The organism is Streptomyces sp. NPDC014894, from assembly GCF_043080985.1.
GTDB lineage: Bacteria > Actinomycetota > Actinomycetes > Streptomycetales > Streptomycetaceae > Streptomyces.
The window spans coordinates 532,629-590,299 of sequence record NZ_JBIBWD010000001.1 but is presented as its reverse complement, the minus strand read 5'-3'; the positions used below and the strand labels follow the sequence as shown (position 1 = coordinate 590,299).

Annotated in this window: 45 protein-coding genes, 2 rRNA genes and 3 pseudogenes (2 of these 50 cut by a window edge); 12 read left to right on the top strand and 38 right to left on the bottom strand. The window is 72.5% G+C overall.

The genetic code is table 11. The features are described 5' to 3' along the window. A protein-coding gene (locus tag ACF089_RS02505; RefSeq protein WP_392020709.1) for an acyl-CoA dehydrogenase family protein crosses the window boundary here: on the bottom strand, positions 1-340 show its start. 851 nt of this gene lie to the left of the window's left edge; only the first 340 of its 1,191 coding nucleotides appear in the window; it begins with the start codon at positions 338-340; its stop codon lies off the left edge, out of view. Positions 341-528: 188 nt separating this feature from the next. Then, positions 529-2,220, bottom strand: coding sequence for an MFS transporter (locus ACF089_RS02500; RefSeq protein ID WP_392020707.1), 1,692 nt, complete (start codon positions 2,218-2,220; stop codon positions 529-531). 411 nt (positions 2,221-2,631) lie between these two features. Here ACF089_RS02500 and ACF089_RS02495 point away from each other — a divergent pair, with 411 nt between their 5' ends. Further along, complete coding sequence (locus ACF089_RS02495) at positions 2,632-3,615, top strand: phosphatase PAP2 family protein (RefSeq protein WP_392020704.1); 984 nt, start codon at positions 2,632-2,634, stop codon at positions 3,613-3,615. A 69-nt stretch (positions 3,616-3,684) separates the two neighbouring features. On the opposite strand, the gene ACF089_RS02490 is transcribed toward ACF089_RS02495, so the two are convergent. Then, on the bottom strand, positions 3,685-3,909 hold the full coding sequence (locus tag ACF089_RS02490) for an I78 family peptidase inhibitor (protein ID WP_392020701.1): 225 nt from the start codon (positions 3,907-3,909) through the stop codon (positions 3,685-3,687). A gap of 320 nt (positions 3,910-4,229) precedes the next feature. Here ACF089_RS02490 and ACF089_RS02485 point away from each other — a divergent pair. Next, positions 4,230-5,834: pseudogene (locus ACF089_RS02485) on the top strand (cbb3-type cytochrome c oxidase subunit I); the annotation flags it as partial. 46 nt (positions 5,835-5,880) lie between these two features. On the opposite strand, the gene ACF089_RS02480 reads toward ACF089_RS02485, so the two are convergent. The 3 genes from ACF089_RS02480 to ACF089_RS02470 all read right to left on the bottom strand — a co-directional run bounded on the left by ACF089_RS02480 (position 5,881) and on the right by ACF089_RS02470 (position 9,103). Continuing rightward, the gene (locus tag ACF089_RS02480; protein ID WP_392020698.1) at positions 5,881-6,936 is read right to left on the bottom strand and encodes a helix-turn-helix transcriptional regulator; all 1,056 of its coding nucleotides are present in this window, start codon (positions 6,934-6,936) and stop codon (positions 5,881-5,883) included. Positions 6,937-7,031: 95 nt separating this feature from the next. After that, on the bottom strand, positions 7,032-8,309 hold the full coding sequence (locus ACF089_RS02475; protein ID WP_392020696.1) for a glycosyltransferase: 1,278 nt from the start codon (positions 8,307-8,309) through the stop codon (positions 7,032-7,034). A gap of 122 nt (positions 8,310-8,431) precedes the next feature. Then, the gene (locus ACF089_RS02470) at positions 8,432-9,103 is read right to left on the bottom strand and encodes a transglycosylase family protein (RefSeq protein WP_392020693.1); all 672 of its coding nucleotides are present in this window, start codon (positions 9,101-9,103) and stop codon (positions 8,432-8,434) included. A gap of 419 nt (positions 9,104-9,522) precedes the next feature. On the opposite strand from ACF089_RS02470, the gene ACF089_RS02465 reads away from it, so the two are divergent. After that, complete coding sequence (locus ACF089_RS02465; RefSeq protein WP_392020691.1) at positions 9,523-10,326, top strand: hypothetical protein; 804 nt, start codon at positions 9,523-9,525, stop codon at positions 10,324-10,326. A 148-nt stretch (positions 10,327-10,474) separates the two neighbouring features. After that, positions 10,475-10,828, top strand: a complete 354-nt coding sequence (locus ACF089_RS02460; protein WP_392020688.1) for a hypothetical protein — start codon at positions 10,475-10,477, stop codon at positions 10,826-10,828. 107 nt (positions 10,829-10,935) lie between these two features. Here ACF089_RS02460 and der read toward each other — a convergent pair whose 3' ends face one another. The 5 genes from der to aroH form a co-directional block, all read right to left on the bottom strand. After that, the gene (der, locus tag ACF089_RS02455; protein WP_392020686.1) at positions 10,936-12,384 is read right to left on the bottom strand and encodes a ribosome biogenesis GTPase Der; all 1,449 of its coding nucleotides are present in this window, start codon (positions 12,382-12,384) and stop codon (positions 10,936-10,938) included. 57 nt (positions 12,385-12,441) lie between these two features. Next, positions 12,442-13,035 (bottom strand): lysophospholipid acyltransferase family protein, encoded by a 594-nt coding sequence (locus tag ACF089_RS02450; RefSeq protein ID WP_392021589.1) that lies wholly within the window; start codon positions 13,033-13,035, stop codon positions 12,442-12,444. Between the two features lie 83 nt (positions 13,036-13,118). Then, positions 13,119-13,799: a (d)CMP kinase gene (gene cmk, locus ACF089_RS02445; RefSeq protein WP_392021586.1), complete on the bottom strand. Its 681-nt coding sequence runs from the start codon at positions 13,797-13,799 to the stop codon at positions 13,119-13,121. Positions 13,800-13,992: 193 nt separating this feature from the next. After that, a complete protein-coding gene (locus tag ACF089_RS02440; protein WP_392020684.1) occupies positions 13,993-15,078 on the bottom strand; it encodes a prephenate dehydrogenase in 1,086 nt (361 codons plus the stop codon). Continuing rightward, positions 15,075-15,437, bottom strand: a complete 363-nt coding sequence (aroH, locus tag ACF089_RS02435) for a chorismate mutase (RefSeq protein WP_392020682.1) — start codon at positions 15,435-15,437, stop codon at positions 15,075-15,077. The genes ACF089_RS02440 and aroH overlap by 4 nt, the downstream gene beginning before the upstream one ends. A 118-nt stretch (positions 15,438-15,555) precedes the next feature. Between aroH and ACF089_RS02430 the strand changes: the two genes are divergently transcribed. After that, on the top strand, positions 15,556-16,341 hold the full coding sequence (locus ACF089_RS02430) for a DNA polymerase beta superfamily protein (protein ID WP_392020679.1): 786 nt from the start codon (positions 15,556-15,558) through the stop codon (positions 16,339-16,341). A gap of 25 nt (positions 16,342-16,366) precedes the next feature. On the opposite strand, the gene ACF089_RS02425 is transcribed toward ACF089_RS02430, so the two are convergent. The 14 genes and pseudogenes from ACF089_RS02425 to ACF089_RS02360 all read right to left on the bottom strand — a co-directional run bounded on the left by ACF089_RS02425 (position 16,367) and on the right by ACF089_RS02360 (position 32,041). Beyond that, complete coding sequence (locus ACF089_RS02425) at positions 16,367-17,122, bottom strand: DNA polymerase beta superfamily protein (protein WP_392020678.1); 756 nt, start codon at positions 17,120-17,122, stop codon at positions 16,367-16,369. A gap of 50 nt (positions 17,123-17,172) precedes the next feature. Beyond that, positions 17,173-18,207 (bottom strand): ADP-ribosylglycohydrolase family protein, encoded by a 1,035-nt coding sequence (locus ACF089_RS02420; protein ID WP_392020676.1) that lies wholly within the window; start codon positions 18,205-18,207, stop codon positions 17,173-17,175. Further along, a complete protein-coding gene (locus tag ACF089_RS02415) occupies positions 18,204-18,965 on the bottom strand; it encodes an NUDIX domain-containing protein (protein WP_392021584.1) in 762 nt (253 codons plus the stop codon). Before ACF089_RS02415 ends, ACF089_RS02420 begins: the two co-directional genes overlap by 4 nt. A 277-nt stretch (positions 18,966-19,242) precedes the next feature. Then, positions 19,243-20,316 (bottom strand): annotated as a pseudogene (locus ACF089_RS02410) (AAA family ATPase); the annotation flags it as partial. Next, entirely contained in the window at positions 20,313-20,972 is a 660-nt protein-coding gene (gene pnuC, locus ACF089_RS02405; protein WP_392020673.1) for a nicotinamide riboside transporter PnuC, read from the bottom strand. The gene pnuC and the pseudogene ACF089_RS02410, both read right to left, overlap by 4 nt. Positions 20,973-21,197: 225 nt before the next feature. Further along, entirely contained in the window at positions 21,198-22,304 is a 1,107-nt protein-coding gene (locus ACF089_RS02400) for a pseudouridine synthase (protein WP_392020670.1), read from the bottom strand. Then, positions 22,304-22,885, bottom strand: a complete 582-nt coding sequence (locus tag ACF089_RS02395) for an SMC-Scp complex subunit ScpB (RefSeq protein WP_392021581.1) — start codon at positions 22,883-22,885, stop codon at positions 22,304-22,306. The genes ACF089_RS02400 and ACF089_RS02395 overlap by 1 nt, the downstream gene beginning before the upstream one ends. A 32-nt stretch (positions 22,886-22,917) precedes the next feature. Beyond that, positions 22,918-24,009: a segregation and condensation protein A gene (locus ACF089_RS02390; protein WP_392020667.1), complete on the bottom strand. Its 1,092-nt coding sequence runs from the start codon at positions 24,007-24,009 to the stop codon at positions 22,918-22,920. 79 nt (positions 24,010-24,088) lie between these two features. Next, entirely contained in the window at positions 24,089-24,631 is a 543-nt protein-coding gene (locus tag ACF089_RS02385) for a hypothetical protein (protein WP_392021578.1), read from the bottom strand. After that, on the bottom strand, positions 24,628-25,653 hold the full coding sequence (locus ACF089_RS02380) for a ParA family protein (protein WP_392021576.1): 1,026 nt from the start codon (positions 25,651-25,653) through the stop codon (positions 24,628-24,630). The genes ACF089_RS02385 and ACF089_RS02380 overlap by 4 nt, the downstream gene beginning before the upstream one ends. Positions 25,654-26,152: 499 nt before the next feature. Next, positions 26,153-27,268 (bottom strand): alanine dehydrogenase, encoded by a 1,116-nt coding sequence (gene ald, locus ACF089_RS02375; RefSeq protein WP_392021574.1) that lies wholly within the window; start codon positions 27,266-27,268, stop codon positions 26,153-26,155. Between the two features lie 151 nt (positions 27,269-27,419). Continuing rightward, positions 27,420-29,456 carry a tetratricopeptide repeat protein gene (locus ACF089_RS02370; RefSeq protein WP_392020665.1) on the bottom strand — a complete coding sequence of 679 codons (2,037 nt, stop codon included), beginning with the start codon at positions 29,454-29,456 and terminating at the stop codon, positions 27,420-27,422. Positions 29,457-29,685: 229 nt separating this feature from the next. After that, a complete protein-coding gene (locus ACF089_RS02365) occupies positions 29,686-30,312 on the bottom strand; it encodes an NUDIX domain-containing protein (protein WP_392020662.1) in 627 nt (208 codons plus the stop codon). A 79-nt stretch (positions 30,313-30,391) separates the two neighbouring features. Further along, positions 30,392-32,041, bottom strand: coding sequence for a CTP synthase (locus ACF089_RS02360; RefSeq protein ID WP_392020660.1), 1,650 nt, complete (start codon positions 32,039-32,041; stop codon positions 30,392-30,394). Between the two features lie 466 nt (positions 32,042-32,507). Here ACF089_RS02360 and ACF089_RS02355 point away from each other — a divergent pair, with 466 nt between their 5' ends. The 3 genes from ACF089_RS02355 (at position 32,508) to ACF089_RS02345 (ending at position 37,789) form a co-directional block, all read left to right on the top strand. Next, positions 32,508-34,310 carry a glycoside hydrolase family 15 protein gene (locus tag ACF089_RS02355; protein WP_392021573.1) on the top strand — a complete coding sequence of 601 codons (1,803 nt, stop codon included), beginning with the start codon at positions 32,508-32,510 and terminating at the stop codon, positions 34,308-34,310. 271 nt (positions 34,311-34,581) lie between these two features. Then, positions 34,582-35,988 carry an FAD-binding oxidoreductase gene (locus ACF089_RS02350; protein ID WP_392020657.1) on the top strand — a complete coding sequence of 469 codons (1,407 nt, stop codon included), beginning with the start codon at positions 34,582-34,584 and terminating at the stop codon, positions 35,986-35,988. A 160-nt stretch (positions 35,989-36,148) separates the two neighbouring features. After that, entirely contained in the window at positions 36,149-37,789 is a 1,641-nt protein-coding gene (locus ACF089_RS02345) for a PucR family transcriptional regulator (protein WP_392020655.1), read from the top strand. 31 nt (positions 37,790-37,820) lie between these two features. On the opposite strand, the gene ACF089_RS02340 is transcribed toward ACF089_RS02345, so the two are convergent. The 5 genes from ACF089_RS02340 to ACF089_RS02320 form a co-directional block, all read right to left on the bottom strand. Then, positions 37,821-38,897, bottom strand: coding sequence for a glycosyltransferase family 4 protein (locus ACF089_RS02340; protein WP_392020652.1), 1,077 nt, complete (start codon positions 38,895-38,897; stop codon positions 37,821-37,823). Between the two features lie 850 nt (positions 38,898-39,747). Next, positions 39,748-41,496, bottom strand: a complete 1,749-nt coding sequence (gene recN / locus ACF089_RS02335) for a DNA repair protein RecN (protein WP_392020650.1) — start codon at positions 41,494-41,496, stop codon at positions 39,748-39,750. A gap of 143 nt (positions 41,497-41,639) precedes the next feature. Next, a complete protein-coding gene (locus tag ACF089_RS02330) occupies positions 41,640-42,521 on the bottom strand; it encodes an NAD kinase (protein ID WP_392020647.1) in 882 nt (293 codons plus the stop codon). Between the two features lie 134 nt (positions 42,522-42,655). Beyond that, positions 42,656-43,471 carry a TlyA family RNA methyltransferase gene (locus ACF089_RS02325; protein ID WP_392020644.1) on the bottom strand — a complete coding sequence of 272 codons (816 nt, stop codon included), beginning with the start codon at positions 43,469-43,471 and terminating at the stop codon, positions 42,656-42,658. 7 nt (positions 43,472-43,478) lie between these two features. After that, positions 43,479-43,943 (bottom strand): hypothetical protein, encoded by a 465-nt coding sequence (locus ACF089_RS02320; protein ID WP_392020641.1) that lies wholly within the window; start codon positions 43,941-43,943, stop codon positions 43,479-43,481. 42 nt (positions 43,944-43,985) lie between these two features. Between ACF089_RS02320 and ACF089_RS02315 the strand changes: the two genes are divergently transcribed. Further along, on the top strand, positions 43,986-44,333 hold the full coding sequence (locus tag ACF089_RS02315) for a sterol-binding protein (RefSeq protein ID WP_392020639.1): 348 nt from the start codon (positions 43,986-43,988) through the stop codon (positions 44,331-44,333). 130 nt (positions 44,334-44,463) lie between these two features. On the opposite strand, the gene ACF089_RS02310 is transcribed toward ACF089_RS02315, so the two are convergent. From ACF089_RS02310 to ACF089_RS02300, 3 genes are read right to left on the bottom strand one after another with little or no spacing between them, the layout of a single operon-like run. Then, positions 44,464-45,273, bottom strand: a complete 810-nt coding sequence (locus ACF089_RS02310) for an ABC transporter ATP-binding protein (RefSeq protein WP_392020637.1) — start codon at positions 45,271-45,273, stop codon at positions 44,464-44,466. A 56-nt stretch (positions 45,274-45,329) separates the two neighbouring features. Then, positions 45,330-46,421 carry a FecCD family ABC transporter permease gene (locus ACF089_RS02305; RefSeq protein ID WP_392021570.1) on the bottom strand — a complete coding sequence of 364 codons (1,092 nt, stop codon included), beginning with the start codon at positions 46,419-46,421 and terminating at the stop codon, positions 45,330-45,332. 56 nt (positions 46,422-46,477) lie between these two features. Next, on the bottom strand, positions 46,478-47,485 hold the full coding sequence (locus tag ACF089_RS02300; RefSeq protein WP_392020635.1) for a FecCD family ABC transporter permease: 1,008 nt from the start codon (positions 47,483-47,485) through the stop codon (positions 46,478-46,480). 124 nt (positions 47,486-47,609) lie between these two features. Here ACF089_RS02300 and ACF089_RS02295 point away from each other — a divergent pair, with 124 nt between their 5' ends. Both ACF089_RS02295 and ACF089_RS02290 read left to right on the top strand, forming a co-directional pair. Then, the gene (locus ACF089_RS02295) at positions 47,610-48,620 is read left to right on the top strand and encodes an ABC transporter substrate-binding protein (RefSeq protein WP_392020632.1); all 1,011 of its coding nucleotides are present in this window, start codon (positions 47,610-47,612) and stop codon (positions 48,618-48,620) included. Continuing rightward, complete coding sequence (locus tag ACF089_RS02290; RefSeq protein ID WP_392020630.1) at positions 48,617-49,426, top strand: siderophore-interacting protein; 810 nt, start codon at positions 48,617-48,619, stop codon at positions 49,424-49,426. The genes ACF089_RS02295 and ACF089_RS02290 overlap by 4 nt, the downstream gene beginning before the upstream one ends. A 150-nt stretch (positions 49,427-49,576) precedes the next feature. On the opposite strand, the gene ACF089_RS02285 is transcribed toward ACF089_RS02290, so the two are convergent. After that, positions 49,577-50,605 (bottom strand): HAD hydrolase-like protein, encoded by a 1,029-nt coding sequence (locus ACF089_RS02285; RefSeq protein ID WP_392020628.1) that lies wholly within the window; start codon positions 50,603-50,605, stop codon positions 49,577-49,579. Between the two features lie 73 nt (positions 50,606-50,678). Between ACF089_RS02285 and ACF089_RS02280 the strand changes: the two genes are divergently transcribed. Continuing rightward, the gene (locus ACF089_RS02280; protein ID WP_392020625.1) at positions 50,679-51,959 is read left to right on the top strand and encodes a DUF1015 domain-containing protein; all 1,281 of its coding nucleotides are present in this window, start codon (positions 50,679-50,681) and stop codon (positions 51,957-51,959) included. Between the two features lie 45 nt (positions 51,960-52,004). Here the strand turns inward: ACF089_RS02280 and ACF089_RS02275 are convergent, their stop codons facing one another. The 4 genes and pseudogenes from ACF089_RS02275 to ACF089_RS02260 all read right to left on the bottom strand — a co-directional run. Then, positions 52,005-52,823: a hypothetical protein gene (locus ACF089_RS02275; protein ID WP_392021568.1), complete on the bottom strand. Its 819-nt coding sequence runs from the start codon at positions 52,821-52,823 to the stop codon at positions 52,005-52,007. Positions 52,824-53,078: 255 nt separating this feature from the next. Continuing rightward, positions 53,079-53,993, bottom strand: a pseudogene (locus ACF089_RS02270) (hypothetical protein); the annotation flags it as partial. 501 nt (positions 53,994-54,494) lie between these two features. Beyond that, positions 54,495-54,611, bottom strand: a 5S ribosomal RNA gene (gene rrf, locus ACF089_RS02265). 86 nt (positions 54,612-54,697) lie between these two features. Continuing rightward, positions 54,698-57,671 (bottom strand): 23S ribosomal RNA (locus ACF089_RS02260) (it continues 166 nt past the right edge of the window).

Here is a 57,671-nt window from a genome sequence, read left to right as displayed (position 1 = left end):
ACATCGCGAGCGAGCCCTGTACGGAGACGAGGGAGCGGATGCCGGAGTCGGCCGCCTCCAGCTCCAGACAGGCCAATCCGTACTGGATCGCGGTCGCGCCGGCGCAGCCGTACCCCCGCAGCGACATGCCCAGCGCGCCCATCGCGCCCAGCTCCCGGGCCAGCTCCCGGAGGCCGGGCAGCTCACCGCGCTCGTACCAGTCGGCGATGTGCGGAAGGACCCGGTCGGCGGCCCAGGCGCGCACGGTGTCGCGGACCGCCAGATCCTCGGGCGTGAGCAGTTCGTCGAGGCCGAGCGGGTCGGCGGCGTCGAAACGGGCGGGCTCGGGGCGTTCGGACATGGGCGGCCTCCGCGGGCGACCGGGAACGGGAACCAGCGGCGCCGGTTGATCGTCGCCCCGACGGTACGGTCCGCCGCGCCGTCCGTCCAGACCGTCCCGGCCGTGCGCCGCACCGTCCGTGCGAACCGTCCCGGCCGTGCGCCGCACCGCCCGTGCGGACCGTCCCGGGCGAGCCTGGCGGAGGGCCGCTAGGAGCCGGACGCCTCGACCGCGCAGGGAGCGGGCTCGCGGCCGGCGGACCGGGGGCCGCTGTCGTCGTCGGCGGCCGTGGCACCGGCGCCGGGCCCCTCGCCGCGGCGGGGCGGCGGGCACGCCCCGGCCGGCACGGCCCGCTTCCCGTCACTCGCGCAGTCCATGATCGAGGGCAGCTTCAGCGCGGCGAGCGCGCCCAGGAGCAGCAGACCGGCGCTGACGAGGAGGGTGACATGGAGACCGTGGACGAAGGAGTCGCGCGCGGTGGCGCGCAGCGTCTCGCCCGCCGCTCCGCCCAGCCGCTCCGAGATCTGATACGCCTCGCCGAGCGAGTGGGAGGCGGCGGAGGCGGCCGGTCCGGGCACTCCGGCGAGCGAGTGGAAGGCCGGTGCGTAGGCCGCGTTCATGACACTGCCGAGCAGGGCGATCCCCATGCCCGCGCCCAGCTGGTAGCTGGTCTCGCCGATGGCGGCCGCGCCGCCCGCGTACTCGGCGGGGGCCTCGCTGAGCATGGACTCGTACGCCGCGAAGAGGGTGGTCTGGAGGCCGAATCCGAGCAGCACGAATCCGGCGGTGAGCAGCAGCGGACGGTCCTCCTGCCCCATCAGGGTCAGCAGCAGCACCGCCCCGGCGGTCAGCACGAAGCCCCAGCCGACCATCCCGCGCGGTCCGATCCGGCGCAGGGTGTACGAGCCGGTCGCGCCGGCGGCCATCGCGGCGAAGGTGAGCGGGAGCAGCCGCAGCCCGGTCTCCATCGGTCCGAGATCGAGGATGAGCTGGAGGTACTGGACGGCGATCAGCTCCAGGCCGACCAGCGCCAGCATGGCGAGCACGATGCAGCCGACGGAGGTGGAGAAGGCGGGCGCGGCGAACATCCGGATGTCGATCAGCGGATGGGCGCGGCGCTTCTGGCGCCGGACGAAGAGGACCAGCAGCAGCGCTCCGGCCAGCAGCGGGCCGCTGGTGAGCGGCTCCAGCGGGGAGTGGCCGACGCCGAGCCGCTTCACCCCGAGGACGACTCCGAGGACGCCGCCCGCCGCCATCAGCGCGCCGAGCACGTCCCAGGGGCCGTCGAAGCCGCCGCGGGACTCGGGCAGCAGCCAGCGGCCGGCCGGGAGGATCACCGCCATCAGCGGAATGTTGATGAGGAAGACCGATCCCCACCAGAAGTGCTCGATGAGAAAGCCGCCGAGCACCGGGCCGGTGGCCGCGCCGACGGCGGCGACCGCGGTCCAGATGCCGATGGCCATCGCCCGCTCCCGGCGGTCGGGGAAGACCGTGCGCAGGATCGAGAGGGTCGCGGGCATGATCATCGCGCCGCCGACGCCGAGCAGGGCGCGGGCCGCGATCAGCACCTCGGGGGTGGTGGCGAGCGCGGCGAGGGCCGAGGCCGCGCCGAAGATCCCGTAGCCGAGCAGCAGCACCCGGCGGCGTCCGACGCGGTCGCCCAGGGTTCCGAAGAGGATCAGCAGAGCGGCGCAGATCAGCGGATAGGCGTCCACGATCCACAGCAGCTCGACGCCGCTGGGGCGCAGATCCTCCGTGACGGCGGGGACCGCGATGTGGAGCACGGTCGCGTCCAGCGCGACGAGCAGCAGGCTCACACAGAGGACGAGGAGGACGACCCAGCGGTTGCCACCGCCGCCGGCCGCACGCAATCGTGCCGCGGCCGTGGTCGTCCCTGACATGCGCACACCTCCAGTGATCCCCTCGCGCTCGGCGGGCCAGCCGGGGACGGGGACGGTCCCTCAGGGCGGTCCGGCATCGACGGGCGAGTGAGCCGTCAGCGTACGCGAGTCCCGGTCGCCCAAGGCATGTGGGGTACGCCACGCCGGGGCCGCGACGGGCGGGCCGCGGCGGCGCCCCGGGACGGCGTCAAAGATGAGAAAGAATTCATACGGCAGAGTGGTGAACGTCAATTTGAGCCACCGAAAGGAACCTTCGACAGGAGAACTGTTGCAATAGGGCGGGTGACCTCCGGGATTTCCGAGTTGGCCCCAAATAAACCAAGGCGCCTGAGACATACTCCACATCACATCGTCATCACAAAGACGCCGGATCGGCCTAGCCGCACACTCACTCGCTGTAACGTCGATAGGGTGCGTACCGACATCTTCGCCCGCTTGGACCGAGAGCCGGAACCGCCGAAGATAGAGATCCCGCGGATGAGCCGCACTCGCCTCGCCCTCTTCGGCGGGACGTCTGCGTTCTATCTCGCCATCGTCGTCGCCGTGCTGGCCTCGACCTGGCTGGTGCTCATCGACTGGAAGGTCATGCTGTTCCGGCCCTATCAGCAGTGGCCGGAGTTGCACCCGTATCTCGATTACTTCGTGGTCCTCGGCCAGCGCGGTCCCACGGCCGTGATGGTCGCCGCGTGGCTGGGCTGGCGCTCCTGGCGCCAGCACACCCTGCGGCCCCTGCTGGTGCTCGGCGTGTCGCTGTTGCTGCTCAACGCGACCGTCGGCGCGGTCAAGATCGGCCTCGGCCGGCTCGGCCCTCACTACGCCACCCGGATCGGCTCTCCGGAGCTGTTCGCCGGCGGCGATATATTTCCCTCCGGGCATACCGCCAACGCGGTGGTGACCTGGGGAATCCTGGCGTATCTGGCGACCACTCCGAAGACCCGGCGCTATCTGTCCGCGCTCTCCGCGACGGTCTCGCTCGGGGTCGGACTCACCACCGTCTACCTCGGTACGCACTGGCTGAGCGATGTGCTGCTCGGCTGGGCGGCCGGGCTGCTGATCCTGCTGGGCCTGCCGTGGTGCGAGCCGCTGATCGGCCGGGCGGAGGCCTGGATCCTCGGCCGGCGCGAGCAGTGGCGGGCGCGCCGCCGGCTCGCTCCCTCGCTGCCGGTGGCGACGGGCGGCCCGAGACCCGCGCTGGTCATACGCCAGCGGACGGCCGCGCCCGGGAAGCCGGAGCGCGAGACGGTGACCGCCGGAGGCCCCAGGCCGGGCCCGACGGGCCGGTCCACCGCCCAGCTCGCCCAGCCCAGGGCGCGCACCTCGCGCCCGGAGCGCCCGCCGGGCGGCGGATCCGGGAACCGGCACGCGTCGGCCTCCCGGCCCACCTCGGGCGGCTGAGCCGGCCCCGGCACGAAGCGAAGGCCCCGACCTGTACAGGTCGGGGCCTTCGCACTGCGCTCCCGGCGGTCAGCCGGACCAGCAGCGGATCACCGTGCCGCCCTTCACCTCGAAGTTCAGCCGCCCCGACAGAAACTCCAGGGTGATGATCGCGCCCGGCGGCAGCGACCGCACGGTGCTCCAGCCGCGCTCGCGGGCCCGCCGCTCGGCGCTCTCGGCGGAGAGGCCGACATAGGCGTCCGTGGAGTCCGCGGAGTCGTCCGGATGATCTGACGAACGGGGTGTGGGTGCCATGCTCCCCACCGTAGGCGGCAGCGGACGGTGACGGAAGCCGGCGGCCCTGCACCCTTCATACGTCTCAGGTACCTCAGCGGTCACGCTTCTGTCACAGGTCCTCGACACACGTCCGGCCCAATGCGCGTCACCCCGGCGACCACTCCGGCACCCGTCGCACGGTAATTCCACTCGCGGCTCCGTGCGTACGGAATTACCGGCTCAATTGACGGGCGCGAGGCCCTGCGGGTGAATTGACGAACCGTTCGGTGAGCCGTTCGACCGCCCTTGAAGAATTCACCGCTTCCTTACAGAATCCCCCCGCGCGTTCCGGCGGGGACATGCCCGCCCGGCGGGCACCATGGCGAACCGGGCGCGCACACCGAGGGGCAGTGATGGGTACGGAGACCAAGTCCCCCGAGACCCGGCCGGGGCCGGAAGGGGAACCGGGGCGGCGCCGGGAACGGCGGCTCGTCAAGGTGCTCGTGGAGTGGGCGACCACCACCGATCACAAGAAGATCGGACATCTCTATCTGATCACCTCGTTCGGCTTCTTTCTGGCGGCCGGTCTGATGGCCCTGCTGATGCGCGCGGAACTGGCCAGGCCCGGGCTTCAGCTGATCAGCAATGAGCAGTTCAACCAGGCGTTCACCCTGCATGGAACGATCATGCTGCTGCTCTTCGCCACCCCCGCGTTCGCGGGCTTCGCCAATGCGGTGATGCCCCTGCAGATCGGCTCGCCGGATGTGGCGTTCCCCCGGCTGAACGCGCTGTCGTACTGGCTCTATCTCTTCGGCGGACTGATCGTGCTCGGTTCGCTGGCGATCCCCGGCGGCCCGGCGTCCTTCGGCTGGTTCGCGTACGCCCCGCTCAACTCGCTGGAGCGCTCGCCGGGCGTCGGCGCGGACATGTGGATCATGGGGCTGGCGCTGGCGGGCTTCGGCACGATCCTCGGCGCGGTCAACTTCATCACCACCATCGTGGGGCTGCGCGCCCCGGGGATGACGATGTTCCGGCTGCCCGTCTTCACCTGGAACGTGCTCTTCACCTCGATCCTGGTGCTCTTCGCCTTCCCGGTGCTGGCCGCCGCGCTGCTGGTCCTGGAGGCGGACCGGAGATTCGGGGCGGTGGTGTTCCAGCCCGAGAGCGGCGGGGCGCTGCTCTGGCAGCATCTGTTCTGGTTCTTCGGGCATCCGGAGGTCTACATCATCGCGCTGCCGTTCTTCGGCATCGTGACGGAGATCCTGCCGGTCTTCTCCCGCAAGCCGGTGTTCGGCTATCTGACGCTGGTGGGCGCGACGATGGCCATCACCGGGCTCTCGGTGGTGGTCTGGGCCCACCACATGTTCGCCACCGGGGCGGTGCTGCTGCCGTTCTTCTCCTTCATGTCGTTTCTGATCGCGGTGCCGACCGGGGTGAAGTTCTTCAACTGGTCGGGCACGATGCTCCGGGGTTCGCTCTCCTTCGAGACGCCGATGCTGTGGTCCGTCGGATTTCTGGTTTCGTTCCTCTTCGGCGGTCTGACCGGGGTGATCCTGGCCTCCCCGCCGCTGGACTTCCATGTCACCGACTCGTACTTCGTCGTGGCCCACTTCCACTACGTCGTCTTCGGCACGGTGGTCTTCGCGACCTTCGCCGGATTCTCCTTCTGGTGGCCCAAGTTCACCGGGAAAATGCTGGACGAACGGCTCGGCAAGATCCACTTCTGGACGCTGTTCATCGGCTTCCACACCACATTTCTGGTGCAGCACTGGCTCGGCGCGGAGGGCATGCCGCGGCGGTACGCGGACTATCTGGCGGCCGACGGCTTCACGGCGCTCAACACCGTCTCCACCATCGGCTCCTTTCTGCTGGGCATCTCGACGCTGCCGTTTCTCTACAACGTGTGGAAGACCGCCAAGTACGGCGAGAAGGTGGAGCTGGACGATCCCTGGGGCTACGGGCGTTCGCTGGAATGGGCGACCGGTTCTCCGCCGCCCCGGCACAACTTCCTCACTCTGCCGCGGATCCGCTCGGAGTCCCCGGCCTTCGATCTGCACCATCCCGAGTTCGCGGCGCTGTCGGAACCGCCGCGGAATCCGGTGCTCCCCGCTCCCCCAGCGCCCGCGAAAGGCGATCCCGGAGGACCCTGACCCGGTCCGCCAGCTCCGGCGGCTCGACGACCTCGAAGTCCACGCCCAGGAGCATCACATGGATCACCATCACCTCCAGGCTGGTCGCCCCGGTGCGCAGCAGACAGCTGTGCTCGTCCACCGGTTCGAGGACGCCGTCCATGGGGCCGACGTACGCGGCGGCCTCCTCGGCGGAGACCCGCAGCCGGACGACCGCGTGGGTCGCGTAGACACGGGTGGAGACGCCCTGGGAGACATAGCGGGCCAGATCCTCGGCGGGCGGGGTGCGCGGGGTGAAGCGCGGGCCGTGCGGCGGGGTGGGGGTGATCCGGTCCGCCCGGAACGTACGCCAGGCGGAGCGGTCGACGTCCCAGGCGACCAGGTACCAGCGGCCCTCGGTGCAGACCAGCCGGTGGGGTTCGGCCGTACGGCGGGTGGTGGCGCCGCCGTGGTCGCGGTAGTCGAAGCGGAGCCGCTCGCTGTCCCGGCAGGCGTTGGCCAGCTCGGTGAGGAGGGAGGCGTCGACCTGGGCCCGGGGGGTGCGCAGCAGCGGCACGGTGAAGGCGGTGAGGGCGCTCACCCGGCGCCGGAGCCGGTGCGGCAGCACCTGTTCCAGTTTGGCCAGCGCGCCGACGGAGGTCTCGCCGATGCCCTCGATGCCCTGGCCGGCGGCGGTGCGCAGACCGACCGCGACGGCCACCGCCTCGTCGTCGTCGAGGAGCAGCGGCGGCAGCTCCGCGCCCGCGCCCAGCTGATAGCCGCCGCCGGTGCCGGGGGTGGCGTTGACGGGATAGCCCAGCTCGCGCAGCCGGTCGACGTCGCGGCGCACCGTGCGCGGGGTGACGCCGAGCCGGCGGGCCAGCTCGGCGCCCGGCCACTCCCGGTGGGCCTGGAGCAGGGAGAGAAGCCGCAGCAGCCGTGCGGAGGTGTCCAGCATGGTGGTCAGTGTGCCAGCGATCGCGGACAGGTCGTGTCCGCGACCGGGGGAAGCACGGCTGTCGCCGGGCGGCCGTTCCCGGCGGGCGGGGCGGGTCAGGCGCTGCGGCGGATCACCCGGCCGGCCAGATGGCGGGCGGCGAACACGCTGTCGAGCACCGCGCCCCGGACCCGGAAGACCCTGTCCCGCAGCGCGCTGCGGGAGCCCGCGCCGCCGGTGCGGGCGGCGGCCAGCTCGGTGAAGAGGGCCTCGTGGCGGGTGGCGATCCTGGCCGGGTCGAAGCGCTCGGCGGCGGCGAGGGCGGCCGACGCGGTGCGCCGGCGCAGCTCGTCGTCGTTGATCAGCTCCAGGAGCGCGGCGGCGACCGCGCCCGCGTCGCCGACCGGCACCAGCCGCCCGTCCACCCCGTCCTCGATGATCTCGCGCGGACCGTGCGGGCAGTCGGTGGAGACCACGGGCAGTCCGCAGCGCATCGCCTCGACGATGGTCATCCCGAAGGACTCCCGGGCCGAGGTGACGGCCGCGATCGAGCCCTTGACCCACTCCTTCTCCAGCGGGTCGGCGTTGCCCATCAGCGCGACGCTGTCCGTCAGACCGCGTTCGGCGATCAGCGCCTTGAGGCTGTCGCGCTCGTTCCCGGTCTGGTCGCCGCTGCCGTAGATCCGCAGCTTCCAGTCCGGGCGCTCGGCGGCCACCAGGGCGAACGCCTCGACCAGGACGTCGTACCGCTTGACCCGGGTGAGGCGGCCGGCCGCGACGACGTACTTGGCCGTGCCGTCGGCGGGGTCCACGGCGGGCGCGGGCACGCTGTTGGGGACCGCCTCGATGCGCACCCCGGGCAGTCCGAGCCCCCGGTAGGCGCGGGCGTCGGCCTCGGTGACCGTGGTCAGGGCGTCGAGCAGCGGATAGCGGTAGCCGATCTCGCGGCGCATCCGGTAGCCGTGGCCGTCCAGGGTGAGGTGCTCCTGACCGACCCGCAGCGGTCCGGGCCGGGTCTGACGGGCCACCTGCACGATCAGTCCGGGCCGGGTGCCGATGACGACATCGGCCTCGACCGCGCCCAGATGGGCCGCGATCCGGGCGTCGGTGAGCCGGCTGTACTGCCGGTGCCTGCCGTCGCCGCGCGGGAAGTCCTTCGCGGGCTTGGCGTGGTCGGGATGGTCCCCGTCGTATCCGGGGTTCTTCTTCCTCAGGTCCACCAGGTGCTTCATGGCGACGCCGTCGGGCGCTCCCATCAGCGGGGTGTCCCGGTGGCGGAAGACGGAGACGATCTCGACCTCGTGCCGTTCGGCGAGGGTCTGGGCGAGATTGAAGGTCGTACGGATCGTGCCCCCGATCCCGTACGCGTTGTGGAGCAGAAAAGAGATGCGCATGCGCCGTGGCGTCCGTTCCCCCAGAGACAACAAAATTCACAGTGGTCAGGAACGGACCCTACTGTCCCGGCGGCGGCCGGAACCGCGGGGGGCGGGGCGAGGGACGGGGCGGGGGGCGGGGCTCACTCGGGCAGGGTCAGCATCATGCCCACGGCGATCCGGTCGGGAGAGTCGCCGATGACGTCCCGATTGGCCTCGTACAGGGCCTGCCAGCCGCCCTCGACCGAGAACCGGCGGGCGATGGCGTGGAGGGTGTCGCCGCTCTGGACGGTGTGGACGCGGCCGCTGAGCCCGTACCGCTTGGAGCAGGTGGGCCAGGCTCCCCAGCCCTGGGTGCGCAGGACCTCCTCGGCGACCGTGATCTGCTGCTCGCGGGTGGCGAGGTCGGCGCGCGGGGCGTGGGCGAGCCCGCCGTGCTCCTCCCAGGTCGGCTGCCAGAACTGGAGTCCGCCGTAGTAGCCGTTGCCGGTGTTCGCCCGCCAGTTCCCGCCGCTCTCGCACTCCGCGACGCAGTTCCACGGCCATCCGGTCGCCGCGCACGCGGGGGCGGTCTCCGTACCGTCCGGGGCAGGGTCCGTGCCGAGCGGGACGGGGTGCGTACCGTCCGGGGCAGGGACCGTGTCCAGCGGGACGGGGTCCGTGCCGGCCGGGGCAGGGTCCGTGCCGAGGGGACGCGCCTCCGCGCCGAGGGGGACGGGCGGGGGCGAGGGCATCGCCTCCGCGCCGCTTTGGGGTACGAGGGCGAGCAGCGCGGCCGCCGCGAGGGTGGGGAGGATCGCGCGCAGGGGCAGCATCCGCCCACGGTAGGCGGGACGTTCCGCCGGGCCCGCCCGACGCGCTCGGCGGACGGATCGCCCCACCCGGTCGGACCCGGTCGGACTCGGTCGGACCCGGTCGAACGGCGAGCCCCGAAGAGCGCCCCTCACCGCCCTACCGGAGGTAACAACAACATCCGGCCATCCCTTTGATTCGCTGATTTCCTGACTTATGGACCCGGCGGCCCTCGCCCCCGCACCACCGCCCACCGCCTCCGCGCCCCCGCACCCAGCGGCTCTCGATCCGGCGGCGGCCGCGAGGACCGTCCCGTCGGCGGCCGGTCCGGATGGTTCGATTCCGTTGCCCCTCCGGGCGTGACTCCGGGCACAGACACCCGTTGAACCCTTTATGAGCCGGGAGCAGCCCGGCTCACGAGACCAAGCCCGAGGAGTCACCCGTGCCGCGCATGCTCGACGTCAGCGAGGACGTACGCGCCGAGATCGGTGATCAGGAAGCCGACCGGCTGCTCGCCGGCGAGAACGCTCCGGGCAGCTACGACTGCACCTCCTGCCGCACCCCGGGCGACACCGAGCAGGAGCGCACCAGCACCGTGCTGTTCGTCGGCGAGGAGACCGCCGTGCTCGCCTTCGCCCACGCCACCTGCATCCCCTCGCAGGTGGTCCAGGTGGCCGAGTCCGAGCTCCAGGGCGCGGTGCGCTCGATCACCGGCGACCACGGCGGAGCACCGCACCCCATCGACCCGGCCGAGGCCGACCCCGCGCCGGGCCAGGCGGTCCTGGGCATCACCAGCGGGCTGATCCTGCTCCACGGCGAGCTGCGCCCCGCGCTGGTGGTGGAGCCGACCGGGCCCATCGCCCGCCCCGGCACCACGGGTGAGAACGGGGACGACTTCCTCACCCTCCTCATCGAGCAGGGCTTCGGCCCCGTCCACGATGTCGCCCGGCCGCCCGGCCGGCTGTCCGGCTGGTCCGTGCTGCTCGCCATGGGCCAGCTGCACGCGGTGCTCCAGCCCGGCACCGGCGGCGGCAGCCCGGTCGCCTGGTGGCAGGCCCATCAGCCGCTCCAGGTCACCGACGACTGGCGCAACGCCGTCAACAAGTCGCGCACGGTGCTGGTGTACGCGGCCCCGTTCGGCTCGATCGGCCAGCAGCCCCGGGAGGATCTGCTGCGGGACGCGCTGGAGAAGGCGGCGGCGGGCGGGCGTCTGGTGGCCGCCTCGATGCCGCTCGCGGGCACCTGACGGCCCGGTCCGCCCGCGCCCTACGCCACCGGCCCGCCCCCGGAGCCCGGGTGTCCGGGAACGTCCGCCCGGCGGAACACCTGATCCCGGGACATTTCTCCGGCGGACGGGACAGTGACGGGCCGGGTGCGTGGGTCGTTGCAGGTACGTGCACTCATACGACCCGACCCGCCAGCACTACACGACCCAGATCCCGGCGATGCGCCCCGCGCGCGAGATGCCTCCCGCCCCCTCCCCCACGCCCATCTACGACACACTGTGCGCCGAGTACCGCCGGGCGTTCCGGGCGCTGCCCGGGGACCGGAGCGGTGAGGAGGATCTCGGCTTCAAGGACTTCGGATTCAAGGACTTCGGCATGGGGCTGACCGGCGGCCGCGGCTTCGGGGCGATCGGCCACCCGCCGTATCCCGGCAACGGCTGGCAGCCCTACCCCGCCCCCCGCGCCTATGTGGGCCACCACCCGGTGGCCCTGCCGCCGGCCCCCCGCCGCGGCGGCATCTGAGGGGGACGGGGCGTCCGGGACCCGCTCGCGTACGCGTCAGGGCGCTGTCCCGTACCGGATGATCCGGTACGGGACAGCGCCCTGACGCGCGCTTGTGCCCGGAGGGGCTACTTGTTGCGGCCGCGCTTCTCGCGGACCCGGACCGAGATGTGGATCGGGGTGCCCTCGAAGCCGAACTCCTCGCGGAGCCTGCGCTCCACGAAGCGGCGGTAGCCGTGCTCCAGGAAGCCGGAGGCGAAGAGGACGAACCTCGGCGGCTTGGTGCCCGCCTGGGTGCCGAAGAGGATACGGGGCTGCTTGCCGCCCCGGATCGGGTGCGGGTGCGCGGCGACGATCTCGCCGAGGAAGGCGTTCAGCCGGCCGGTGGGGACCCGGGTCTCCCAGCCCGCCAGCGCGGTCTTGATCGCCGGGACGAGCTTCTCCATGTGACGGCCGGTGAGGGCCGAGACATTGACCCGCGGCGCCCAGGCGATCTGGGCCAGCTCGGTGTCGATCTCCCGCTCCAGGTAGTAGCGGCGCTCCTCGTCGAGGGTGTCCCACTTGTTGAACGCGACCACCATCGCCCGGCCCGCCTCGACGGCCATGGTGATGATCCGCTGGTCCTGGACGCTGATGGACTCGCTGGAGTCGATCAGCACCACCGCGACCTCCGCCTTCTCGACGGCGGCGGCGGTGCGCAGGGAGGCGTAGTAGTCCGCGCCCTCCTGGAGGTGGACCCGGCGGCGGATGCCGGCCGTGTCCACGAACTTCCAGGTGACGCCGCCCAGCTCGATCAGCTCGTCCACCGGGTCGCGGGTGGTGCCCGCGATCTCGTTGACGACCACCCGCTCCTCGTTCGCCACCTTGTTCAGCAGCGAGGACTTGCCGACGTTCGGGCGGCCGATCAGGGCGATACGGCGCGGTCCGCCGACGGCCGTCCCGAAGGTCTGCGCCGGGGCTTCGGGCAGGGCCTCCAGCACGGCGTCGAGCATGTCGCCCGTACCGCGGCCGTGCAGCGAGGAGACCGGGTGGGGCTCGCCGAGGCCGAGCGACCACAGGGCGGTGGCGTCCGCCTCGCCGCTGGGCCCGTCGACCTTGTTGGCGCAGAGCACCACGGGCTTCCCGGCCCGGCGCAGCAGCCGGACGACGGCCTCGTCGGTGTCGGTCGCGCCGACCGTGGAGTCCACGACGAAGACGACCGCGTCGGCCGCCTCGATCGCGTACTCGGCCTGGGCGGCGACGGAGGCGTCGATGCCGAGGACGTCCTGCTCCCAGCCGCCGGTGTCGACGACCTTGAAGCGGCGGCCGGCCCATTCGGCCTCATAGGTGACCCGGTCCCGGGTGACGCCCGGCTTGTCCTCCACCACGGCCTCACGGCGGCCGATGATGCGGTTCACCAGGGTCGATTTACCGACATTGGGGCGGCCGACGACGGCGAGGACGGGCAGCGGGCCGTGACCGGCCTCACCGATCGCGTCCTCGACCTCCTCGACGTCGAAGCCCTCTACCGCGGCGAGCTCCATGAACTCCGCGTACTCGGTGTCGCCGAGCGCTCCGTGGTCGTGCTGGTCGTTCATGAAGTCCGTTCCTCGATCGTCAACCGGATCACCTCTCGGTGACCCACTGCTCAAGTCTTACCCGGAGCGCCCGGTCAGGCGCCTGGCGTTTTCCAGATGGGCGGTCAGCCGCCCCTGGATGCGTACGGTGGCGTCGTCCAGCGCCGTGCGGGTCCGGCGACCGCTGCCGTCCCCCGCCTCGAAGGCCTCGCCGAAGACGACGTCCACCCGGCCGCGCAGCGCGGGCAGCGCCTTGACCAGCCGCCCGGGCCGCTCGTCGCTGCCCAGCACCGCCACCGGGACGATCGGCGCGCCGGAGCGTACCGCGAAGTACGCGAGCCCCGCGCGCAGCGAGGCGAAGTCTCCCTCACCGCGGGTGCCCTCGGGAAAAATACCGAGGACCCCGCCGTTCTCCAGCACGCCGAGCGCGCCGGTGACCGCGGCGCGGTCGGTGCCGGAGCGGTCCACCTTCAGCTGGCCGATGCCCAGCAGAAAGGGGTCCAGCGGGCCGATGAACGCCTCTTTCTTGATCAGAAAGTGCACCGGGCGGGGTGCGGTGCCCATCAGCATGGGGCCGTCCACCATGTGCGCGTGGTTCACCGCGAAGATCACGGGGCCGGCCGACGGAACCCGCCAGGCGCCGAGCACCCGGGGCTTCCACAGCCCGTACATCAGACCGATGCCGATACGCCGGCCGATGACCGCGCCGCGGGCCGAGGGAGCCGTGCTCCCGGCGGCGGGGGCGGAGGGAGCGGTCACCGCACCGCCCGCGTCCCGGCGGCGTCCTGGCGGGACCGCACCAGGGTCACCACGCACTCGATCACCTGCTGGAGGGTCAGCTCGGTGGTGTCCACCTCGACCGCGTCGTCGGCCTTGGCCAGCGGGGAGGTCTTGCGGCCGGAGTCGGCCGCGTCCCGCTTCAGCAGAGCCTCCCTGGTCGCCGCGACGTCGGCGCCCTTCAGCTCCCCGCTGCGGCGGGCGGCGCGGGCCTCGGGGGAGGCGGTGAGAAAGATCTTGAGGTCGGCGTCCGGCAGCACGGTGGTGCCGATGTCACGGCCCTCGACGACGATGCCGGTGACCGCGGAGGCGGCGATGGAGCGCTGCAGCTCGGTGATCCGCGTACGCACCTCGGGCACCGCGCTGACCGCGCTGACCCGGGAGCTGACCTCCTGGGTGCGGATCGGCCCGGAGGCGTCCTGGCCGTCGACGGTGATGGTCGGGTCGGCCGGGTCGGTGCCGGAGACGATGGCCGGCTTGTCCGCGGCGGCGGCGATCTCGACGGGGTCGGAGACGTCGATCCCGTTGTTGATCATCCACCAGGTGATCGCCCGGTACTGCGCGCCCGTGTCCAGATAGCTCAGCCCCAGCGCGGCGGCCACGGCCTTGGACGTGCTCGACTTGCCCGTGCCGGCGGGGCCGTCGATGGCGACGATCACGGAATCCACGGTGTCGGACACCTTTCCTGAGGTGAGGAGAGGGCCTGGCGGAAATGCGGTGGGCCCCGACCAAGGTTACCGATTGCGGGGACCCGTCACGGACACCCGTACGCCCGGCCCCGCCGCCGCCGGGTCCGGCGCCCCGCCCGGCCGGGCGGGGCGTCACGTTCCGTGTGCGGCCGGGCCGGATCCGCTACTGCCGGATGGACCAGCCCCGCTCGCGCAGCGACGCCGCGAGGGAGACCGCCGCCGCGGGCTCCACCATCAGCTGCACCAGACCCGCCTGCTGTCCGGTGGCGTGCTCGATGCGGACGTCCTCGACGTTGACGCCCGCGCGGCCCGCGTCGGCGAAGATCCGCGCCAGCTCGCCGGGCCGGTCGCTGATGAGCACCCCGACGATCTCGTACGCGGCCGGCGCGGTGCCGTGCTTGCCGGGGACCCTGGCCCGTCCGGCGTTGCCCCGGCGCAGGACGTCGCCGACGCCCTCGGCCCCGCCGCGCCGCCGCTCCTCGTCCGGGGACTGGAGCGAGCGCAGCGCCCGGACCGTCTCGTCCAGGTCGGCCGCGAGCCCGGCGAGCACATCGGCCACCGGTCCGGGGTTCGCGGTGAGGATGTCGACCCACATGGCCGGGTCGGAGGCGGCGATCCGGGTGACGTCGCGGATGCCCTGTCCGCAGAGCCGGACCGCCGTGTCGTCGGCCTCCTCCAGCCGGGCGGCGACCATCGAGGAGACCAGCTGCGGGGTGTGGGAGACGAGGGCCACCGCGCGGTCGTGGGCGTCGGCGTCCATGACGACGGGGACGGCCCGGCAGAGCGCGACCAGTTCGAGGGCGAGGTTGAGGACCTCGGTGTCCGTCTCGGCGGTGGGGGTGAGCACCCAGGGCCGCCCCTCGAAGAGGTCGGCGGTGGCGGCGAGCGGCCCGGAGCGCTCCTTGCCGGACATCGGGTGGGTGCCGATGTAGGCGGAGAGATCGAGGGAGAGCGCCTCCAGCTCGCGCCGGGGGCCGCCCTTGACGCTGGCGACGTCGAGGTAGCCGCGGGCGACGCCGTCGCGCATCGCGGCGGCGAGCGCGGTGGCGGTGTACGCGGGGGGCACGGCGACGATCGCGAGGTCGACCGGGCCCTCGGGCGGGGCGTCGGTGCCCGCGCCGAGGGCGGCGGCGGTACGGGCGCGCTCGGGGTCGTGGTCGACGAGGTGGACGACGACCCCGCGGCTCGCGAGGGCGAGCGCGGCCGAGGTGCCGATCAGACCGGTTCCGATGACGAGGGCGGTTCTCACTGGGCGATGTCCTTGCGCAGAGCGGCGGCGGCGCCCAGGTACACATGGGCGATCTCGACCCGGTCGAGCGAGGACTCCACATGGGCGAGGATCCGCACCACCCGGGGCATCGCGCCCTCGACGTCCATCTCCTGGGCGCAGATCAGGGGGACGTCGACGATGCCGAGCCCGCGGGCCGCGGCGGCCGGGAAGGCGGCGCGGAGGTCGGGGGTGGCGGTGAACCAGACGCTGATCAGGTCGTCGGCGACCAGCGCGTTCCGCTCCAGTACGGCGGTGAGCAGCGCACCGACCCGCTCGTCCATGTGCCCGGCGTCGTCCCGCTCCAGCTGGACGGCTCCTCGGACCGCTCGTACCGCCACGTCGTGCTCCTCGTCCGGACTGGTCCCCCGCTGTCGCGTTCAGCGTAGTCAGCCCGCCGGGAGGGTGCGCGGGCGGCCGCCGGGAGGCGCCGGGCGGAGAAGGCCCTAGCCTGGGTCGATGTCTCCGGAAGAGCTGGTCCGCGACCACACGGTCTACTCCTGCGTCATGGGGTCGCGCGCCTTCGGGCTCGCCACCGGGGAGAGCGACACCGACCGCCGCGGGGTCTTCGTCGCGCCCACCGCGCTGTACTGGCGCTTCGAGAAGCCCCCGACCCATGTGGAGGGGCCCGCGGACGAGCAGTTCTCCTGGGAGCTGGAACGGTTCTGCGAATTGGCCCTGCGGGCGAATCCGAACATTCTGGAGTGTCTGCACTCGCCCCTCGTGGAGCGGATCGACGCCACGGGCCGGGAACTGCTCTCGCTGCGCGGGGCGTTCCTCTCCCAGCGGGTCCACGAGACCTTCGTCCGCTATGCCCGGGCCCAGTCGAGGAAGCTGGAGGCCGATGTCCGTCGGCACGGCGCGCCGCGCTGGAAGCACGCCATGCATCTGGTCCGGCTGCTGATCAGCTGCCGGGATCTGCTGCGCACGGGCGAGCTGGTGCTGGACGCGGGCGACGAGCGGGAGCGGCTGCTGGCGCTCAAGCGGGGCGAGACGTCCTGGGCCGAGGCGGAGTCCTGGATCGCCCGGGCCGCCGCCGAGGCGGACGACGCGACGCTGCGCACCCCGCTCCCCGCCGAGCCGGACCGCGCCCGGGTCGAGGACTTCCTCGTCCGGGTCCGCCGCGCCTCGGCCGCCCGCGAGCCGGGCCCGCGGGACGAGAGCCGCCCGGCCGCCCGCGTGCCGGGTACGGAGGAGGCCCGCCCGGCCGACCGCGAGCGGGGCACGGAGGAAGCCCGCCCGTGAGTCCGGGCCGGACGGCGGGGCCCGCTCAGCCGGCCGCGAGGCGGGCGCGGACGACGAGATCCGCCAGGGCGGGCCGGACGGTCGGCCCCTCGGGCAGCGCCGAGGACCGCCGGGCCTCCTCCAGTACGGCGTGGAGCGCCTCGACGTCGGCGCGGACGCGCTCCGGGTCGACGCCGGCGGCGGGACCGTGTTCGGCCGCCGCCTTGGCCTCGATCAGCTCGGGGAGGTACGACGGCGCGTCCACCTCGCCGAGCAGTACGGGCAGCTCGGCCCGCAGTTCGCCGCTCCGCATGAGATGGACCCCGGTGAGCAGCGCGCGGAAGGTGTAGAGCAGCGGCTTCAGTTCGCCGCTCCGCTCGAAGAGCCGCCACTGGGTGCCCGCGAACCCCCGGTAGTGGTGGGCGTGGTGGACGCTGAGCACCCCGGGGGCGAGGGCGCGGAGTTCGGCGTGCGCGTCGGTGGTGTGGATCACCAGGGGCGAGAGCAGCTGCTCCAGCACATAGCCGTTGCGGCGCAGCATGAGCCGGACGAACTTCCGCAGATCGTGGGTGACGAGGTCGAGTTCGACGCCGTCCCGGTCCCACATCCGGGACCGGGTCTCCTCGGGCTCGTCCAGTCCGACGAGGTCGGCGACGGGCAGCAGATGGACGCCGCGCAGATCCACGTCCGAGTCGCGGGAGGGGAATCCGTAGAGATGGGCCCCGGAGACGGTCGCGAAGAGCAGCGGTCCGGGCTGCTCGGCGACGACGGCGGCGAGATCGGGGACGGAGAGTTCGGTCATGGACCGAGAATCCCAGCCCGCCGGGGGCGCGTCGGCGCGGGCCCCCGGTTTCAGGCGTCCCAGAGCGCTCCCAGGGAGAGCAGGTCGCTGCGGTACTCGATCCGCTCCGACCACTCCTTGGGCCATGCCTCCGCGCCGAGGTGCGCTCCGGCGAACGCGCCCGTCAGGGCGGCTATGGAGTCGGAGTCGCCCCGGGTGCAGGCGGCCCGGCGCAGGGCGGTGACCGGCTCGTCGGGGAAGAGGAGGAAGCAGTGCAGGGCGGTGGCGAGGGCCTCCTCGGCGATCCAGCCGTCGCCGGTGGCGAGGCAGGGATCGGTCTCGGGGTCGGGGTCGCGCAGGGCGGCCGCCAGCCGGTCCAGCGCGGCCAGGCACTCGTCCCAGCCCCGCGCGATGAACGCCTGCGCGGCGGGGTCCTGGGCGCGCCGCCACAGATCGCCGAGCCAGCGCTCGTAGTAGCGGGAGCGGCTCTCGTACGCGTAGGAGCGCAGCCGCACCACCAGACCGGCGGGGTCGGCGCCGCGGGCGAGGAGATGGACGGCGCGGGCGGTCAGATCGCTGGCGGCGAGCGCGGTGGGGTGGCCGTGGGTGAGCGCGGACTGGAGCTGGGCCGCGCCGGCCCGCTGTTCGTCGCTGAGCCCGGGGACGAGGCCGATGGGCGCGACCCGCATATTGGCGCCGCAGCCCTTGGAGTCGATCCGGGATGCCTCCGTCCACTCCACCCGCTCGTCGTCCAGGAGCCGGCAGGCGATCATGCAGGTGCGGCCGGGGGCGCGGTTGTTCTCCGGGGAGTGGTACCAGGAGGTGAACTCCTCGCGCAGCGGCCTGGTGAGCCGGGAGGCGACGAGCAGTCCGCGGTCCATGGCGGCGCGGACGCCGTTGGCCACCGCGATCGTCATCTGGGTGTCGTCGGAGACCTGGGCGGGCCGGGAGAGTCCCATCTCCCGCCAGGGGCCGCACTTCCGCAGAATCGCGGGCACGTCGTCGAACTCGGTGGGGTATCCGAGGGCGTCGCCGAGCGCGAGTCCGATCAGCGAGCCGGTGGCGGCCTGTTTGGTCGCGGTCCTCGGGGTCCGGAGTGTGGTCATGGCCGGCGTCCTTCCGGTCGGAGGAGAGGAGGGTGGAGTGCGGACGCGGTGCCCGCCCGGTAGAGCGCGGCCGGTTTGCCCCGGCCGCCGGTGCGGCGCGGCGGGCCCTCGACGGCTTCGACGAAGCCGGGTGTGGCGAGGACCTTCCGCCGGAAGTTGGGCCGGTCCAGCTCGACGCCCCAGACCGTCTCGTACACCTGCCGCAGCTCGCCGAGGGTGAACTCGGCGGGGCAGAAGTCGGTGGCGATGCAGGTGTACTCCAGCTTGGCGCTGACGCGCTCATGGGCGTCGGCGAGGATCCGGTCGTGGTCGAAGGCGAGCGGCGCGGCGCTCTCGCGCGGCGTCCAGCGGGCGTGGGCCGCGTCCCCGCCGCCGCGCGGCTCGGGCAGATCGGGCAGGAGCGCGGCGTAGGCGACGGAGACGACCCGCATCCTCGGGTCGCGGTCCGGTTCGCTGTAGGTGCGCAGCTGTTCGAGGCGGAGATGGCGGACGGTGGAGGTGGAGAGTCCGGTCTCCTCGGCGAGTTCGCGGCGGGCGGCGAGCCCGGCGGACTCGTCGGGCCGGACGAATCCGCCGGGGAGCGCCCACGCGCCCCGGTACGGGTCCTCGCCGCGCCGGACGAGCAGTACGTGGAGCCGGGACGCGCGGACGGTGAGGACGGCGAGATCGACGGTGACGGCGAAGGGCGGGAAGGCCCTGGGGTCGTACTCCGGCGCGGCGGCGTCACCCCCGGCCGGGTCTTCGGAGGCGGTGCTCACGGCGGGCCGGCCGCGCCGATCCGGCTGATCGGGCCGGGCGGTGCGGTCGGTGCGGTCGGTGCGGTCGGTGCGGTCAGGACGGTCGGTGCGGTCGGGACGGCGGGTCAACGGCGCTCCGGGTGGTCGGGCCCTGGGGCGGTGGCGGTCAGCGGCGCTCCGCACGGTCGGGAGCGTCCGGGAGAGGCGCGGGTTCCGGGTGGCGCGCGGGCGGTCCCGGCCGCACGGCGGCCGGGCGGTGCGCGAGCGGCCCGGGCCCGTCGGCGGCCGGGCGGGCCGAGCGGTCGGGCGGCGGGTCGGCGAGCCCCGGGCCCTCGGCGAGCAGCGCGTCCACGGCGGCGACCGCGACGGCCAGCCGCAGCTCGCGCGAGCCGGTCACCCGTACGGTCCGGCGTCCGGTGCGGGCCAGCTCCGCCGCGAACCGCGCGGTCATCCAGGGCCGCAGCTCCTCGCCGTCGCGCAGCCCGTCGTCCTCGAAGGGCACGCCCTCGTCGTCGGTGAGCAGCCACAGATGCTGCCGTCCGCGCGCGGCGATCCGGGCGACCTCCTCGTGGCGTCCGCCGAGATAGCGCTCGTGCCAGACGGTGGTGGCGAAGGCGTCCGTGTCGCAGAAGAGCACCGGGGAGCCGGCCCGGGCGGCCGCCTCCTCGCGTTCGCTCTGCGTGCGGGCGATGAGCGGGAAGTCGTCCGCCGAGAGGACGACGTCGCTCCAGGGGGCGCCGGGCCGCTCGGCGCGCAGCCGGGCGAGCCGGTCCTCGCTGAACTCCCGTCCGTACTCCGGCACCCAGCGGGTCCCGGCCCAGACGCCGCCGCGCCGCCGGTAGTGGTCGGCGAGCGCCTCGGCGAGGGTGGTGGTGCCGGTCGACTCGGCGCCGAGGACGACCACCCGCCGGGCGAGCGCGGCGCGCACGGGGGCGCGCAGATGGTCCCAGCAGGCGGCGGGGTCCGCGCGGACGGCGGTGCCGGAGACGGGGAAGCGGGTCCGGCCGGGGTCCACGCAGACGGACTCGGCGCCGAAGCGGCGGCCCAGTTCGTCGCCGTACGCCTCGGAGGTGAAGACCGCGTCGACGGGCTCGGGCACGGCGGCGCGGAAGACGGCCATGTGCGCGTCCCAGACGGCCGGGTCGCCGGTGTCCATCGGGATGTCGTCCACCGCGCCCACCACGCGTACGCCCGGGTGCAGTTCGCGCATCCAGGCGACCCGGTCGGCGAGCGGGAGGGACTCGGCGGAGGCGGCGCAGACCAGGACGGTCAGCCGGTCGCAGCGGGCGGCGGCGGTGTCGACGAGATGGTGGTGCCCGGCGTGCGGCGGATAGAACTTGCCGAGGACCAGTCCGTGTCCGCGGCGCTTCATACGGACGCCTCCACGGGCCGGGCGGCCGGGGGAACGGCGGCGGCGGACCGGGTCCAGTTGCGCAGCCCGATGACGCACAGGACGAGGAAGCCGGTGTACAGCAGGGAGGTCAGATACAGCTCCTTGTGCGCGTACAGCGGGATGTAGATCACGTCGGCGGCGATCCACAGCCACCAGGACTCCAGCCGCTTGCGGCACTGTCCGTAGGTCGCCATGAGCGACAGGGCGCAGGTGAGCGCGTCCCAGAAGGGGACGGTGGAGTCGGTGGCGCGGTCGAGGAGGAGCGTGACGGCCGCGGTCCCCACCACCCCCGCCGCGATGAGCCAGATCCACTCGGTGCGCGAGGTGCGGCGCACCGGCAGTTCCGCGGAGCCCGGGCCACCCCCGTGGGTCCAGGTCCACCAGCCGTAGGCGGCGAGGGTGATGAAGACGATCTGGAGGCCGGCGTCGGCGTACAGGCCGGCCTGGGTGAAGAGGAGGACGAAGAAGACGTTGTTGGCGATGCCGATGGGCCAGTTGGCGATGTGCTGGCGGGCGACGAGCCAGACGCAGAGCGCGCCGCTGCCGAAGCCGAGCACCTCGGTCCAGCTCACCGGGGTGCCGAGCACGGTGAAGAGCGGCTGGCGCAGCGGGTCCAGCAGATCAGCGAGGCTCACGCCCGGCCCCCGTTCTTAAGAGTCAACATGACTATAAATGCGGGGAGGGCACGGACACAAGACGCCGGAAGCCCGCGACTGCGGTCAGTCGCGGGCTTCCGAGGCCGGTGGGAGCGGGGACGGGCGGAGACGGCGCGGACTGCGGAGATCCGCGCGGCGCCGGTACGGGACGGACCGCTCGGGTCCGCCGGACCGGCAGCAGGTCCGCCGGGCCGCCCGCGCGTCCTACAGGCCGACTTCCTTCATCAGCATGCCGACCTCGGTGTTGGTCAGCCGGCGCAGCCAGCCGGACTTCTGGTCGCCCAGGGCGATCGGCCCGAAGGCGGTCCGCACCAGCTTGTCGACCGGGAAACCGGCCTCGGAGAGCATCCGGCGCACGATGTGCTTGCGCCCCTCGTGGAGGGTGACCTCGACCAGGTAGTTCTTGCCGGTGTTCTCCACCACGCGGAAGTGGTCGGCGCGGGCGAGCCCGTCCTCCAGCTGGATGCCGTCCTTGAGGCGCTTGCCGATCTCGCGCGGCAGGGGGCCCTGGATGGCGGCGAGGTACGTCTTCTTCACGCCGTACTTCGGGTGGGTGAGACGGTGGGCCAGCTCGCCGTGGTTGGTGAGCAGGATGATGCCCTCGGTCTCCGTGTCGAGCCGGCCGACGTGGAAGAGGCGGGTCTCACGGTTGGTGACGTAGTCGCCGAGGCACTGGCGGCCGTCGGGGTCCTCCATGGTGGAGACGACGCCCGCGGGCTTGTTCAGCGCGAAGAACAGATGCGACTGGGTGGCGACGGTCAGACCGTCGACCTTGATCTCGTCGTGGTCGGGGTCGACGCGGACGCCCTGCTCGATCACGACACTGCCGTTGACCTCGACGCGCCCGGCCTCGATCAGCTCCTCGCAGGCCCGGCGGGAGCCCATGCCGGCTCGCGCGAGCACCTTCTGCAGCCGCTCGCCCTCCTGGTCGCCGAAAGTCTTCGGGGTCTTGACCAGGGGCTTGTCCGCGTAGCGCTCGCGGTTGCGCTCCTCGGTGCGGGCGTCGTACTCACGCGAGCGGGCCGGGGCGTAGCCGCCCTTGCCGGTGCGCTGGGGGGACTGCCTGGGTCCGCCCTTCGCGCCGCCGCGCGCCGCCGCGCCGCGCCCCTTCCTCGGGCCCTCGGGGGAAGAGCCCACGTCGTAGCGGCGCTCCTCGGGACGGGGCTTGCCGGCGCGCTGCTCCTTGTCGTCGCGCCGGCCTCCCCCGGCCTTCGGCCGGGAGGCGTTCCCGCCGGCGCCCCGGGGGTTGCCGCGACCGCCGCTCTTGCCGCCGCCGCTGTTCCCGCTGCTGTTCCTGCCGCTGCTTCGCATCAAAGTTCCGTCGTTGGATTGTCTGAATGGCTGTCTGCATCAGTTTCCGGAGCGTCCGGATCGAACGACGGTACGCCTTCCTGCGTCTCGGCCTCGATCGCGTCCGCCTCGGGGAGGAAGGGCGCCGGCTCCGGCAGCTCGTCCAGGCCGCTCAGGCCCAGCCGCTCCAGAAAGTAGTTCGTCGTCCTGTACAGGATCGCACCTGTTTCGGGTTCCGCGCCCGCCTCCTCCACCAGACCGCGCTGGAGCAGGGTCCGCAGGACGCCGTCGCAGTTCACTCCGCGCACGGCCGAGACCCGGGAGCGGCTGACCGGCTGGCGGTACGCGACGACCGCCAGGGTCTCCAGGGCGGCCTGGGTGAGCCGGGCCCGGCGGCCGTCGAGGACGAACCGCTCGACGGCCTCGGCGTGCTCGGGCCGCGAGTAGAAGCGCCAGCCGCCGCCGAGGAACCGCAGCTCGAAGCCCCTGCCCTGGGAGGTGTACTCGTCGGCCAGCTCGCGCAGGGCGTCGGCGACGGCCCGGCGGGGCCGCTGGACGATCTCGGCGAGCAGCTCCTCGGCGGCGGGCTCGTCGACGACCATCAGGACGGCTTCGAGGGCGGGCTTGAGATCGCTCACGCCGGTTCCTCCGCTGTGTCGGGTGCTCGGTCGAACTCGTCGGTGACGGCGGGTGGACCGTCGCCGCCGGTCCACCGGACGGTCAGCTCGCCGAGGGCCTCCTCCTGGTCGAGGGCGACGTACCGGTCCCGGTACAGCTCCAGCAGGGCGAGGAAGCGGGCGACGACGGTGAGGGTGTCGCCGGCCCCGTCCGCCAGCTCGCGGAAGGTGGCCCGTCCGCGCTCGCGCAGCAGGGCGGCGACGATCAGCGCCTGCTCCCGGACGCTGACCAGGGGCGCGTGGATGTGGTCGACGCGGATCTCCGGCCGGGGTCTCGGCCGGGCGGCCCGCGCGGCGAGCCGGGCGAAGTCCTCGGGGCCGATGCCGAACACGACCTCGGGGAGGAGTTCGGCGTGGCCGGGTTCGAGCCCGGCGGTCCGGGGGTACCGGCGGCCCTCGGCGTCGAGCCGCTCGTCGAGGAGGGCGGCGATCGCCTTGTACGCGCGGTACTGGAGGAGCCGGGCGAAGAGCAGGTCGCGCGCTTCGAGGAGGGCGAGGTCGGCCTCGTCCTCGACCTCGGCGACGGGCAGCAGCCGGGCGGCCTTGAGGTCGAGGAGGGTGGCGGCGACCACCAGGAACTCGGAGGTCTGGTCGAGGTCCCAGTCGTCGCCCAGGGCCCGGATGTGGGCGATGAACTCGTCGGTGACCCTGGAGAGGGCGACCTCGGTCACATCGAGCTTGTGTCCGGAGATCAGCTGGAGCAGCAGATCGAAGGGGCCCTCGAAGTTCTTCAGCCGTACGGTGAACCGCCGTGCGGCCTCGCCCTCGGGACCCGGGACCGGCTCACCGGAGCCGGGCGCGGGCGCGAGTGCGGGCGCGGGCGCCGTGGCCGTGGCCGTGGCCGTGGCCGTGGCCGTGGCCGTGGCCGTGACGAGCGGTACGTCCGGGGCCTCCGGTACGCCGGGGTCCGGGGTCGGCGCGTGGACGACCGGCACGTCGTCGTCGACGGCGGCCGGGGCGGCCGGCACGACGAGGGGCTCCTCCGGCGGCGCTCCCGGCCCCCGGCCCAGGGCGCGGCGCGGCGGGCGGGGCGGGTCGGTCGGGGGCATCGCGGTCCAAACAGGGCGGGCGGCGCGGACCGGTGCGAACGGTCCGGGCGGGGACGGGCGGGGCAGCGCGAGGCTACCCTCAGCGGCCCCGGAGACGGCGTACGAGAATGCTCGCGTCGCCCCGCTGCTCCAGATCGGCCAGCACCACGGCGACCGCCTCGCGCACGATCCGGCCCCGGTCCACGGCGAGGCCGTGCTCCCCGCGCAGCACCAGCCGCGCGTGTTCGAGGTCCATCAGCTCCTCGGCCGAGACATAGACGGTGATCTTCTCGTCGTGGCGCTCGCGGCCGCTCGGGCGGCGGTTGGCCCCGCGGCCCCTGCCGCGGCGCGCGGGGGCTCCAGCGGCCTCCTGGGGGGCCTGGGAGCGGCGCGCCTTGCCTCCGGGGGCGGCGGGCTGCGTCTGGGGCTCCTGGCCCCGGCTGCGGCCCTCGCCGCCCGCTTCCGCGTCGGCCGCCGTGTGCTCCTGGGAGCCGGACGGGCGCTCGGCGCCCTCCAGGTGGTCGCTCTCGCCGCCGGGCGCGGGCACCCGGGGCTCCCCGTTCGCCGGCCTGCGCGGCGACGAGGACTGGAGCGCCATTCCCCCGGTGGTGCGGAACAGCTCGTCGGCCCCCGGCAGACTCACTCGGCGTGACACCGGGCGAGCACCTCCCTGGCGAGCTGACGGTAGGCGGCGGCGCCGACGGAGTTCGACGCGTAGGTGGTGATCGGCTCGCCGGCCACCGTGGTCTCCGGGAAGCGCACGGTCCGGCCGATGACCGTGTGGTAGACGTGGTCGTCGAACGCCTCGACCACCCGCGCCAGCACCTCGCGGCTGTGCACGGTGCGCGAGTCGTACATGGTGGCGAGGATGCCGTCCAGCTCCAGATCGGGGTTGAGCCGCTCCTGCACCTTCTCGATCGTCTCGGTCAGCAGGGCGACGCCGCGCAGCGCGAAGAACTCGCACTCCAGCGGCACGATCACCTTGTGCGCCGCGGTGAGCGCGTTGACCGTGAGGAGACCCAGCGAGGGCTGGCAGTCGATCACGATGTAGTCGTAGTCCGGCAGCAGCGGCTTCAGCGCCCGCTGCAGGGTGGACTCGCGCGCGACCTCGCTGACCAGCTGGACCTCGGCTGCCGACAGGTCGATGTTGCTCGGCAGCAGGTCCATGTTGGGCACCGCGGTCTTCAGCAGCACCTCGTCCGCCGACATGCCCCGCTCCATGAGCAGGTTGTAGACCGTGAGGTCCAGCTCCATCGGATTGACGCCGAGACCGACCGACAGGGCTCCCTGCGGGTCGAAGTCGACGAGCAGGACGCGCCGTCCGTACTCCGCGAGCGCCGCCCCCAGGTTGATGGTGGACGTGGTCTTGCCCACGCCGCCCTTCTGGTTGCACATCGCGATGATCTTCGCGGGGCCGTGGTCGGTCAGCGGGCCCGGAATCGGGAAGTACGGCAGGGGCCGCCCGGTGGGGCCGATCCGCTCGCGGCGCTGACGCGCGGCGTCGGGGGCGAGGGTGGCCGCGTACTCGGGATCGGGCTCGTACTCGGCGTCGGGGTCGTAGAAGTGCCCCTCGGGGACTTCCTCGTAGGCGGCGAAGTGGGTGGACTCTCGGCCACTCTCGTTGCCGGCCGTGGCGTTCACGTGTTGGCCGTCCGTCATCTTCATCGTGTGGGCTGTCGTCATGTGCGTGATGTCCTGGCGCGTCGGAGAGGTCCGGACAGCTACGGAGCCGACAGCACCCGGCCCGGACGACGGGCTCACTCCCCGTACCGGCGCTACCGCGTGACCACCCCCGGGAGTAAATGTCGACTCATTCACAAGTCGTCTTACCTCCTTGGACGTGACCAGGACTTTATCGATAGGTCAGCGTGGCACCATGCCGACGGTTGGCGACTCTATGGCGTGTCACCGCTCCGCAGCAACACAATCCGCCGGACCCGGCCCGATGTGTCGGCAACGGAACACCCCTCTGTCAAGGGTGCGCGGCCATCGGCCCGGGGTCCGGTCCGGGGGTTTCGGGGGTACGCGAATCGGTTGAAGGGTTACGTACAAGGCGAGTTGAACGGGAGCGTCCCGGGCCGGAGACGGCGCCGGCCGGACCTCGCTGGGCAAGGTCCGGCCGGGGGCACGATGTTGACGGCGGTCGTTGACCTCGGGCCGCCCGTCAGCCGATGAGCGTGCTCAGCTCGGTGCGGGGCAGTCCGTGGGCCTCGGCGACCGGCCCGTAAACGACCTGGCCGTCGTGGGTGTTGAGACCCAGCGCCAGCGCCGGGTCGCGGCGCAGGGCCTCGGCCCAGCCGCGGTTGGCCAGCTCCACTATGTAGGGCAGCGTGGCGTTGGTGAGCGCGTACGTGGAGGTGTGCGGGACCGCGCCCGGCATGTTGGCGACGCAGTAGAAGACCGAGTCGTGGACCATGAAGGTCGGCTCGGCGTGGGTGGTCGGGTGCGAGTCCTCGAAGCAGCCGCCCTGGTCGATCGCGATGTCGACAAGGACACTTCCGGGCTTCATTTTGGCGACCAGCTCGTTGGTGACCAGCTTCGGGGCCTTGGCGCCCGGGATGAGCACCGCGCCGATGACGAGGTCGGCCTCGACGACGGCCTTCTCCAGCTCGTAGGCGTTGGAGACGATCGTCTGCACGGCGGTGCCGAAGATCTTGTCGGCCTCGCGGAGCTTGTTGATGTCGCGGTCGAGCAGGGTGACGTGGAAGCCCATGCCGACGGCGATCTGGGTGGCGTTCCAGCCCGAGACGCCGCCGCCGATGACGACGGCGCGGCCCGCGTGGGTGCCCGGGACGCCGCCCGGCAGCACACCCCGCCCGCCGGCCGAGCGCATCAGGTGGTAGGCGCCGACCTGGGGGGCCAGCCGGCCCGCGACCTCGGACATCGGGGCGAGCAGCGGCAGCGCGCGGTTCGCGGTCTCGACGGTCTCGTAGGCGATGGCGGTGGTGCCGGACTCCAGCAGGGCGTCCGTGCAGGCGCGGGAGGCCGCGAGGTGGAGGTAGGTGAAGAGGGTCTGGTCCTTGCGGAGGCGGTGATACTCCTCGGCGATCGGCTCCTTGACCTTCAGCAGCAGGTCGGCGGTGGCCCAGACCTCGTCGGCGGTGGGGAGGATCCGCGCGCCCGCGGCGACGTACTCGCCGTCCGTGATCGAGGAGCCGGCGCCGGCGTTCCGCTCGATGACGACCTCGTGGCCGTGGCGCACCAGCTCGTGGACGCCTGCGGGGGTGATCGCCACCCGGAACTCGTTGTTCTTGACCTCGCGGGGGATGCCGACCTTCACGTCGATCACGGTCCTTGGCTCAGGGGTATGTCGGATACAGGGGTACTTCCATACATACCGGGGCGCACGGGGCGCACCGGAAGACACCACGGGAAAGACGCGGCGGAGCCAGTCTAATGAAGGAATTCTCTCTGTCTAGCCTTACAAACCATTAATCTCCAGCCATGGCACTACGGATTTCGTAGGCTGAACCGGGCTCATCGCCTTCTGCTTCCAGCAGCTGCCCGGCCGTGGCGCGGTGCAGCCCCGCAGCGGCGGGGTCGCCGAGCCGCTCCAGGGTGTCGGCCAGTCTGAGCTGGAGCGCCGCCTGGAGACGGCGGTCGCCGGCCCGCCGGGCCCACTCCACGGCCTCGCGGCAGGTGTGCAGCGATTCCTGGGGCCGGCCCGCGTACTCCTGCACCCGGGCCGCCTCGCTCAGCGCGCGCGCCTGGGAGGGCAGGTCGCCCACCCTGCGGTAGCCCGCGACCGCGGCCCGCCAGCTGCGCAGCGCCTCCCCGTAGCGGCCCGCGTAGGTGTGGACGGTGCCGAGCCGCCCGTACAGCCGCGCCTCGTCGGCGCGCTCCCCGCGGGCCTGGCGCTGGACGAGCGCCCTGCCGTACCAGTCGGCGGCCCGGTGCCAGTCCCCCAGCTCCTGGTAGGCGCCGCCGACGGATTCCATCGCGCGGCCGGTCGCGTACGGGTCGGCGGCGGCCCGGCCCGCGTCCAGCGCGGCCCGGTAGCGGACGAGCGCCTCCTCGGCGCGGCCGCTGCGGGCGTCCAGATCGGCGAGGTTGAGCAGGGCGGCGGCGGTCTCGCGGTGCAGCCCGCGGCGCTCGGCGACCCCGAGGACCAGCCGGTGGAGTCCGTACAGCTCGGGGGCGGCGTCGTCGGTGCCCCGGTGCGCGGCCAGCGCCCGCACCAGCGCGGAGACCAGCCGGCGGGCCAGGGTGTCCAGCTCGCCGTCGGCGACGGCGGCCCGGGCGGCGGCCAGCAGGACCGGCTGCCGGGCCCGCAGCCAGCGATCGGCGGCGGCCGGGTCCTCGAAGCGCAGGGCCGGGGGCATCGCGGCGAGCGCCCTGCGGGCGGGTTCGCTGTCCGGCTCGGTCACCGCCCGGCAGGACTGGAGCTGCCGTACGGCCCGCTCCAGCATCCGGGCCCGGGCCACGCGCAGGTCGGCGGGTTTGTCGCGGGTCTCGGTCAGCGCGGCGAGCAGCGGGAGCAGCGCGCCCGGGACCCGGTACTGGTCGCCCTCGCGGTGCAGCAGCCCGAGGGCGGCGAAGCCGTCCAGCGCGTCGAGGGCGTCCGTCACGGAGGCGCCGGCGAGCGAGGAGGCGATGTGTCCGTCGACGAGCCCGGCGGGGGCGAGGGCGAGCAGCCGCAGCATCCGGGCGGCCGACGGCGGCAGGGACTCGTACACCAGCCGGAAGGCGCGGGCGAGCGGTTGGGCGGTCCCCGGGGGCTGTTCGCCGTCGTCGGGCAGGGCGCGCAGCTGCCGGGTGGCGTCGGCGACGGAGAGTTTGGGGCGGGCGGCGAGCCAGCCGCCGACGAGGACCAGGGCGGCGGGCAGTCCGCCGCACTCCTCGGCGACGGATTCGGCGGCCTGCGGGTCCACGGTGATACGGACGGATCCGGTGAAGGTGGCGAGGAGTTCGATGGCCGCCTTAGCGTCCATGCCGCCGAGGGCGCAGGGCCGGACGTCGGGGATGCCGGTGAGGGGGCCGCCGGAGACCGCGACGACGAGACAGCCGGAGTCGTCGGGCAGCAGCGGGTCGACCTGTTCGGCGTCGGCCGCGTCGTCGAGGAGCAGCACGGCGCGGCGGCCGGCCAGCGCCTCGCGCACCATCTGGGACAGCTCGTCCTCGTCGGCGCCGGGCGGGCCCTGGACGCCGAGGGCCTCCAGCAGCTCGCGGGCGGTCTCCTCGGTGGGGACGCGCCGTCCGCCGGGCTCGGTGAGCCGGGCGCGGAGCACTCCGTCGGGGTATTCCGGCGCGATACGCCCGATGAGCCGGCGGGCCAGCGAGCTGCGTCCGGAGCCGGGGCGTCCGGCGATGAGGAGGACGCGGGCGCGGGGGGCCTTGCGGCCCGCGATGGTGTCCAGCCCCGCGCGTTCGATATCGGTCCGAAGGGACTTCAGTTCCCGTTGCCGCCCGAAGAACTGGCCCCGGGACGCGCCGGGGCCTGAGCCCGAGTCCACCGCCTGATCCGTCACGGGCCACGCTCCCGTCCGTCCGCGCACCTGCAAAGCCCGCAGGGGGTCCGCACGGGCGTTCCGAGCGTAGTTCACTCTCTGCGACGAACCCGGGGGAGCGTGTCCGGCATATCGCCTGATCGGATCAATCAGATCGAAAGATCATCGGACTGATGGGGCATTCGGCCGCACCCCGTCCGCTCCCCGGGGGCCGCGTCGGCGCGGGCCCGGGGAGCGGACGGGCGCGCCGTCAGACCTCGAAGGGGCGGGCCGGCCAGGGGGCCTCGGCCGGGCGCAGCGCGTCGAGGCCGTCCCCGGCGAGCGCGGCCGTGGCCGCGAGCACCCCGACCACCAGGCAGTTGTTGTGCAGCTCCCCGGCGAGCGCGCCGCGCACCAGCTCGGTCAGCGGCACCCGGGCCAGCTCCATGTCGGCCTCCTCCTCGGAGACCGCGTACCGCTCCCCCTCGGCGACCGAGAGATCCCGGGCGAGGAAGATCCGTACGGCCTCGTCGCAGCCGCCGGGGGTGGTGTAGACGTCGGTCAGCACCCGCCAGTCCTCGGCCTTGACGTGGGCCTCCTCGTACAGCTCGCGCTGGGCGGCGTGCAGCGGGTTCTCGCCGGGGATGTCGAGCAGTCCGGCCGGGATCTCCCAGAGCCGCTGCCGCACCGGGTGGCGGTACTGGCGCAGCACGACCGCGCGGCCCTCGTCGTCGAGGGCGAGGACGGCGACCGAGCCGGGGTGGACCTGGTAGTCGCGGCGGACGACGGTGCCGTCGGGCATGACCACGTCGTCCGTGCGGACACTCGTCTTGTTGCCCCGGAACGGAGTCGTGGTCGCGGTGACCCGCCACGTCTCGGGGGTGTCCTCAATGGCCATGTCTGTCGTCCTCCCGCAAATAGACCGGGGCGCGTATCAGCGAACGGATACGCACCCCGGTCAACGTTAGCGCCTGGCGTCACTCGCCCGTCTTGCGCTCCACGGCGGCCTTGACCAGCCCGGCGAAGAGCGGGTGGGGGCGGGTCGGGCGGGAGGTCAGCTCCGGGTGCGCCTGGGTGGCGACCAGGTAGGGGTGCGTCTCGCGCGGGTACTCGACGTACTCGACCAGCTTGTTGTCCGGGCTGGTGCCCGAGAAGACGATGCCCGCCTTCTTCTCCAGCTCGGCGCGGTAGGCGTTGTTCACCTCGTAGCGGTGGCGGTGGCGCTCCTCCACGTACGGCTGGTCGTCGTAGACCTCGCGGACGATCGAGCCCTCGGCCAGCTTGGCCGGGTAGAGCCCGAGGCGCATGGTGCCGCCCAGGTCGCCCGCGCCCTCGACGTACGCCAGCTGCTCCTCCATGGTGGAGATCACCGGGTGGGCGGTGGCGGCGTCGAACTCGGTGGAGTTGGCGTCGGGGATCCCGGCGAGATTGCGGGCCGCCTCGATCACGATGCACTGGAGGCCCAGGCAGAGGCCGAGCAGCGGGATCCGGTTCTCGCGGGCGTACTGGATCGCGCCGACCTTGCCGCTCACGCCCCGGTCGCCGAAGCCGCCGGGGACGCAGACGCCGTCCACGTCGGCGAGCTGGCGGGCCGCGCCGGCGGGGGTCTTGCAGTCGTCGGAGGTGACCCACTTGACCTTGACGCGGGCCCGGTTCGCGAAGCCTCCGGCGCGCAGCGCCTCGGTCACCGACAGATAGGCGTCGGGCAGGTCGATGTACTTGCCGACCAGCGCGACGGTGACCTCGTGGTCGGGGTTGTGGACCCGGTCCAGCAGATCGTCCCAGGTCGTCCAGTCCACATCGCGGAAGGGCAGGTCCAGCTTGCGCACCACATAGGCGTCGAGGCCCTCGGTGTGCACGACCTTGGGGATGTCGTAGATGGAGGGGGCGTCGGGGCAGGCGATGACCGCCGCCTCGTCCACGTCGCACATCAGGGAGATCTTGCGCTTGATGGCGACCGGCACATCGCGGTCGGCGCGCAGCACGATGGCGTCCGGCTGGATGCCGATGTTGCGCAGGGCGGCGACCGAGTGCTGGGTGGGCTTGGTCTTCAGCTCGCCGGAGGGGCCGATGTAGGGCAGCAGCGAGATGTGGACGACGAAGACGTTGTCCCGGCCGACCTCGTGGCGGACCTGGCGGACGGTCTCCAGGAAGGGCAGCGACTCGATGTCGCCGACCGTGCCGCCGACCTCGGTGATGACGACGTCGACGTCGTCGGTGGCCATCCGGCGGATGCGGTGCTTGATCTCGTTGGTGATGTGCGGGATGACCTGGACGGTGTCGCCCAGGTACTCGCCGCGCCGCTCCTTGGCGATCACCTGGGAGTAGATCTGCCCGGTGGTGACGTTCGCGGAGCCGTCGAGGTCGACGTCGAGGAAGCGCTCGTAGTGGCCGATGTCCAGGTCGGTCTCGGCGCCGTCGTTGGTGACGAACACCTCGCCGTGCTGGAACGGGTTCATCGTGCCCGGGTCGACGTTCAGATAGGGGTCGAGCTTCTGCATCGTGACCTTGAGGCCCCGCGCCTTCAGCAGCGCACCCAGGCTGGAGGCCGTCAGGCCCTTCCCGAGGGAGGAGGCGACACCCCCGGTGACGAAGATGTGCTTGGTCGTCATGGATTTGGGCGGCATCGCCAAGAGGGGGCTCCCGTGGTCGCGAGGGTGAGGTGCGTGCCGGCGACCCCGGCTGTTCAGGGGTGCCGTCGCTGCGGTTGCGGGGCTCCTGTTTCGAGCACAGACGGCCACCGGTCCACGGGGTACCAGGGTATCAGCGACTCCGGTCGGCCGCTTCCGGCCACGCGCCGTCACTCCCGTACCTCCCTCACCAGGCATTCACCCTTGGCTCACCCGTTCGGCGTACTCGGGTTGTCCAGACCGCCACGCGGAACTCTCCGGTGCGTCGTATCCTGCTCGGACACTCGCTTTGCAGAGCAACGCGCAGGGGCGCGCTCAATTGAGCAGGGTGGTGGTGGGCGACGGGTGACACAGGCCAAAAGCGACATCCCCGACTTCAACCCGTGACCCCAGGCTCGTCAGCGACCCTTGACGCCAGTAAGCGCCCCACGGGGCGGACATGGCCGTTCGACTGGAGATGCACGTGGCCGGGCGCATCGAGGATTACGCACTCATCGGAGACATGCAGACCGCCGCACTGGTCTGCCGCGACGGCACAGCCGACTGGCTGTGCCTGCCGCGCTTCGACTCGCATGCCGTCTTTGCCGGGCTGCTCGGTACCGAGGAGCACGGATTCTGGAGAATGGGCCCCGCCCATCCCGCACACGCCGAGCCGCCCGCGGCCGACCGGCGGCGCTATCGCGGCGACTCCCTGATTCTGGAGTCGGAGTGGGACACACCGCGCGGCACGGTCCGTGTGACCGACTTCATGCCGCCGCGCGACGGGGCTCCGCAGCTGATCAGGATCGTCGAGGGGGTCTCCGGACGGGTGCCGATGCGCTCCGCGCTGCGGATGCGCTTCAGCTACGGACGGATCACCCCCTGGGTCCACAAGGTCGACAGCCGCACGGTGGCCGTCGCCGGACCCGACTCGGTCTGGCTGGACACCGACACCGAGACCTACGGCAAGGACCTCACCACCTACTCCGACTTCACCGTCTCCCCCGGTGAACGGGTCGCCTTCACCATCAGCTGGCAGCCCTCGCACCACCAGCCGCCCGCGCTCCCCGAACCGGAGGCCTCCCTGGAGGCGACCGAGGAGTTCTGGCGCGAGTGGGTCGAGCACTGTACGTACCACGGGCCCTACCGCGAGGCCGTGATCCGCTCGCTGATCACCCTCAAGGCCCTGACGTACGCGCCCACCGGCGGCATCGTCGCCGCTCCCACCACCTCGCTCCCCGAGGAGATCGGCGGCGTACGGAACTGGGACTACCGCTACACCTGGCTGCGCGACGCCGCGATCACCCTCTCCTCGCTGCTGCGCACCGGCTACCGCGAGGAGGCGCTCGCCTGGCGCGAGTGGCTGCTGCGGGCCGTCGCGGGCGACCCGGAGAACCTCCAGATCATGTACGGCATCGCCGGCGAGCGGGAGCTGGGCGAGGCCGAGCTGGACTGGCTGCCGGGGTACGAGAACTCCGGCCCGGTCCGCGTCGGCAACGGCGCGGCCCACCAGCTCCAGCTCGATGTGTACGGAGAGGTCACCGAGGCCCTGCACCTGGCCCATATGACGGGCCTGGCGCGGAACGACTACGCCTCGATGCTCCAGCTCCGGCTGATCCAGTATCTGGAGAACCACTGGGACCAGCCGGACGAGGGCATCTGGGAGGTCCGCGGGCCGCGCCGCCACTTCGTCCACTCCAAGGTGATGGCCTGGGTCGCCGTGGACCGCACCATCAAGCTCATCGAGTCCGGGGACGCGGACGGGCCCCTGGAGCGGTGGCGCGAACTCCGCGACGACATCCACCGCGACGTCTGCGAGAAGGGGTACGACCCCGAGCGCAACACCTTCACCCAGTCCTACGGCTCCAAGGAGCTGGACGCCTCCCTGCTGCTCATCCCGCAGATGGGCTTTCTGCCGCCGGACGACAAGCGCGTCATCGGCACCATCGAGGCCATCCAGCGCGAGCTGTCCACGGAGGACGGCTTCATCCTGCGCTACCCCACCTCCGGCGGGGACGCGGGCCTGGACGGCCTGGAGGGCGACGAGGGCGCCTTCCTCGCCTGCTCGTTCTGGATGGCGGACGACCTGGCGATGATCGGGCGGGTCGACGAGGCCCGCAAGCTCTTCGAACGGCTGCTCGCCCTGCGCAACGACCTGGGGCTGCTGGCCGAGGAGTGGGACCCGAGGCTCCAGCGGCAGGTGGGGAACTTCCCGCAGGCCTTCAGCCATGTCCCGCTCATCGACACGGCGCTGCGGCTCACCGCGTCGGGGGCGTACGGAGGATAGGAGCCGCGCTCCCGGCGGACGGACGGCCGCTCCCGGCCGGACCGGCGGCCGGGAGCTGAGCAGCGGGGCCCCGGCGGGCCGGGCGGGAGCGCTCCCGCCCGGCCCGCCGGGGACGCCGGGGCCCTGGGGAACGCCGGGTCCGCCGGGGCCCCGCGACGGGCGGGGCCCCAGGGACGGACGGGCCCAACGGCCGCCCGGGTCATCGGGCCCCGGCGCCCGGGCGGGACTACGATGGAAAGGTCCTGCCAGCGCCCTCGGAAGGGGGCCCGCCATGGCGCCCCGCACTCTCGCGGAGACGGCGCTGAGCAGCCTCCGCGAACGGCTCACCGGTGAGGCCGTCGCCCCCGCCGACCCCGGCTACGACGACGTCCGCACCGTCTTCAACGGAATGATCGACCGGCGCCCGGCGCTCGTCGTCCTCTGCGAGAGCGGGGCCGACGTCTCCCACGCCGTCCGCTTCGCCCGCGACCACGATCTGGAGATCGCGGTGCGCGGCGGCGGACACAGCGTCGCCGGCATGTCCGCCACCGAGGGCGGTCTCGTCGTCGACCTCCGCCGGATGCACAGCGTGATCGTCAACCCCGCCCACCGCACCGCCCGCGTCGGCGGCGGCGCGACGATGAGCCATCTCGACCGGGCCACCCAGCCCCACGCCCTGGCCACCACCGGCGGCCGGGCCTCCACCACCGGCGTCGGCGGCTTCACCCTCGGCGGCGGATCCGGCTGGCTGGAACGGAAATTCGGGCTCGCCTGCGACAACCTCCTCGCCGCCGAGGTGGTGACCGCCGACGGCGAGACCGTCCACGCCTCCGCCGACGACCACCCCGAACTCTTCTGGGCCCTGCACGGCGGCGGCGGGAACTTCGGCGTCGCCACCGCCCTCACCCTCCGGCTGCACCCCCTGCCCGCCATGTCCATGGCCATGCTCTTCCTGCTGCCCGAGAACGCCGGCGAGGCCCTGCGGACCTACCGGGACTTCGCCGAAGCCGCCCCCGACGAGATCGGCGGCGCGATCATCTGTCTGACCGCGCCGCCCGAACCCTTCGTACCGGACCGTCTGGTGGGCCGGCTGGTCTGCGCGCTCCTCGTCACCTGCGCCGGGCCCGAGAGCGAACTGCGCCGGCTCGCCGCGCCGCTGCTCGCGCTCCCCCGCGAGGCCGAGATCGTCGCCGAACTCCCCTACGCGGACCTCCAGTGCATGCTCGACGACCCGCCCGGCATGCGGAACTACTGGTCCGCCGAGTATCTGACCGCGTTCCCCGACGACGCCGTACGCGTCTACGCCGCCCTCGCCGACACCATGCCCGTGCCCAGCGGATCCCAGCACATCATGTTCCCCATGGGCGGGGCGGTGGCCCGGGGCGGCGGCGACCACCCCGTGCCCTGGCGCTCCGCGCCCTGGGCCGTGCACCCCTTCGGCGTCTGGGAGAACCCGGCGGACGACGGCCGCGCCCGGGGCTGGGTGCGCGGAGTGCGCGCCGCGATGCGGCCCTGGGCGCTCGACGCCGTCTACCTCAACTTCATCGGGGCCGAGGGCGAGGACCGGGTGATCGCCGCCTTCGGCGAGGAGAACTACCGGCGGCTGGCCGCGGTCAAGGCCCGCTACGACCCCGACAACGTCTTCCGCCTCAACCACAACATCCGCCCCACGGCACCCGCGGCCCCCGCGGCCGTCTGAGGCCCCCGCCGGACACCGGAACCCGCCCGGACACCGGAACCCGCCCGGCCAGCGGAACCCGCCGGTGCGCGGGAGCGCCGGCGGCGGGTAGCGTCCCAAGCCCGGCGGCCACCGCCCCGGGACCGCCCGTCGGACGAGTGAAGCGCGAGGCACCTGTTCAGTGGAGAACCGAGGCGAACCCCAGGGCGGTATCACCGTGCGCCGCGCGCTCGAACTGCCCGGGCTGCGCTCCGGGCTCCCCGAGGTCGTCGCCGGGGCCGACCGGCTCCAGCGCACCGTGCGCTGGGTGCACGCGGGCGAGGCGCCCAACATCGCCTCCCTCCTCAAGGGCGGCGAACTCCTCCTCACCACCGGACTCGGGCTCGGCGCCAGACCCGCCGACCAGCGCGCCTTCGTCCGCCGGCTCGCGGAACGGGGCATCGCCGCGCTGGTGGTCGAGCTGGGACCGCGCTTCGGCAGACTCCCCTCCGCGATCGTCGACGCCGCCCGGGCCGCCGGGCTGCCGCTGGTGCAGCTCCACCGCGAAGTCCCCTTCGTCTCGGTGACCGAAGAGATCCACACCGAGATCGTCAACGGGCACTACGCCCTGCTCCGGCGCGCCGAGGAGATCCACCGGCGGTGTACGGAGGCGCTCCTCGGCGGCGGCGGAGTCCCCCACGTCCTGCGCATCCTCGCCGACTTCACCGCCCACCCCGTCTTCCTGGAGACGCCCGAGGGACAGCTCCTCTACGCGGCGGGCCCCGCGTCCGGCACCGCCGGGGCCGAACCCCTCCAGGTGTGGGAGGGGCTGCGCGGCCAGCGGGAGACCCGGGAGTCGCCGCCCGCCGGGACCGTCCTGGTCGATGTGCCCGGCGGCGGCCGGGGCGCCTCCTCGGCCCGCGCCCGGCTGGTGCTGCCCGCCGTCGGCGCGCCCCTGCTCACCGTGCACCGCATGGCCGCGGAACGCGCGGCCGGGCTCCTCGCGGTGGTGCTGATGCAGGCCCGCCAGGAGGAGGAGCTGGCGGCGCGCGGCCGGGGCGACTTCCTCACCGACCTCGCGGAGGGCCGGATCCCGGCGGAGGACGCTCCCGCGCAGGCCCGGGTGCTGGGCTTCCGGCCCGGCGAGGGCCCGCTGCTGCCGGTGGTGATGCGGCTCGCCCCGTCCCTGGCCCCCGCCTCCGGGAGCTGGGCGCCGCTGGCACGGGCGGTGCAGGAGGAGCTGTCGGCGGTCGGCGTCCCGGTGCTGCTGGGGGTGCGCCCGGTGGAGGGCCGGGTGGCGCTGCTGATCGGGCTGCGCTCGGAGGCCGAGCGTACGGCGGTCGCGGACCGGGTCGCGGCGGCGCTGCGCGCGGGGACGGAACGGGCCGGACCGGAACGCGCGGACTCGGATCCTCCGGTCGTGGTGGTGGGCATGGCGGGCGGCTGGGCCTCCGCTTCGGCGGGTCTGCGCCACGCGGCCGAGACCGCGACGGCCGCCCAGGGCCTCGCCGACCGCCCCTGGCACGACGCCCGCCGCCTCGACACGGATCTGCTGCTGTGGCGGCTGCGCGACCATCCGGACCTGGCCGCCTTCGTGGAGCGCGCCATCGGTCCCCTCCGCGACCACGACGCGACCGCGCGACCGCCGCTGCTGCCCACGCTGGAGACCTATCTCGCCCACGCGGGCCGCAAGGCGGAGACCGCCCGCGAGCTGCACCTCAACCGCCAGACCCTCTACAACCGGCTCGCCCGCATCTCCGACCTCCTCGGCACCGATCTCGACGACCCGCAGACCGTGCTCGCGCTCACCCTCGCCCTGCGCGCCCGCCGGCACCTCCCCTGAGGGCCGCCGGGCGGGCGGGCTCGATCGCCGGTCAGCGGGAGAGCAGCTCGTCGTAGACGCTCAGCACCTGGGCCACGGTCTCGTCCTCCGTGGGCCAGCGCGCGGCCTGCGCCCGCCCCGCGCGCGCCAGTTCCGCCCGTCTCTCCCCGTCCCCCAACAGACCCGCCACCGCCCGCGCCAGCGCCTCCACATTCCCGTACGGCACCAACTCGGCGGCCTCCCCGACCAGTTCGGGCACCCCGCCCACGGCGGTGGCGACCAGCGGCACGCCCAGGCGCAGGGCCTCCTGCGCGAGCGGGGAGCGGGACTCCCAGCGGCTGGGCAGGACGGCGACGTCGGCCGCCCCGAGCAGCGCGGACACATCGTCACGGCGGCCCAGCAGCCGCACCGGCAGTCCGCCCGACGCGATCCGCCGCTCCAGCGCGGACCGCTCGGGGCCCTCCCCCGCGATCAGCACCAGCGGGACCGGGTCCAGCTGCCGCCACCACTCGGCGGCGTCCAGCAGCGTGCCGTAGCCGCGCCCCGGATCCAGTCCGCCCACCGCCAGGACCAGCGGTCGGTCCGCCGCCCCGAGCGCGGTCCGCGCCCCTGGCGCGGGGGCGTCCGGGCCCGCCTGGGGCGCGGGCATGGCGACCGGGGCCAGCCGGGCGTCGCGCGCGCCGTGGCCGCGGGCCCGGTCGACCAGTTCGGAGCAGGTGCCGAGCACCACGGCTGCCGCCCGTGCGGCGCGCCGCTCCAGCAGGCGCAGCAGCCGTCCCCGTGGTCCGTCGTCGTGCCCCCGGGTGTGCCAGGTGACGACCAGCGGTATCCGCAGCCCGCTCAGCGCCAGCGCGGCCCGCACCCCCGCGTGCGGTCCGTGCGCGTGCACCAGGTCGGCGCCCGCGCAGGCCGACCGCAGCGCGCCGAAGCCCGCCGGGTCACCGCGCCGCGCCACCGGCGTGAAGTCGGCTCCGGCGGCCGGGAAGTCGTAGATGTGCTCCAGTTCGGCCGGGGCGCACACGGTCACCCGCACCCCCCGCGCCACCAGCCCGGCGGCCAGTGACCGGACGTGCGCGCTGCTGCCCGCACTCCCGCCGCCGAGCACCTGGACCGTACGCAGCTGTGTCACCTGCCAAGAATGCCAGTCCGTACGCGCGTTCCGGCACCGCCCCTGTGCGCGTAACGGGCCCTGCCCACACCCGGATCACCCACTCGGGTGAACCGACTCCACCCGCGCCCGCCCCCGGCCGACCGCGCACGGCGGCGTACGCGCCGGGGCCGCCGGGCGCGTCCGATCACACCGGAATCCGGTACGGGGCACATCCCGGAACCTCGCCGGGCGAACGCGCCCGGACTCGCGAGGAAGCCATCCCCAGCCCGCGGAGACCGCGCCCGGCGGCACTGCGGACCGCCCGCCGCCGACCCGGGGCACGGCAAGCCCTCCCGTACCGCAGGACGCACGCCGCCGGTGCGGCCCCACAGACACGGCGAGCCCTCGCACACCGTCACGCACGGACCGGGGCGCGCTGCCCCTGGCCTTCGACGCGGGAGCACCCGCGCCCGGTCACCGAAAGGCCCGTCACCGGCTCGACAGGACCGGCCCACCCGCCCGCGCCGCGCGCAGTCTGCGAGTCCTCCAGGCACACGGCGGAAGCGAGTACGGCGACGCGGCCGACCCGCCGACCGAGGGCACGGCCGACCCTCCCGTACCGCAAAAGACACGGCGAGACCCGGCCCACCGGACCGCCGGTGCGGCGGACCCTCCCGTACCGCCGGGCACAGACCGGGGCACGACGCACCCGACGCGGGAACACCCGCGCCCCGTCACCGAAAGGCCCGTCACCGGCTCGACAGGACCGGCCCTCCCACCCGCGCCGCGCGCAATCTGCGAGTCCTCCAGGCACACGGCGGAAGCGAGTACGGCGACACGGCCGACCCGCCGACCGAGGGCACGGCCGACCCTCCCGGCCGGAAGGCCCCTACCCCTCGCCGCGTGCCGCCGCGAGCAGTTCCTCCGCGTGGGCGCGGGCGGTCTGGGAGTCCTCCTGGCCGGCGAGCATGCGGGACAGCTCGCGGACCCGGTCCTCGCCCTCCAAGACGGTGACGCCGCTCCTGGTCACGGAGCCGTCGCTGGTCTTCTCGACCAGCAGCTGGCGGTCGGCGAAGGCCGCCACCTGCGGGAGGTGGGTCACCACGACGACCTGCGCGGTCTTCGCGAGCTTCGCCAGCCGGCGGCCGATCTCGACGGCCGCGCGTCCGCCGACCCCGGCGTCGACCTCGTCGAAGAGATAGGTCGGCACCGGATCGGTCCCGGCGAAGACGACCTCCACCGCGAGCATCACCCGCGACAGCTCGCCGCCGGACGCCCCCTTGGCGATCGGCCTCGGCGGGGCCCCGGGGTGCGGGGCGAGCAGGAGTTCGACCTCGTCCACGCCGTGCGGGCCGTACGCCACGGTCCGGCCGTCGATCTCCACCCCGGCGTCGTCGTCGCACTCGGTCTGCCGGACGGCGAAGGAGACCCGGGCGTGCGGCATCGCCAGGGAGGCCAGCTCCTCGGTGACGGCCTCGGCGAAGCGCGCGGCGGCCTCGGTGCGGACCTCGGTGAGGGTGCGCGCCAGCACCGCCAGCTCGGCGCGGAGGCCGTCCCGCTCGGCGGTCAGCTCCTCGATGCGCCCGTCGTCGCCGTCCAGCTCGGCGAGCCGGGCCGCGCCTCGGCCCGACCAGGCGAGGACGGAGTCGATGGTGTCGCCGTACTTGCGGGTCAGCGCGGTGAGCGCGGCCCGGCGTTCCTCGACCGCGGAGAGCCGGCGCGGATCGGCGTCCAGCCGGTCCGCGTATCCGGCGAGTTCGCCCGCGACGTCGGCGAGGAGGATGGAGATCTCGCCCGTACGGTCGGCGAGCGCGGCGAGCGCCGGATCGTGCGAACGCACCGCCTCCAGCGCCCGTCCGGCGCCGGACACCAGCGTCGTCGCGTCCACGCCCTCCGGGTCCTCCGGATCGCCCACCAGCGCGGTGTGCGCGAGGGCGGCGGCGGAGGCGAGGGCCTCGGCGTGCCCGAGGCGCTCGGCCTCGGCCGCCAGCTCCACGTCCTCGCCCGCCCGGGGCTCGACCCCGGCGATCTCGTCGAGGCCGAACCGCAGCAGATCCGCCTCCTGGACCCGCTCCCGGGCCCGGGTGGTCAGCTCCGCGAGTTCGGCGGTGACGGCCCGCAGCCCGCGATAGGCGGCGACGTACGCGGTGTGGGGCTTCGTGACCGCGTCGCCCGCGTACCGGTCGAGCGCCTCGCGCTGCCGGGCCGGGCGGAGCAGCCCCTGCTGGTCGGTCTGGCCGTGGACGGCGACGAGGTCGTCGGCCAGCTCGGCCAGCACGCCCACCGGCACGGAGCGTCCGCCGAGGTGCGCCCGGGAGCGGCCCTCCGCCGAGACGGTCCGGCTGATCAGCAGCGTGCCGTCGTCGAGTTCGGCCCCCGCCTCCTCGGCGCGCAGCGCGGCCGGGGCTCCGGCGGGAACGCCGACCCGGCCCTCCACCACCGCCGACTTCGCGCCGATCCGCACCAGCGCGGGATCGGCGCGGCCGCCGAGCAGCAGCCCCAGGCTGGTGACGACCATGGTCTTGCCGGCGCCCGTCTCGCCGGTCACCGCGGTGAAACCGGGCGACAGCTCGACGACAGCGTCGTCGATGACCCCGAGCGACCGTATCCTCATCTCCTCCAACACGGACACGACCATACGAGGTTTCGCCGGCCCGGCGCGACGCCGACCCCACCCCGGACCCCGCCGGGACGCGGGGCGACGCCCGGCGGACGGGCCTTCACCGGGTCCCCCGCGCCATCACCCGAACTGGTGATCGCGGCGGGGCGCGGCCGTCCGGCTCAGCGCGGGACGCCGCGCCATCCGGAGACGGGCAGCGCGAACTTGGCCACCAGCCGGTCGGTGAAGGAGGCGTGGTGCAGCCGGGCCAGCCGTACCGGCACGGCGCCCCGGCGCACCTCCACCCGTGCGCCCGGCGGCAGTTCCACCGTTCTGCGGCCGTCGCACCAGAGCACGCCGTGCGGGGTGTGCGGCTGCACCTCCACCGCGAGGACCGAGGTCGGGGCGGTGACCAGCGGCTTCGCGAAGAGGGCGTGGGCGCTGATGGGGACCATCAGCAGCGCCTCGACCTCCGGCCAGACCACCGGGCCGCCCGCGGAGAACGCGTAGGCGGTCGAGCCGGTCGGCGTGGCGCAGACGATGCCGTCGCAGCCGAACGCGGTGACGGGCCGGCCGTCGATCTCCAGCACCGCCTCCAGCATCCGCTCGGGGGAGACCTTCTGTACGGCGGCCTCGTTGAGCGCCCAGTCGCGGTGGACGATGTCCCCGTTGCTGCGGACGACCACATCGATGGTCATCCGCTCCTCGACCTCGTACTCCCGGGTGACGACCCGGTCGACGACCTTGTCGAGGTCGTCGCGCTCGGCCTCGGCGAGGAAGCCGACGCGCCCCAGATTGACGCCGAGCATCGGCACCCCGGAGGCGCGTGCGAACGCGGCGCCGCGCAGCAGGGTGCCGTCGCCGCCCAGGACGATCAGCAGTTCACAGCCGTCGAGCGCCTCGGGCGTGGCCTCGGGGACGGTCTCGACGGAGGGCGGCAGCGGCAGATCGGCGGCCTCCGCCTCCAGGACCCGGACCTGGAGGCCGGAGCGGAGCAGCCCCTGGACGACGAGTTCGGCGCTGCGGATCGCGGCGGGGCGGCCGGTGTGCGCGAGCAGGAACACCCGCCGCGGCGGCGTCGCGCCGGGGGCCTGTGCCGCCTCCGGGGCGGCAGCTGCCGATGCGTCCGGTACGCCTGCCGCGCCCGGTGCCTCCGGTGCGTCTGATGCACCCAGTGCGTCCGGTGCGTCTGGTCTGGTCAACGAGGTCCCTCCGCCACTGCTCGGTCGACGTCCGCCGGATCCAGCTCGGGCGCGCCGGCCCGGAGCCACAGAAAGTACTCGACGTTCCCGGAGGGCCCGGGAAGCGGACTGGCGGTGACTCCCAGCACTCCCAGCCCGAGCGCGGCGGCCTGTCCGGCCACCGTCCGCACCGCGTCCTTGCGCAGTTCGGTGCTGCGCACCACCCCGCCGCTGCCGAGCCGTTCCCTGCCGACCTCGAACTGCGGTTTGACCATCAGCACCAGATCGGCGTCCGGGGCGGCGCAGCGCACGAGCGCGGGCAGCACCAGCCCGAGGGGGATGAAGGAGAGGTCCCCCACCACGAGGTCCACCGGCTCGCCGTCGATCGCCTCCAGCGTCAGCTCGCGCACATTGGTGCGGTCCTTGACCGTCACCCGGTCGTCGCTCTGGAGGGACCAGGCGAGCTGGCCGTAGCCGACGTCGACGGCGACGACGTGCGCGACGCCGGCGCGCAGCAGCACATCGGTGAAGCCGCCGGTCGACGCCCCGGCGTCGAGCGCCCGCCGGCCCTCGACCGCCAGCCCGAGCGGGACGAAGGCGTCCAGCGCCCCGGCGAGCTTGTGCCCGCCGCGCGAGACGTAGTCGGGGTCGTCCCCGTCGGAGGAGACGACGACGGCGGCGCTGGTCTCGACCTGAGTGGCGGACTTGGTGGCGACGGCGCCGCCGACGGTGACCCGTCCCGCGGCGATCAGCTGACCGGCGTGCTCGCGCGAGCGGGCCAGGCTGCGGCGGACCAGTTCCGCGTCGAGACGGCGGCGGGCGACTCCTGCCACGGTGGGTTCAGCTCCTGTGGTCGTACGAGGGTGACGGCGACGGCGCCCCGGACGCGGGCGCGGCCGCCGGGTCGGCGTCGAGGGAGGCCAGCGTGGAACGCAGCCCCCGGTGTACATCCTCGTACACCGCGGGGTGGGCGCCTGCGGGGAGGTGGTCGACTTCGGCCAGGCGCTCGGTCAGGGCGTCCACGCCGGCGTCGCCGGTGGGCGGGCGCGGGACGCCGAGCGGCGCGGGCGCGGCGGGCTCGAAGGGCTCGGGAGACGCGGCGGCGGGCTCGGGAGACGCGGCGGCGGGCTCGGGAGACGCGGCGGGCTCGGCGGCGGCCCCGGGAGCGGTCCCCGGCCCTGTGCCGCCGGGACCCGTCGCCGCCTCCGTCCCGCCGGGACCGAGCAGCGCCTCCGTCCCGCCGGGGGCGGGGACGGGCGGGCCCTGAGGTGTGCGGCCGTGCGGGCCCGGCGTCGAGTCGCTCATGCCCAGACGCTACCGCGAAGCCCTGCGGTACGGTCGATCATGATGGCGACCATGGAAGAGTGCCGCGGCGCGCTCGACAGACTCAGCGACAATCTCACCCGGTCGAAGGGCGGGGCGCGCGGCGCCGCCGGGTTCGACCGATCCCTCAGCTGCCACATCAAGGACTTGGACATCACCTTCTCGGGCCGTCTGGAGGACGGCCGGATCACGGTGCTGGACACGCTCGCGGGCCCGCCGCGCGACAAGGCGCAGATCCGCCTCGCGATGACGGGCGACGATCTGGTGGCGATGGTCGACGGCGAGCTGGACTTCGGCCGGGCGTGGGCCTCGGGCCGGGTTCGGCTGGAGGCCGGATTCCGTGATCTGCTGCGCCTGAAGTCGATGCTGTAGCCCGGCCGGACCGGCCCGACACCGCCCCAGCCCGGTGTCGGGCCCGGGCCCGGGCCCACGCAGCCCGGCCGGTGCCCGCGCCCGGGCGTCCGCGCCCCGGACCCGGGCCGCGGGCGCCCGGCCGACCGCCTCAGAGGCTCTTCGCGACCGCCGCGGCCCGCCTGCGGGCCACCGGCACCACCAGCGGCGTACCGGACTCGGGGTCGTCGATGACCTGGCTGCGCACCCCGAAGACCCGCTCCACCAGCTCCGCCGTCACCACGTCCGAGGGCGCGCCCTCGGCGACGACCCGGCCCTCGTGGAGCGCGATGAGATGGGTGGCGTACCGGGCGGCCTGATTGAGGTCGTGCAGTACGGCGACCAGGGTGCGCCCCTGCTCCTCGTGCAGCTCCGCGCAGAGGTCGAGCACTTCGAGCTGGTGCTGGATGTCGAGGAAGGTGGTGGGCTCGTCCAGCAGCAGCAGCGGCGTCTGCTGGGCCAGGGCCATCGCGATCCAGACCCGCTGGCGCTGCCCGCCGGACAGTTCGTCGACATATCGCTCGGCCAGCGCGCCGACGCCGGTCGCCTCCATCGACTCCTGGACGATCCGCTCGTCCTCGGGCGACCACTGCCGCAGCAGGCCCTGGTGCGGGTAGCGGCCCCGGGCGACGAGGTCGGCCACGGTGATCCCGTCGGGCGCGATGGACGACTGGGGCAGCAGCCCGAGCGTCTTGGCGACCTTCTTCGCGGGCATCGAGTGGATGGTCTGCCCGTCCAGCAGCACCCGTCCCTCGGTGGGCTTCAGCATCCGGGAGAGGGCGCGCAGCAGGGTGGACTTGCCGCAGGCGTTGGGGCCGACGATCACCGTGAAGGAGTTGTCGGGTATCTCCACCGACAGGTTCTCGGCGATGACCCGCTGGTCGTAGCCGAGGGTGACCGATTCCGCGGTGAGACGCTGCATGGTGGTGTTGCTCCTGGATCGAGGGTTCACATGGCCGGCCGGGGTTGTCGAAGATGTCATATGCGGCCCGCTCTGCGCTCCGTGACCAGCAGCCAGAGCAGATAGCAGCCGCCGAGCACCGCCGTCACCACGCCGACCGGCAGCTGCCGGTCGCCGAAGACGGTGGCGGCGGCCCAGTCCGCGACGAGCAGCAGCGCCGCGCCCATCGCGGCGGCGACGCCGAGTCCGGGCCCGGAGGAGCGGGTGAGACGGCGGGCGAGCTGCGGCGCGCTGAGGGCGACGAAGGCGATCGGCCCGGCGGCGGCGGTCGCCGCGGCCATGAGCAGTACGCCGGAGGACATCAGTACGAGCCGGGTGCGCTCGACGGGCACGCCGAGCGCGTACGCCGCGTCGTCGCCCATCTCCAGCACCCGCAGCGGCCGCGCGTGGGCGGCCACGACGGGGACGAGGACGACGAAGACGGCGAGCAGCGGCCAGACATGGGTCCAGTCGCGGCCTTCGAGCGAGCCGGTCATCCACAGCACGGCCCGGGCGGCGTCCGCGAGTCCGGCCTTGGTGAGCAGATAGTGGTTGACGGCGGTGAGGACGGCGGCGACGCCGATGCCGACGAGGACCAGCCGGTAGCCCTGGACCCCGCGCTTCCAGGCGAGCAGATAGACGGCGACGCCGGTGACCAGTCCGCCGACGAGCGCTCCGCCCGCCACGGCGAGGGAGCTGCCCTGGAAGAGCACGATCGTGCAGAGCGCGCCGACGGCCGAGCCCTGGCCGAAGCCGATCACATCGGGGCTGCCCAGCGGATTGCGGGAGAGGGACTGGAAGATCGCGCCGCTCATCGCGAGCGAGGCGCCGACCACCAGCCCGACCAAAATCCTCGGCAGCCGCAGCTCGTGCACGATGAACTCGTGGGCCGTCGTGCCGTTTCCGAGCAGGGTGGCGACGACGTCGCCGGGGGCGATCACGAAGTCGCCGCTGCCGATCAGGACGACCGAGGCGGCGAGCGCGACTCCGGTCAGCAGGACGAAGACGAGGGCCGCGCGGGGATCGACCCGTACCGAGAGCCCGCCGCCGGTGCGCACCGCGCGGACGCCCCGCGTGGTGCCGGAGGAGCGCGCGCGGCCAGAATCAGCAGGCGTGGAGCCGCCGGTCACGGACTCGGCCGGGACCTCGCTCGTGGACGTGGGCCGGGCGGCGGGCCGGGTGGACTTCACAGCTTGGCCATCCTCTTGCGGCGTACGAGCTGGATGAAGACGGGCCCGCCGATCAGCGCGGTGACGATGCCCACCTGAAGCTCGGCGGGCCGGGTGACGAGCCGCCCCAGGACATCGGCGCCGAGCAGCAGCACCGGCGCGAGCACGGCGGCGTACGGCATGATCCACCGCATGTCGGGCCCGGTGATGAAGCGAACGAGGTGCGGGATCATCAGGCCGACGAAGACGATCGGCCCGCAGGCCGCGGTGGCGGCCCCGCAGAGCAGGGTGACGGCGAGCATGGACAGCGCGCGGGTGCGGCCCAGATGCGCGCCGAGGGCGCGCGCGGTGTCGTCGCCCATCTCCAGGGCGTTCAGCGGCCGCGCCAGCAGCAGCGCCAGCACCACCCCGGCGCCGATGAACGGCGCGATCTTGGAGATGGTCGCCATGTCGGCCGACGCCAGCGACCCGACCGTCCAGAAGCGCAGCTGGTTCAGCGCCACCGAGTCCAGCAGCTGTACGGCGTTGATGTAGCCGTAGAGCGCGGCGGTGGCTGCGGTCCCGGCGAGCGCCAGCCGTACCGGGTTCGCCGCGCGGCTGCCGCCGAGGACGTACACCGCGACGGAGACCACGGCCGCGCCGAGGAAGGCGAACCAGACATAGCCGGCGATCGAGGTGACGCCGAGGAAGCTGATGGCGGAGACCACGGCGGCCGACGCCCCCGCGTTCACCCCGAGCAGCCCCGGCTCGGCGAGCGGATTGCGGGTGAGCGCCTGCATCACCGCACCGGCGAGACCGAGCGCGGCGCCGGCCATCAGACCGAGCAGCGTCCTCGGCACCCGCACCTCGCGGACGATCACGTCATTGCCGACGCCCGCGCTGTCGAAGAGCCCGTGCCACACATCGGACAGCGGCATCGACTTCGCGCCGAACGCGATGCTCGCCACACAGACCAGCGCCAGCAGAACGACGGAGAGCAGCAGCCCGACGGCGCGCCCGGCACGACGCCCCCGGGACAGCGGCACAGGGGCGGGGACGGCTGTGGGCGCGGACCCCGGCCGGGATTCCGCGCGGACTTGTGTACTGTCGACCAACACAGGGTTAGGTTAGCCTACCCTCTTCATTCTTTTGCCTGACGGAAGTCCTCCTATGAACACCCCAGCCCTCTCCCGCCGCCGACTGCTGACCGCCACCGGAGCCCTCGGCATCGGCGCGCTGCTCACCGCCTGCGGAACCGACAAGAAGTCGGACGCGTCCGAGGGCGGGGGCTCCTGGACGTTCAAGGACGACCGCGGCAAAGTCCTCAAGGCGGGCTCGACGCCCAAGAGGATCGTCGCCTTCGTCAGCACCGCCGCCGCCCTCCACGACTACGGCATCAGCTGCACCGGAGTCTTCGGCCCCAGCGCCCCGGTGAACGGCAAGCCCTCCCCGCAGGCCGGCGACCTCGACGTCTCCCGGCTGACCAGCGTCGGCCAGGCCTGGGGCGAGTTCAGCATCGAGAAGTACGCGGCGCTCGACCCGGACCTGCTGATCAGCAACATGTTCCCGCCGCCCGCCCTCTGGTTCGTCCCCGAGGAGAGCGTCAAGAAGATCGAGAAGCTGGCGCCGACCCTCGGCATCGCGGGCGCGCACAAGTCGCTCCTGGAGCCGCTCAAGCGCTACAGCGAACTCGCCGAGTCCCTCGGGGCCGACCTCAAGGCCGCCAAGGTCACCGAGGCGAAGGCCCGCTTCGAGCGCGCCGAGGCCACCCTCCGCAAGGCCGCCGAGAAGAACCGCGGCCTCAAGGTCCTCGCCATGAGCGGCGACGCCCAGCAGATGTACACCGCCGTCCCCGACGCCTACTGCGACCTCAACTACTTCAAGGACCTCGGCATCGAGTTCGTCGAGGGCGAGAAGAGCGACGACTGGGGCTTCTGGGAGTTCCTCAGCTGGGAGAACGCCGACAAGTACCACGCCGATCTGATCATGATCGACAACCGGTCCAGCGCGATGCCCGCCAAGGACCTGGCGAAGAAGCCCACCTGGGCGCGGCTCCCCGCGGTCAAGGCCGGCCAGACCGTCCCCTGGGCCATGGAGGAGCGGTACAGCTACGCCGGATTCGCCCCCGTGCTGGAGCAGCTCGCCGCCGCCGTCACCCGGTCGAAGAAGCTGACCCCGTGAGCGACGCCCCCTACGCGTACTTCACCGTCCGCGTCCTCGGCAGCGAACGCCTCACCCCGTCCATGGTCCGGGTGACCTTCGGCGGCGACGACGTCGCCAGGATGGCGAGCGCGGGCCGCGACCAGCGCATCAAGCTCCTCCTGCCGCACCCCGGCCAGGACGAGCCCGTCGTCCCCGACGCCGCCGAGGCCGACTGGTACACCGCGTGGCGCGCCCTCGACCCGGACGTACGCGGCGTCATGCGCACCTACACCGTCCGCGAACTCCGCCGCGACCCCGACGAGCTGATCGTCGACTTCGCGCTCCACGGCGATCTGGGGCCGGCCTCCCGCTGGGCCCAGCTCGCCCCGGTGGGCGCGCCGATCGGCGTGCTCGCCCCCGTCGGCGAGGAGAACGCCGGATACGACTTCCGGCCGCCCGAGGACTCCGAGTGGGTCCTGCTCACCGGCGACGAGTCGGCGATCCCCGCCGTCGCGGGCATCCTGGAGTCGCTGCCCGAGGCCGTCCCGGCCCGCGTCTGGATCGAACTCCGCGACCCGGCGGACCGCCAGGAGCTGCCCGCCCGCCCCGGCGACGAGATCGTCTGGCTCACCGGCCACGGCACCACCGCGGACGCGATCCGCTCCGCCGCGCTCCCGCCCGGCCCGTCCTACGCCTGGATCGCGGGCGAGTCCGCGACCGTACGCGCGGTACGCCGCCATCTCGTCGGCGAACGCGGCCTCGACCGCCGCCGGGTGAAGTTCTCCGGCTACTGGCGCGCCGGAGCCTCCGAGACCGACCTCCAGAACAAGAACGAGGCCGCCTGACAAGACCGTCCGGCCCCGGTCGGCCGGCCCGCGCCACAGCCCGGCCGACCAGGGCCCGGAAGCGGGGGCGGCGGCACCGCTCGGACGCGCGAAGAGCATCCGCGCCGCCGCCCCCGCAAGGCCCCGCCCCGGAATCCCGGAGCCCCGCCCCTACAGCCCCAGCCGGGACAGCGCCCCGGCCGCGTCCAGCGCGCAGACCCCGTCCCCCGCCTCCGTCCAGGCCGCCGCGCACAGCGCCCGCAGCCCGTCCATCGGCTCCCCGCCGCCGTCCAGGACCAGCTCCCCGCCCCGTACCGCCGAGGTCCACCCGCCGCACCGGAAACCGACCTCCGCCGCGACGACCTCCGGCTGCCCGGTCAGCATCCCGCGCAGATCCGCGTCCACATACGTCGGCCGGTGCTCCGGCGGCGCGGCCAGCAGCAGCGCCGCGTCCGTGACCCCGGTCAGCACCAGCAGCGAGTCCACATCCCCGTTGAACGCGCCCTCGATGTCCGTGTCCAGCCGGTCCCCCACCACCAGCGGCCGCCGCGCGCCCGTCCGCAGAATCGTCTCCCGGTGCATCGGCGGCAGCGGCTTACCCGCCACCCTCGGCTCCGCGCCGGTCGCGATCCGCACCACCTCCACGGCCGCGCCGTTGCCCGGCGCGATCCCCCGCGCACCCGGAATCGTCAGATCGGTGTTGGACGCGAACCACGGAACGCCCCGCGCGATGGCGTAACACGCCTCCGCGAACCGCCCCCACGGCAGCTCGGGCCCGCCGTACCCCTGCACCACCGCCGCCGGATCGTCCTCGGCCGACTCCACCGGCTCCAGCCCGCGCTCCCGCAGCGCGACCCGCAGCCCCTCGCCGCCGATCACCAGCACCCGCGACCCGGCCGGCACCTCCTCGGAGATCAGCCGCGCCACCGCCTGCGCCGAGTTGATGACATCCGCCGCCGCCGTCCGAACACCCAGATCCGTGATGTGCGCGGCCACCGCCTCCGGCGGACGCAGCGCGTTGTTCGTCACATACGCCAGCCGCATCCCGGCCTTCCGGGCCGCCAGCAGCGAGTCCACGGCGTACGCGATCGCCTCACCCCCCGCGTACACCACCCCGTCCAGGTCCAGCAGCGCGGTGTCGTACGCCTCGCTCAACGGCGTCGCGCTCGCGCCCGGCCGGGTCCTGCTCAGCTGACTCATGCGTCTCTTGCCCCTCGATCGGCGTCACTCCCCCCGATCATCGCTCATCGCCCACCCCACATACGATGCACGGATGAACTGCGAAGGTCCCGCGGCCAATGGCGGTCTGCGACTGATCCCCTTCCGTGGACTGCGGTACGTCCCCGAGCGGGTCGGCTCCCTGGCCGCCGTGACCTCTCCGCCGTACGACGTCGTCGTCCGGCCCGACGGACTCCACCACCTGGAATCGGCGGATCCGCACAACATCGTCCGACTGATCCTGCCGCAGGCCCCCACCCCCGCCGACCGCCACCGCAAGGCCGCCGACACCCTCAGCCGCTGGCTCGCCGAAGGCGTCCTCGCCCAGGACCCGGAACCCGCCCTCTATGTGTACGAGCAGCGGCACGGCGACCTCCTCCAGCGCGGAGTCATCGGCGCGCTCGCCCTCTCCGAACCCGCCGCCGGAATCGTCCTCCCCCACGAGGACGTGATGCAGGACATCGTCGCCGACCGCGCCGACCTGATGCGCACCACCGGCGCCAATCTCGAACCGCTGCTGCTCACCTACCGCAGCCGGGGCGACGCGACGGGCGCGACCGCCGTCATCGAACGCACCGCGCGGCGCACCCCGCTGCTCGCCACCACCACGGAGGACGGGTTCAGCCACCGGCTGTGGGCCCTCACCGACCCCGCGGACCTCGCCGAGATCGACGCCGACCTCTCCGGCCGCCAGGCCCTGATCGCCGACGGCCACCACCGCTGGGCGACCTATCTGCGGCTGCGCGCCGAGCATCCGGCGGCCGGCCCCTGGGGGTACGGACTGGTGCTGCTGATCGACACGGCCCGCTATCCGCTGCGGGTCCGCGCCATCCACCGGCTGCTGCACCGGCTCCCGGTCGCCGACGCCCTGGCCGCCCTCGGCGACTCCTTCCGCGTCCGCCGGCTCGACCTGCCGCTCCCCAAGGCGCTGGAGGCGCTCGCCGAGGCCTGCGCCGACGGCAACGCCTTCCTCCTCGCGGGCGACGGCGCCTTCCACCTCCTGGACCGCCCGGATCCCGCACTGCTCTCCCGTACGGTGCGGTCCGACCGCCCCGACGCCTGGCGCACCCTGGACGCGACCGTCCTGCACTCCACCCTGCTGGACCACCTCTGGGAAATCCCCGACGCCCCGGAGCACATCGCCTACATCCACGACACCGAGGCCGCCGTCACCCAGGCCCTGCGGCACGGCGGTACGGCGGTGCTGATGCACCCGGTGCGCGAAGAGGTCGTACGGGACCTGGCCCGCGAGGGCGTCACCATGCCCCGCAAGTCCACCTCCTTCGGCCCCAAACCGGCGACCGGGCTGGTGCTCCGGAGTCTGGCCCCGGAATGACAGAAGGGCGGCACCTCCCGGTGCCGCCCTTCCGCCTCTCAGCGCCTACTCACCCTTGTTGACGTCCGGAGCGTCGTCCGCGTCGTCCGCGTCGACCTCATCGTCGTCTTCCTCTTCCTCGTCGCCCTCGTCGTCGCCTTCGACGTCCGCGTCGGCTTCGGCCTCAGGGGCCTCGGGCTCCGGGGCGGCGTCGGCGACGGGCTCGTCGCGGCCGTCCTCCGGCTCGTCCGTGCTCACGGCGTCGACGAACTCGACCCCGTCCAGCTCCGCGAGCCGGTCGGAGGCGTCGGTGACGCCGTCCTTGTCCGACTCCAGCGCCTTGGCGAACCACTCACGGGCCTCGTCCTCACGCTCGGCCGCGAGCAGCGCGTCGGCGTACGCGTACCGCAGCCGCGCGGTCCAGGGCTGGACGGAGTTGGACGCCAGCTCCGGGCTCTGGAGGGTCACGATGGCCGCGTCGAGCTGCCCCATGTCCCGCCGTGCCCCGGCCGCGACCAGCCGCATCTCCACCTGACCGGCCTTGTCGAGCTTCTGCACCTCGGCCTCTCCGGCCATGGCCAGCGCCCGCTCGGGCCGGCCCAGTCCCCGCTCGCAGTCCGCCATGACGGGCCACAGCTCAGCACTGCCGTTCATCCGCCGCGCGGCCCTGAACTCGGCGAGCGCCTCGGTGTACCGCTGCGTGGCATACGCGGCGAAGCCGGCCGCCTCGCGGACCGCGGCGACCCTGGAGGCCAGCCGCAGCGCCACCCTGGAGTAGCCGTACGCCTGCTCGGGGTCCTCGTCGATCAGCTTGGCGACCATGACGAGGTTCTGCGCGACATCCTCCGCGAGCCCCTTCGGCAGGCTCTGCAGCTCCTGCCGCACATCCTTGTCGATCTCGTCGCCGGTGACGTCCTCGGGGATCGGCAGCCGCTTGATCGGCTCACGGTCCGGACGGTCCCGGTCCCGGTCGTCACGGCGTCCGTAGCCACCGCGGTCGCGATCGTCGCGCCGCCCGTACCCGCCGCCGGAGGACGGCCGGCCGCCACGGTCGTCACGCGACCCGCGGTACCCACCGCGGTCGTCCCGGCCACCGCCGGACGGACGGTCGTCACGACGGAAGCCGCCACCGCCGCCGGAGGGACGGTCATCGCGCCTGTCGTCACGACGGAACCCACCCGAACGGTCATCCCGACCACCAGACGGACGGTCATCGCGACGGAAGCCGCCACCGCCGCCGGAGGGACGGTCGTCACGGCGGCCGTAGCCACCGCCACCGGACGGACGGTCGTCACGCCTGTCGTCCCGTCGGAAGCCGCCCGAGCGATCGTCACGGCCGCCCGACGGACGGTCATCGCGACGGAAGCCACCGCCACTGCCGCCGGAGGGACGGTCGTCACGGCGGAACGCCGGACGCTCATCACGACCACCGGAGGGGCGATCGTCACGCCGGAACCCGCCACCGCCACCGGAGGGGCGGTCATCCCGACGACCGTAGCCGCCACCGCCGGACGGACGGTCATCGCGCCTGTCGTCACGACGGAACCCACCCGAACGGTCATCCCGACCACCGGACGGACGGTCGTCACGGCGGAACCCACCGCCACTGCCACCGGAGGGACGGTCGTCACGACGGAACGCCGGACGCTCATCACGACGATCATCCCGACCACCCGACGGACGGTCATCACGCCGGAAGCCACCGGAGGGGCGGTCATCGCGGCGGAAGCCACCGCCACCACCCGACGGACGGTCGTCACGGCGGCCGTAGCCACCGCCACCACCGGAAGAACCGCCGGACGGACGACCACCACGGTCATCACGCGGCCCACGGTACCCACCACGATCATCGTCCCGACGGAAGCCGCCCGAGCGATCATCACGGCCGCCCGACGGACGGTCGTCCCGGCGGAAGCCACCGCCACCACCGGAGGGACGGTCGTCACGGCGGCCGTAGCCGCCACCGCCGGACGGACGGTCATCGCGCCTGTCGTCACGACGGAACCCACCCGAACGGTCATCCCGACCACCGGACGCACGGTCATCACGGCGGAAGCCACCACCACTGCCGCCGGAGGGACGGTCGTCACGACGGAACGCCGGACGCTCATCACGACCACCGGAGGGGCGATCGTCACGCCGGAACCCACCACCGCCGCCGGAGGGGCGGTCATCCCGACGACCGTAGCCGCCACCGCCCGACGGACGGTCGTCACGGCGGCCGTAGCCACCGCCACCACCGGAAGAACCGCCGGACGGACGACCACCACGGTCATCACGCGGCCCACGGTACCCACCACGATCATTGTCACGGCGAGGTCCACGATCACGATCGTCACGACCACCGCGGAATCCGCCCCGGTCGCCCCCGTCACTACGGCGCGGCCCGCGCTCGGAACGATCGTCGGGAGAGTTGGTGGACATCGGTGGGACTCCTGTCTTCGGGTACTGCAATCATTCTCGCGCAGCCGGCCACCGGCCGCGCTTCGACCTACAACAAAACAAAAAAGGACCCTTGGTCCAGCGTGAACGCTGGACCAAGGGTCCCTAAAAATTGTTCGGCGGCGTCCTACTCTCCCACAGGGTCCCCCCTGCAGTACCATCGGCGCTGAAAGGCTTAGCTTCCGGGTTCGGAATGTAACCGGGCGTTTCCCTAACGCTATGACCACCGAAACACTATGAAACAAACAAACACAACCCAACCGGCCAAAAAGGGGTTGTTCGTGGTTTCAGAACTAACACAGTGGACGCGAGCAACTGAGGACAAGCCCTCGGCCTATTAGTACCGGTCACCTCCACACCTCACGGTGCTTCCAGATCCGGCCTATCAACCCAGTCGTCTACTGGGAGCCTTAACCCCTCAAAGGGGGTGGGAATACTCATCTCGAAGCAGGCTTCCCGCTTAGATGCTTTCAGCGGTTATCCCTCCCGAACGTAGCCAACCAGCCATGCCCTTGGCAGGACAACTGGCACACCAGAGGTTCGTCCGTCCCGGTCCTCTCGTACTAGGGACAGCCCTTCTCAATATTCCTACGCGCACAGCGGATAGGGACCGAACTGTCTCACGACGTTCTAAACCCAGCTCGCGTACCGCTTTAATGGGCGAACAGCCCAACCCTTGGGACCGACTCCAGCCCCAGGATGCGACGAGCCGACATCGAGGTGCCAAACCATCCCGTCGATATGGACTCTTGGGGAAGATCAGCCTGTTATCCCCGGGGTACCTTTTATCCGTTGAGCGACGGCGCTTCCACAAGCCACCGCCGGATCACTAGTCCCGACTTTCGTCCCTGCTCGACCCGTCGGTCTCACAGTCAAGCTCCCTTGTGCACTTACACTCAACACCTGATTACCAACCAGGCTGAGGGAACCTTTGGGCGCCTCCGTTACTCTTTAGGAGGCAACCGCCCCAGTTAAACTACCCATCAGACACTGTCCCTGATCCGGATCACGGACCGAGGTTAGACATCCAGCACGACCAGAGTGGTATTTCAACAACGACTCCCCCTGAACTGGCGTCCAGAGTTCACAGTCTCCCACCTATCCTACACAAGCCGAACCGAACACCAATATCAAACTGTAGTAAAGGTCCCGGGGTCTTTCCGTCCTGCTGCGCGAAACGAGCATCTTTACTCGTAGTGCAATTTCACCGGGCCTATGGTTGAGACAGTCGAGAAGTCGTTACGCCATTCGTGCAGGTCGGAACTTACCCGACAAGGAATTTCGCTACCTTAGGATGGTTATAGTTACCACCGCCGTTTACTGGCGCTTAAGTTCTCAGCTTCGCCCCACCGAAATGGAGCTAACCGGTCCCCTTAACGTTCCAGCACCGGGCAGGCGTCAGTCCGTATACATCGCCTTACGGCTTCGCACGGACCTGTGTTTTTAGTAAACAGTCGCTTCTCGCTGGTCTCTGCGGCCACACCCAGCTCAGAGTGCAAGACTCATCACCAGACGTGGCCCCCCTTCTCCCGAAGTTACGGGGGCATTTTGCCGAGTTCCTTAACCATAGTTCACCCGAACGCCTCGGTATTCTCTACCTGACCACCTGAGTCGGTTTAGGGTACGGGCCGCCATGAAACTCGCTAGAGGCTTTTCTCGACAGCATAGGATCATCCACTTCACCACAATCGGCTCGGCATCAGGTCTCAGACACATGTTGCACGGATTTACCTGCACAACGTCCTACACCCTTACCCCGGGACAACCACCGCCCGGGATGGACTACCTTCCTGCGTCACCCCATCACTTACCTACTACAAGTCTGGTCCGTCGGCTCCACCACTCCCCCTCACTCCGAAGAGATCAAGGGCGGCTTCACGGACTTAGCATCGCCTGATTCGATATTTGGCGCTTCAAAGCGGGTACCGGAATATCAACCGGTTGTCCATCGACTACGCCTGTCGGCCTCGCCTTAGGTCCCGACTTACCCTGGGCAGATCAGCTTGACCCAGGAACCCTTAGTCAATCGGCGCACACGTTTCCCACGTGTGTATCGCTACTCATGCCTGCATTCTCACTCGTGAACCGTCCACCACTGCCTTCCGGCGCGGCTTCACCCGGCACACGACGCTCCCCTACCCATCACAGTCCCCGTTGGGGGTATGTACTGCAATGACACGACTTCGGCGGTACGCTTGAGCCCCGCTACATTGTCGGCGCGGAATCACTTGACCAGTGAGCTATTACGCACTCTTTCAAGGGTGGCTGCTTCTAAGCCAACCTCCTGGTTGTCTCTGCGACTCCACATCCTTTCCCACTTAGCGTACGCTTAGGGGCCTTAGTCGATGCTCTGGGCTGTTTCCCTCTCGACCATGGAGCTTATCCCCCACAGTCTCACTGCCGCGCTCTCACTTACCGGCATTCGGAGTTTGGCTAAGGTCAGTAACCCGGTAGGGCCCATCGCCTATCCAGTGCTCTACCTCCGGCAAGAAACACACGACGCTGCACCTAAATGCATTTCGGGGAGAACCAGCTATCACGGAGTTTGATTGGCCTTTCACCCCTAACCACAGGTCATCCCCCAGGTTTTCAACCCTGGTGGGTTCGGTCCTCCACGACCTCTTACAGCCGCTTCAACCTGCCCATGGCTAGATCACTCCGCTTCGGGTCTTGAGCATGCTACTGAAACGCCCTATTCGGACTCGCTTTCGCTACGGCTTCCCCACACGGGTTAACCTCGCAACACACCGCAAACTCGCAGGCTCATTCTTCAAAAGGCACGCAGTCACGACATACAAGGCAAGCCTTGCATGCGACGCTCCCACGGCTTGTAGGCACACGGTTTCAGGTACTATTTCACTCCGCTCCCGCGGTACTTTTCACCATTCCCTCACGGTACTATCCGCTATCGGTCACCAGGGAATATTTAGGCTTAACGGGTGGTCCCGCCAGATTCACACGGGATTTCTCGGGCCCCGTGCTACTTGGGTGTCTCTCAAACAAGCCGTCCAGATTTCAGCTACGGGGGTCTTACCCTCTACGCCGGACCTTTCGCATGTCCTTCGCCTACCTGAACGGTTTCTGACTTGTCTCACAGCCGGCAGACTGTGAAAGAGAGATCCCACAACCCCGCATGCGCAACCCCTGCCGGGTATCACACACATACGGTTTGGCCTCATCCGGTTTCGCTCGCCACTACTCCCGGAATCACGGTTGTTTTCTCTTCCTGAGGGTACTGAGATGTTTCACTTCCCCTCGTTCCCTCCACACTGCCTATGTGTTCAGCAGCGG

What these genes read in the sequence shown, in the direction of transcription:
- ACF089_RS02280 (WP_392020625.1), top strand. Translation starts at nt 50,679, where the DNA reads ATGAACTGCGAAGGTCCCGCGGCCAATGGCGGTCTGCGACTGATCCCC.
- ACF089_RS02390 (WP_392020667.1), bottom strand. Translation starts at nt 24,009, where the DNA reads ATGCCCCCGACCGACCCGCCCCGCCCGCCGCGCCGCGCCCTGGGCCGG.
- ACF089_RS02470 (WP_392020693.1), bottom strand. Translation starts at nt 9,103, where the DNA reads ATGCTGCCCCTGCGCGCGATCCTCCCCACCCTCGCGGCGGCCGCGCTG.
- ACF089_RS02295 (WP_392020632.1), top strand. Translation starts at nt 47,610, where the DNA reads ATGAACACCCCAGCCCTCTCCCGCCGCCGACTGCTGACCGCCACCGGA.
- ACF089_RS02500 (WP_392020707.1), bottom strand. Translation starts at nt 2,220, where the DNA reads ATGTCAGGGACGACCACGGCCGCGGCACGATTGCGTGCGGCCGGCGGC.
- ACF089_RS02365 (WP_392020662.1), bottom strand. Translation starts at nt 30,312, where the DNA reads ATGGCCATTGAGGACACCCCCGAGACGTGGCGGGTCACCGCGACCACG.
- ACF089_RS02480 (WP_392020698.1), bottom strand. Translation starts at nt 6,936, where the DNA reads ATGCTGGACACCTCCGCACGGCTGCTGCGGCTTCTCTCCCTGCTCCAG.
- der (WP_392020686.1), bottom strand. Translation starts at nt 12,384, where the DNA reads ATGAACGACCAGCACGACCACGGAGCGCTCGGCGACACCGAGTACGCG.
- ACF089_RS02320 (WP_392020641.1), bottom strand. Translation starts at nt 43,943, where the DNA reads ATGAGCGACTCGACGCCGGGCCCGCACGGCCGCACACCTCAGGGCCCG.
- ACF089_RS02350 (WP_392020657.1), top strand. Translation starts at nt 34,582, where the DNA reads ATGGCGCCCCGCACTCTCGCGGAGACGGCGCTGAGCAGCCTCCGCGAA.
- ACF089_RS02430 (WP_392020679.1), top strand. Translation starts at nt 15,556, where the DNA reads ATGTCTCCGGAAGAGCTGGTCCGCGACCACACGGTCTACTCCTGCGTC.
- ACF089_RS02450 (WP_392021589.1), bottom strand. Translation starts at nt 13,035, where the DNA reads ATGTACGGGCTGTGGAAGCCCCGGGTGCTCGGCGCCTGGCGGGTTCCG.
- ACF089_RS02315 (WP_392020639.1), top strand. Translation starts at nt 43,986, where the DNA reads ATGGCGACCATGGAAGAGTGCCGCGGCGCGCTCGACAGACTCAGCGAC.
- ACF089_RS02380 (WP_392021576.1), bottom strand. Translation starts at nt 25,653, where the DNA reads ATGAAGATGACGGACGGCCAACACGTGAACGCCACGGCCGGCAACGAG.
- ACF089_RS02395 (WP_392021581.1), bottom strand. Translation starts at nt 22,885, where the DNA reads ATGGTCGTCGACGAGCCCGCCGCCGAGGAGCTGCTCGCCGAGATCGTC.
- recN (WP_392020650.1), bottom strand. Translation starts at nt 41,496, where the DNA reads ATGGTCGTGTCCGTGTTGGAGGAGATGAGGATACGGTCGCTCGGGGTC.
- ACF089_RS02475 (WP_392020696.1), bottom strand. Translation starts at nt 8,309, where the DNA reads ATGCGCATCTCTTTTCTGCTCCACAACGCGTACGGGATCGGGGGCACG.
- ACF089_RS02490 (WP_392020701.1), bottom strand. Translation starts at nt 3,909, where the DNA reads ATGGCACCCACACCCCGTTCGTCAGATCATCCGGACGACTCCGCGGAC.
- ACF089_RS02425 (WP_392020678.1), bottom strand. Translation starts at nt 17,122, where the DNA reads ATGACCGAACTCTCCGTCCCCGATCTCGCCGCCGTCGTCGCCGAGCAG.
- ACF089_RS02400 (WP_392020670.1), bottom strand. Translation starts at nt 22,304, where the DNA reads ATGCGAAGCAGCGGCAGGAACAGCAGCGGGAACAGCGGCGGCGGCAAG.
- ACF089_RS02310 (WP_392020637.1), bottom strand. Translation starts at nt 45,273, where the DNA reads ATGCAGCGTCTCACCGCGGAATCGGTCACCCTCGGCTACGACCAGCGG.
- ACF089_RS02360 (WP_392020660.1), bottom strand. Translation starts at nt 32,041, where the DNA reads ATGCCGCCCAAATCCATGACGACCAAGCACATCTTCGTCACCGGGGGT.
- ACF089_RS02420 (WP_392020676.1), bottom strand. Translation starts at nt 18,207, where the DNA reads ATGACCACACTCCGGACCCCGAGGACCGCGACCAAACAGGCCGCCACC.
- ACF089_RS02285 (WP_392020628.1), bottom strand. Translation starts at nt 50,605, where the DNA reads ATGAGTCAGCTGAGCAGGACCCGGCCGGGCGCGAGCGCGACGCCGTTG.